The following is a 55933-nucleotide window of genomic DNA, read 5'->3' as shown; positions in this document are numbered from 1 at the left end:
GGACCTGGATCCACTCCGAGTTCAATTATCCGACCATCATGTGGTCGGTGGACCCGCGCGACTGGCAGCGCCCCGGGCCTTCGGTGGTGACCTCGCGCATTCTTTCCGGCGCGACACCCGGTGCGATCATCCTCGCCCACGACCTGCATGCGCCGACGGTGGATGCGATGCCGGCCACGCTCGATGGCCTGCTGAAAAAGGGCTACAAGTTCGTGACCGTGTCCCAGCTTCTGGCGATGAAGCCGAAGGAGGAAGCGCCGGCGCAGGCTTCGGTGACCCCGTCCAACCCCTGAGGGACCGAGGGCGGCTCCAATGGTCGGCGAGCGTCATTTCGCTGCACGGGATCGCTTGTTGGGCTGCTTTTCCCGGATCCGGGACCTGGCGGCGTCGAGCGGCGTCGAATGGCCCGACGAGTCCGGCAGCGCGAGGGAAAAACTCGCCCGGCCGATCCGCCTGGTGGTGCTCGGCGAGATCAATGCCGGAAAGTCGACCCTGCTCAACGCCCTGGTCGGCGCGGAACTCTGCCCGGCGGGGCCGCTGCCGACGACGCAGCGGACCACGCTCTACCGCCACGCGTCTTCCGAGCGGGCGACCGAAAGAAACGGCTGGCAGATCCTCGGCCGGCCGCTGGATTTGCTCAGGCGCTTCGAGTTGATCGATACGCCGGGCACCAATTCGGGGTGGAGGGACGGGGTTTTTGCGGACATCCCCCGTTTCGAGAAGGCGGACCTGCTGCTGGTGGTGTTTCCCTCCGGGAACACCTGGACGGCCGCAACCTGGGATCTCGTTTCGGCGCTGGGCGACGAGGCGCTGGAGCGCACCGCGCTGGTGGTCCAGCAGTCCGACCAGAAGTCGCCGGAGGATCTCCGGGTGATCGAGGGGCACATGCGCGACCTGTGCCTGAAGAAGGTCGGTCGCGAGTTGCCGATCGTGGCGGTGGCCGCCGGTCTGGCGCTGGAGGCGAAGCTGGACCCGCGCGAGGCCCGCAAGTCGTGGTCGGCGAGCCGCTTCGGGGCCTTCGAGGAGTTTCTCACGGCGACGGTCTGCGAGTCCCCGTCGCGTCGCTACCTGATCGACCGGACGATGCAGGAGGCGGGGGACCGCCTGCGCGACATCGAGTCGGCGCTCGATCGCCAGAGGCGGTCGATGGATGACGACGGCTGGTTTCTGGCGGGCCTGGAGCGCGAGGCCAGGCAGCTCAGGGACCTGGTGCTTGAGAACTCGCCGAAGACGCTGGCCGGAGCGCGTGGGCGCTACGAGAACGAGGTGGCGCGTCTTTCCCGGGCACTCGGCCGGATGCTGGGCGTGGGTCCGACGCTGTGGCGCTTGTTCGTTGGCGACGCCTCGCCGGCGCGGATCGAGGCGCGGTTGGCGGATGGATTGGGCGAAGCGATCCGGGACTTTGCCGCCGTGGATGCGGAGCGGCTGCTCGAGGAGTGCGAGGGCCACTGGAACGACGTCCGTCCGCGGGTGATCGAGCGGATGGGGCTGGATCCGGGCACCGCGGCCATCCATGGCGACGGGCGCGAAGCGAGCACCGGTCGCTTCGTGGCGAACGTCGCGAGGGCGGTTCCCGGGGTGCTGGGGCAGCTCCGGGTGCGGGCCTGTCTGGATTCTCCCCTGAGGGCCCGCAATCGACGTCTCCGGTTCCTGCTGGCGATGGTGCTGCTGCTGACGACGGCGGCGGGTGCGTGCGGGGCGCTGGGCATTGACCGCTGGGCGTGGCCGCTGGCCTTCGCGGCGGCGGGCATGGGTGGGGTGCTTCTTCTCTCGGCCTGGGTCAGCCGGATTCGGATCGTGGGTCAGACCCGCGAGCGCCTGCGGGATTCGGTCGGGCGTTTCGAAACGGCGATGCGGGAGGATTACGGCGAGGCGGTCCGGGCACTCTTCGATGAATACGCGAACGGTCTCATCGGCGTGCGCCGCCAGCTTGCCGACCGTCAGGAGACCTTGAAACCCCGCCAGGACCAGTGGGACCGGCTGCACCTCGAGTTGAGGTCCATCGAGCAGGACCATCAGCCGTGAACGAGAAACGGCCCGGAGGCGAACCTCCGGGCCAGGGAATGAAGAGCGGTGGACTCAGGCGTCGGGACCGCCGGGACCCGGCCGGCCTTGCGGACCGGGGCCACCCTTGCCGCGACCGGGGCCACCGGGACCGGGAGCGCCCTTGCCCTTGCCATCGCGGGCGCCGGGCCGGCGCATCGGGCGCGGCGGGATCTTCTCACCCGCGTCGATCGCCGCCTTGCGTTCCTCGGGGCTGAGGCGTCCGTCGCCGTCGGCATCGTATTTCCTGAGCATCTCCTCGCGCTTGGCCTTCATGGCCTCGCGCATCGCTTCGCGCTCGCCTTCATCGAGCTTGCCGTCGCCGTTGGTGTCGAACTTCTCGAGCATTTTCTCGCGCATTTGGCCGGCCCGTTCGCGGCGGGCCTGCATCGCGGCCTTGCGTTCTTCCTCGTTGAGCTTGCCGTCGCCGTCCTTGTCGAACTTCTCGACGATCTCCGGTGGCGGACCCCGGCGTTCGCGTTCCGGCTTGGCGCCGTCTCCGTCGCGGGGGGCGGCGGCAAGGGACCCTGCCAATGCCAGGGCCAGTGTGGTGGTGATTGCGTATTTCATGTCGTTGTTGTCTGGATGTTTTGGGAAACGGAGAATCCCGAATCTGCATCATGAAACCCGGCGCTTCGCAAAAGGTTGCGCGGCGGAATGCGCGGCGGAATGATTTGCCAGCGGGGACGCGGGCCGATTGGATGCCCGCACCTCAGCGCGATGACCTCAGTTCCCGCCAAAGACTCGAAGGCCCTGACCTTCGTCAAGCGCACCTCCAGCACGCTCGGACTCTGGGCGGTGGTGACGCTGGCGTTCGTCAGCCGGATCGGTTGGGCCTACGTGGCGCTGATCGGGCTGCTGGTGGTTCTGGCGACCATCGAGTATTTCCGGATGCTCAAGGATGGCGGCGTGAAGGGCTTCCCCGGCTACACGCTGCTGCTGACCATCGCCTACTCGGTCGGTCTCTACGCCTTCCTCCTGGGCGACGGTGTGCCGGTGTGGTTCGATGGTTTGGCGATCTTTGCCTCGCTAGCGGGTGCCTTTGTCCTCCAGTTGCGGCGACCCGTCGAGGGGCTGGGTTCGATCACCGGCGTGGCGATGAGCGTGTTGGGTTTCCTCTACATCGCCTTCTTCTTCAATTTCGGTGCCCGGGTGGTCTTCGCGGTTCCCGGACCGGGCGAGGTTCCCGGGGCGATGCTCCTGCTGTGGGGGATCGCGGTGACAAAGTTCACCGACATGGGCGCCTACATCGTGGGATCGGCCATCGGCCGCCACAAGATGTGTCCCCACATCAGTCCCGGGAAAACCTGGCAGGGATTTGGTGGGGCGATTGCCTTCGCCCTGCTCGCCGGATGCGGACTCTATGCCTTGTTCCAAGACGACATGCCGAACTTCTCGGCCGGCCTCCACGTGCTGGGTGGCTGGGGGCTGGTGATCGGGCTGAGCATCGCGCTGGCGCTGGTGGCGGTGGTGGGCGACCTGGCCGAGAGCGTCTTGAAGCGCAGCCTCTCCGTGAAGGATTCCGGACAGGTGTTGCCGGGCATCGGCGGGGCGCTCGACCTGATCGACTCGATGTGCTTCACGCTTCCGCTTCTCTACTTCTACGTGACATGGGTGACGGGATGAAGCGCAAGCGGGTGGTGCTGCTCGGGGCGACCGGGTCGATCGGATGTTCGACCCTGGAGGTCGCCCGTCAGCTTCCGGAGCGGATCGAACTGGTGGGGCTGGCGGCCCACTCGAATGTCGGCCGTCTGGCCGAGCAGGCGAGGGAGACGGGAGCGCGCCACGTGGCGATCGCCGATCCCGCCAAGGAAGCGGAACTCCGGAGTCTACTGCCCGCCGATGTCACCGTGCATGTGGGTGCCGAAGGACTCGTGGAACTCGCAACCCTGGCCGAGGCCGACGTGGTTCTGGTGGCGATCGTCGGGACCGGTGGCCTGCACCCGGCCCTCGCCGCGATCGAGGCCGGCAAGGATTTGGCGGTGGCCTCGAAGGAGATCCTGGTGATGGCGGGTGAGGTGGTCACCGCTGCGGCGGAGAAGCACGGCGTGTCCATCCTGCCGGTCGACAGCGAGCACAACGCGATTTTCCAGTGTCTCGACGGACACCGCGGTGGGGCCAAGGAGGTCTCAAGGCTCATCCTCACCGCCTCGGGCGGACCCTTCCGGCAGACGCCATCGGCGGAACTCGCGTCGGTCTCTGTGGAGCAGGCGCTCAAGCATCCGACCTGGGACATGGGCCGCAAGATCACCATCGATTCAGCCACGCTGTTCAACAAGGGGCTCGAAATGGTCGAGGCCCGTTGGCTGTTCGGCATCGGCATGGACCGGATCGACGTGGTGGTTCACCCGCAGAGTATCATCCATTCGATGGTCGAGTTCGTCGACGGCTCGGTGCTCGCTCAGCTGAGCCGCACCGACATGTGTTTTCCCATCCAGTATGCACTGACCTGGCCGGATCGGGTGCAGGGCGGCCTCAAGCCCTTGGACTTCGCCGGACTCGCGAAGCTGGACTTCGAGGCCCCGCGGCATGACGACTTTCCGGCCTTGGGCCTGGCGCGGCGGGCGGGACTGGCCGGCGGCACCCTGCCGGCGGTCTTCAATGCGGCGAACGAGGTGGCGGTCGATGCCTTCGTCGAGCGGAGGATCGGCTTCACCGATATCTGGAAGGTTGTGGGCGGGACGATGGACGCCCACGAGGTCCGGGATGCAGGATCGCTCGAGTCGGTGATCGCGGCGGATCACTGGGCGCGTGACGAGGCAGCGGCAGCTTGCCAAAGGACCGGAAAATCCTAAACTGGCGACAGTGAGGTTTGTTTCCTGTCTTCTGGCTTTGGCGTCGCCGGCATCGGCGGTGATCTTCTATGCCACCGCGGATCCGGCGCACAATCGCGAGGTGGCTCCCGGAGGGGCGCTGGCGGGCTCGGGCTGGCAATTTCAGGGTGAGTTCGGGGTGTATTCCGGCACGGCGATCTCTCCGAACCACTTCATCACCGCGGTGCACTTCGGGGTGCCGTCGAGCACCTTCGTTTCGAAAGGCTACTACAACGGCGGTTCCGACGTGACCTACACGGTCAATACGACCGCTTTTGCCGGCGTGGGCTACAAGGACATCACCGGCACGGATTTGCGGATCTACGAGATCAACGAAACTTTCGCTTCCTATGCGCCGCTCTACACGGGGACCGACGAAGTCGGCAAGGATCTGGTGGTGATGGGCCGCGGCACCCAGCGGGGGACCACGGTGACGCTCTCCGGCGACGACATTGGCTGGCGCTGGGGCACCGCCGATAACAAGGCCCGCTGGGGAACCAACCAAGTAGCGGCAACCGTCGCGCTTGGAGGAGCGGACTACCTCTACGCCACCTTCGACGCGGCAGCGGGTGGCGACGAGGCGCACCTCTCGAGCGGTGATTCCGGGGGTGCCGTGTTCATCCAGGATGGCGGGGTGTGGAAACTGGCAGGCATCAACTACGCGGTCGATGGCGACTGGGACTACAATGGCGTCGCCGACGGGAATGGATTCCGTGCCGCCCTCTATGATGCCCGCGGCATGTATGTGGGCTCGGATGCCGACGGATGGACCTTGGTGGAAGATGAAGGGGCACCGGAACCCAGCGGCTTCTACTCGACCCGGATCAGCACCTACTACGAGGACATCGCGTTGATCACCGGAATCCCGGAGCCGGGTCCGGTCGTCTTGCTGCTGCTGGCTGCTTTACTTGGCATCGGGCATCGCCGTCGTTGACGCCGGGCGGGGGATGGTCTCCCATCGCGCGGATGGCGCGCGACAAGGAATCGAGGTTCTCCACCGAGGGGCTGCGGTGGGTCTTCTCCTACCTGCGGCCGCATGGGCGGGTGTTCGTGCCCTCGATGATCGCGCTGCTGACCACCGCGGCGCTCTCGCTGGCGTTCCCGTGGTTCATGAAGGAACTCTTCGGCGGCACCATCGACGATCTGCGGCGGGGGGTGCCCACCGAGGAAATCCTCAGCTCGGCAAATCGGACGATCGGCTGGCTGCTCGGAGCGCTGGCGCTTCAGGCGGTGATCGGCTTCTTCCGTGTCCAGGGATTCATCCGCTCGGGAGAAGCGGCGTTGAACGACCTGCGCAACGACCTTTTCGGCCGCCTGCTGCACCTTCCCGTTTCGTTTTTCCACGAGCACCGGGCCGGCGCGTTGAGCACGCGGGTGGCGGCGGACCTCGCGACCGTGCGCGAAACCCTGATGAGCACCCTGCCGCAGGCGGGTCGCCAGGTCGTGGTGCTGACCGGGTCGCTGATCCTGGTCTTCGTCATGTCGTGGAAACTCTCGCTGGCCATGCTCGCCTGCGTCCCCTTCGTCGTGCTGGCGGTGGCCCTGGCCGGACGCAAGGTGAGGAACTACTCGAAGGACGCCCAGGACTCGCTGGCCGAGGCCGGGACGGTGATCGAGGAGAGCGTGCAGTCGATCACCGAGGTCAAGGCCTTCACCAACGAGGAGTTCGAGCGCCGGCGCTACTCCAGCGCGCTGGAGGACTTCTACCGGGTGACCCTTCGTGGTGCCTTCGCCCGGGCGAGCTTCCTGGCGTTCGTGATTTTCGTGATGTTCGGCACCATCGCCGGGGTGGCCTGGCTGGGGGTGCGCATGGCGGTGCGCGGCGACATCAGCCAGGAAGAGCTTACCGGATTCGTGCTTTTCAGTGTCTTCGTCGGGGCGTCGCTCGGGTCGATGCCGGAGATCGTCTCGCAGATCCAGGCGATGACGGGTGCCACCGAAAGATTGCGCGAGATTCTGGGCGAGGCCGCGGAAGGCGAAGGGGGCGAGGTGGTCGAAAGTCTGGAGGGTCGGGTCGCCTTCGAGGGCGTGCGTTTCCGCTACCCGTCCCGGCCGGATCACGTCGTGCTCGACGACGTGTCCTTCGGGGTCGAGCCGGGCCAGCGGGTCGCCCTGGTCGGTCCCTCGGGTGCGGGGAAGTCCACGGTGTTCACCCTCGTCCTCGGCTATCACCGGCCGGAGGCTGGGAAGGTGCTTTTCGACGGGCGGGACGCAACCGCCCTCGACCTGCAGTCCCTGCGCCGCGGCATCGCGGTGGTGCCGCAGGAGGTCATGCTCTTCGGCGGGACGATCCGGGAGAACATCGAGTACGGTCGCCCCGGCGCGTCCGCGGAAGAGGTCGAGGAGGCGGCGAAGCAGGCGAACGCCCACGAATTCATCCTCAACACGGACGCGGGCTACGACACGGTGGTCGGCCCCCGGGGCGTGAAGCTCTCGGGCGGGCAGAGGCAGCGGATCGCGATCGCCCGCGCCATCCTCGCCGATCCCCGCATCCTGCTCCTCGACGAGGCGACCAGCGCGCTTGATGCCGAGAGCGAGCGCCTGGTGAACGAGGCGCTCGAACGGCTGATGCAGGGCCGGACCAGCCTGGTGATCGCGCACCGGTTGTCGACTGTGCGCCACGCCGACCGCATCCTCGTGATGCATCACGGGAAGGTGGTCGAGAGCGGCACTCACGACGAGTTGATGGGGCAGGGCGCCACCTACCGCATGCTGGTCGAGACACAGCTGAGCTGAATGGAACGCCGGTGCTGAAACCGGCCGTCGGGATGCCGGTTTCATAACCGGCGCTCCATCGCCTCCCCAAGCAGCGCCTGGTAGCGGGCCAGCTCGGCCTCGTAGACCGCGGCCAGGTCCGGGTCGGGATCAATCCGTGAATCGGCGGCCGGCTGGCAGAATGCCGCGGTGAGCTGCGCGAGATCGTTGCCGCAGGCATGGGCGGCCCGGATGGCAGCGCCGAGAGCGGCACCATTGGCCACGGCAAAGCGCTCGACAGGCGCCTGGAAGATGTCGGCGATGAGTCCGGCGATGCCATCGTTTCCGGAAGCACCACCCGTCAGACGGATCAGTGTGGGCTTCTCACCGAGCCACTGCGAATGAAGCCGCATGTTGAGGAACTGACCTTCGAGCAGCGCGCGGACCTGGACTTCCGGCGGGGCGTCGTCGCTGAAATTCCTCACCGGCCCGGTGAAGTCATGGCGCGGCGTGATCTCGGGGCCGAAAAAGGGCAGCATGATCCTTCCCTCGTTGCCCGCAGGCGTCTTGCCCAGGCCGGCGACGTCGAAATCATCCCAGCCGAGGCCGAGATCATCGCGCAGTTGCTCCCGGGCCAGCGAGCCGTTGCGAAAACAGATCAGCGACATGAACCCGCCGGCCGGATTGCCGAAGACGTGGCCGAAGCCGGCCGGATCGGTGACCGGCTCGGACATCGCCGCGAAGAAGGTGTCGCTGGTGCCGAGCGAGATGACGAAGGTGCCGGGCGAGGTGGCGCCCATGCCGACGAGTGAGGAAGGATTGTCGCCGGTGGAAAGGATGACCTTGCAGCTACTGGAGAGGCCGTATTTCGAAGCAAAGTAGCCGCTGATCTCCCCGGCGGCGGTCGCGGATGGAGCGGTGGCGGGGAGCTTGTCCCCCAGGCCGGGAGCGGTGGCATCGAGAAGGTCGGAGTCCCACTCGAGAGACCGCAGGTTGAGAAGGTTCATGCCCGCGCCGTCGCCATGGTCGATGGCGATGTTCTTGCCGGCCAGGATCGAACCGACGAAGGAGGACACGAGGTGGATGACGGCGGTCTTCGAGTAGGCTTCCGGGTCCTGCTTGAAGAAACGCCGGATCTGCGGGCCGGTGAAACGCTCGATGGCGACGGAGCCGGAGCGCCGGCAGACCTCGTCGTCGCCGCCGACGGCGTCGGCGATTTCGCGGCACTCCGCGCCGGTGGCGGTGTCCATCCAGATGGGCGAGGTGGCGCGGCTGAGGGCGGGGGAAAGCTGCTCGACCAGTGACGACCCGGAATCGAGTCCGGCCAGGCGCCCGGCGAAGGAGTCGTCGAGGTAGACCGATCCGTGCTGCTGCCCCGAGCAGGCCACGGCGTCGATCGTTCCGAGGTCGGTCCTCTCCGCGAGACGGGAGAAGAGCAGGTCGATCGCCTCGATCCACATCCGGGGATCGGCATGGACCTCGCCGTCAGGTCCTCCCGGGATGAAGCCGCTGGGGCTTCTGTACTGCGGCAGGTCCGTGCCGAAGTTGACGGACTCCTCGTGAACGATTCGACCGGATGCCGGATCGATCACGAGGGCGGAGAGCGACTGGGTCGAGGAATCGAGGCCGAGGAACATGGTGGAAGAAAAACAAACCGAAGCGCGCCCTGCCAGTGGGAAAGCAAGGCGGGGAGAGTCGGCATCCTGCCGACTGGTTTCCGTGCGGGTTTCCTCCTCGCATACGGAGACCAGCCCCTTGTGTTGGATCAGCCTGAGGATGATCTCGATAACAAGATGATCTTCAAGATCATCGTCACCGATCTGATCCCCGATCAGAGAAGCTCCTCACGCAGTGCCTCGAAGAGATCGTCTTCGGGCGGCGGTTCCGGTGGATGGTCCTTCATTCGTCGCCAGGGGTTTCCCGACATTCCGTGAGCGACTTCCCGGCGGTCTCGCTCCAGTGCTGGAGGAAGAACTTCTTCTCGTCGGTCAGGAGCCGGTCGGAGCGGCCGAGGATGGGTCTCAGCGAGGTGGTCAACTGGAGGGTGACCAGCAGGAAGATCACGCACCAGATGGCGATGGGTCCGCGCTGGCGGGCGCCTTGGACCTTGAGGGCCGTGGTGGCGAAACGGAAGGCGAAGCCCAGCGCGACGAGCCAGGAGCCGATCGAGAGCGTGCCCATGAAACCGAAGGAACTGGTTCCCTGGGTGAAGATCCAGACGGCGGGGGCGAAGCCGAGCAACAGGAGTCCGGCCAGGGCGAGGGTGGCACCGAGCAGTGAGGCGAGGCGTCCGGCCGAGGCGGTCGAGCCCGCGAGGCAGGAAAAGATGTAGAAGCTCGGGAAGCAGATCAGCCCGGCGAAGATCAGGCCGACACCGAGCTTGAGCGGCGCGGCCCAGAGCTGTTCGTGATAGGCGAAGGTCCCGAGGACGAAGCCGAACACGAGAATGGCCACGAAGGCCATGATGGCGAGACGACCAAGGGTCGCCGGGGTGTCGATGCTCGGGTGGCCGGCCAGATCGGCGGGCCGCCGGAGCAGGGCCTCGAAGAGGTTCCGGATGTCGATGCGGTCCGGCAGTGGTTCGAGCCGGGGTTCCGGTTGGGGCGTGGGTTCCGGAGCGGGAACGGGTGGTGGCGTGGGGTCGTTGGTGTGGGTCATGGTCTTGTGTGGCGTGGTTGGTTGAGGCGGAGGTGCATCCAGTAGAAGAGGCCTCCGAGAATGAGTAGCAGCACGAGAAATCCCGGGAGTCCCGGGACGGAGTCGAAGAGCAGGCGGTTGAGGGACGCCCACACGGCTTCGTAAAAGCTGCCGCGCATCGGGTGGTCGCGAAGGAAGGCGACCTCGAGCCTTGGCGAGCCGAAGAAGGGCCGCAGGATCCACGAGAACTGGGCCCCGATGAAGGCGTTGCCGGCGATCCATGCGCCGAGGGTGGCCAGAGCGATCCGCCGGGTCCGGCAGTGCTGCTCCAGCAGGCGGCGGAGGCGCAGCAGGCCGATGCAGCCGGCAATCGCGATCAGCGTGGTGTGGGAGAGCAGGTAGCCGGCGTGGGCGGTCGTCGCCTGGGGTGAGTCCGGCGGCGGGGCATTGAGTGCGAGGAAGAAGGTGACGGGCGCGATCGAGCCGAGGACCAGGGCGCTGATGGCGAAGGCGCTGAGCAGCGCCTGGAGGGATTGGCGGAAGCCGAGGTCGCTGCCGAGCAGTAGGCCCAGCATGCCGTTGAGGAGCCCGTTGCAGCCAAGGGTGCAGGCGATGAGCAGCGGCATCTTCACCGCGACGTAGAGGCCCATGACCGGCGACCGCCAGAACCCGACGGTGAACCCGTAGAGGGCGAAGCCCATCGCCGTCACCACCGCCGCCCGACCAAGGTCGCGCGCCCCGGCACGGGCGAGGGTCTGGATGGGTGGATCGAGGAGGTCACGCATTCGAGTGGCTTCATTTCCACGGGAGGGGATGAAGTCGTGATGCGGGATTCTCGAAATCGCGGTGATGTCCTGATGAAGGGATCCACCCGGGACGCAAAAGCGCCCTTTCCGGCGGGGCCGGAAAGGGCGCTTGGAGAAAGTGCGGGATCAGTTGGTGCCCTTGTCCTTCTTCTTCTTGTCGGGATTCGGGGCCTTCTTCTGCGGCTTGAACTCCTCGGGGCTGAGTTTCCCGTCGCCCGTCTTGTCTTTCCTTTCGAAGGCCTTCGCGGCCTTTTCCGGATCCTTGGCTCCCTTGGTGAACTCGTCCTTGCTCAGGAAGCCGTCACCGTCGGTGTCCTTCTTGTTGAAGGCCCTGGCGGGGTCGGGCTTGCCCTTCTTGGGGGCGTCCGGGGCTTTTTCGGCGAAGGCGACCGAAGTCGCGGCGAGGCCGAGGGCGATCACGAGGGATGTCGTGGTTCTCATGGTGTTTGGTTTGTCATGTGGTTCCGTCGCGGCGCTGCCGCACGGAAAATGACCCGGCGGCAGGGGCCGCGGGCCGAGGGGAAAACCCCGGTGGAGTCCAGAAGTCGCCCACGAGGTGAAAAATTGTTCCATGCGCGATCCCGAAGGTCCTGAAGTGCCCCGGCGTCGGCTTCCGGACGGCACCGTCACGAGCCGAGTTCCGCGTCCCTTGCCTTATGCGGCTCGTGAACCGCCCGCCTGGGGGATGGAAAGAATGGCCCGGGTGCCGGTGGGTTCGACGGGCTCCAAGGCGATGCTGCCGCCGTGAAGTTCGGCGGCTTCCTTGACCAGTGTCAGGCCGAGGCCGGTGCCCTTGCGGCCGGCCTTGAACTGCCGCAACGAGAAGAATCGATCGAAGACCTTCTCCTTTGCGTAATCCGGAATGCCGGGGCCGCGGTCCTCGATGGTCAGGACGATGGCATCAGCGGTGCCGAGCGACACCCGGACGGCTGCGCCCGCCGGCGAGAAGTCGATGGCGTTCTCGAGCAGGTTGGTGATGGCGGCGCGAAGGATGAAGGCATCGCCGCACAGCGCCACCGGGTCCTCCGGAAGCTCCGGCTCGAGCTCGACGCCTGCGAGTTCGGCCATGGGCCGGGCCTGGTCGATGGCGCGCAGGGTGATTTCGCGGAGGTCGACCTCGCCGGCATCTTCGAGGCCGGTCCGGCCCTCGAGGGCGGAAAGTTCGAGCAGCCGGTTGAGCAGCCGGTCGGCGCGCAGTGTCTCGGCCCGGATGTTGTCCATGAACCGTCGCCGGTCCTCTTCCGGCATGTCCTCATCGAGCAATTCCGCCGCGCCCCGGATGGCGGCGAGCGGGCTCTTCATCTCGTGGGTGAGGTTCTGGACGTAGCGCTCCGCATACTTGCGGCCCTCGAGCGCCTCGCGCATCGACTCGAGCGCGCGGGCGAGGGTGTTGACCTCGCGGCCGGCTCCGAGCGGCGGAAGCGGGGGTCGTTTGCCCTGCTCGATGGCGTGGGCGTAGTCGGTCAGACGGCTGATCGGCCGATATTGCCAGATGAAGACGGCGGTGACGAAGCACAGGATGCCGCCGCCGATGAGCCCGGTGCCCCACCAGATCTCCGCGCGGCGGCGGCGGACGATGGGAAAGACGTCGGCCTGCGGCTTGGTGACGGTGAGGACGCCTGCCGGGTCGGCCGGGTCGCCGATCGGCGCCGCGACGTGCAGGACGGACGTGAGAGGGTCCTCCTTGTTGGTCCGGCTACTGCGGGCACCGTATTTCCCGTCGAGCGTGAGCACCACGTCCCGCATGTCGGAGAGGTCCCGGCCGACGCGGCGTCCGCGGTCGGAGTCGAAGATCACGATGCCCTCGGCGTCGGTGATGTAGCAGTCGATGCCGACATGACTCTTGAGGTGCTCGAAGATCCGGGCTTCGAACGCGCGGCCGTGCGCCTTGTCGAAGGCGTCGGCCAGTGGCCCGGGATCGAGATCCTCACCCACCATCGATGCCAGGACCTGGGCGGTGTCGATCATGACCTCCTCGGTGGCCTGATAGGTCCGTGGTTCCACCGCCTCGAGCTGCTGGCGCAGCAGGAAGTAGAAGCCCACGCCGATCACGAGGGCAATGGCGATCAGCGTGAGGCGGGTCAGGCGCATGGTTCGAAGTTCCAAGTGAGAAGGGCCAAGTTCCAAACGCTTCGCTCATTCCTGTGGCTCTTCATTGGCACTTGGAACTTTCCGACTTGGAACTTCGGGGCTGAGCCGCGTTACGGCACGTAGGCGTAGCCGAGGCCGCGGCGGGTCTGGATCAGTTCCTCGGTGCCGGGGCAAAGGGCGCGGAGCTTGGCCCGGATGGTCTTGATGTGGGCGTCGATCGTCCGGTCGGTCACCGCACCGGGATCCTCCCAGGCGTGGTCGAGAAGCTGGTCGCGGGTGAAGACCCGGTTGGGCCGGCGGAGAAAGACGAGCAGAAGCTTGTACTCGTGCGCGGTGAGGTCGAGTGCCTGCCCCTGGCAGAGGATCCGCATCGCGGACTCGTCGTGGGCGAGGGGGGAGTCGGAGTCGCCGGTGGGTTCATCGGACGGCCCGGACCGCTCTTCCCTGCCTTCGGAGCGGCGGAGGATGGCGCGGACGCGGGCGACGACCTCGCGTGGGCTGAAGGGCTTGGTGACGTAGTCGTCGCCGCCGATTTCCAGGCCGAGGACCCGGTCGAGTTCGCCGTCGCGGGCGGTCAGGAAAAGGATGGGAACCGCCGAGGTTTCGCGGAGCTGCTTGCAGACCTCGAGGCCGGTCATGTCGGGCAGGCCGATGTCGAGGATGACGAAGTCGAAGGGGTCGTCCGCGTGGAGCTTGAGCGCCCCGCCGCCGGTGAGGGAGTGCTCGACTTCGAAGCGCTCGGTCTTGAGGGCATAGACGAGGGTGTCGGCGATGGAGGGTTCGTCTTCGACAAGGAGGATGCGCATGGTGCCTGGTGGGTGGTGAAGGTGGGTGGAGTCTCCGGGGGGCGCGTGAAGGAAAGGTGAAGGGGGCGGGGAATTTCGGAGGAATCGGGTCGGCAGGCGAACAGGCTCGCCGCCGGCCACGCACCGGGATAACGTTTCCACGTGATCGAGACAACGCTGGACGACGGCACCGCGGTCCGGTTGCGCCGGTTGGGTCCGGACGACCGCGACGGTCTGGCCGAAGGCTACCGGTTGTTGTCGCCCGAGTCCCGCTATCAGCGGTTCTGGGTCCGGACCGGAGAAACCATCGGTGAAGGAATGCTCGACCGGATCCTGGGAAACGATCCGGTGAACCACGCGGTCTGGGCGGTGCTGGATCCGGCCCGGGAGTATCCCGGGGTCGGGGCCGGTAGCTGGTGGCGATCCCGGGAGGACCCGGATGAAGCGGAGTTTTCCTGTACGGTGCTCGATGCCGACCAGCGGCGGGGTGTCGGGACCCTCCTCCTTGCGGCGGCGTGGGTCGATGCGATGGCCGCGGGTGTGCGGCGGTTTGTCGGTTACACCATGCCGGAGAACGTGACGGCGGTTCGCTGGATGCGCGACACCGGCGCGGCGGCCGAATGGGACGGCTACAAGGTGATCTTCCGCTGGAATCTGGATGACTTGGAAAGCATCCCCCCGACGACGCCGGGCGTCGCCCTGGCCGGGCGCCTGGCGGAGCTGGCTGGTAGGGTGGCTGCGGTGGGCGGGGACTGATTTGTTTCGTCAGTCCGCACCCCGGCTGGTGGAATGCCTGCATGTCGGGAAAGCATTCACTGTCGGCGCGTCAGGTGAGGAGTCTGGTCGACGGCCGCGATCTGCAGGAATTGAAGCAGGCCCTGAGCCCTGATCCGTCCGACGCACTGCGTCTGCTGCCCGCCAGTGGCAAGGTCAGCCGGGAGCGCACGATCAAGTTGTGGGAGCGGATCGGGGCTCCGGAGACGCTGCGCCGCGAATTGCTCGGAGAGAGCGATCCGTCCGTCTATCAGGGGAACATCGAAAACTGCCTGGGCGAGGTTCGAATGCCCGTGGGGTTGGCCGGACCGTTGCGGGTGCACGGGCTTTGCGCGCAGGGCGATTACCTCGTTCCGCTGGCGACGACCGAGGCGGCCCTGGTGGCGTCCTACCACCGCGGCTGCGCCCTGATCGGTGAGGCCGGTGGCTGCACGGCGATGCTGCTTTACGAAACGGTGGGCCGTTCACCGGCATTCGCGTTCCGCACCCTGGCTGAGGCCGGGCAGTTCATTGCGTGGGTCGTGAGTCAGGTGGATCATTTCAAGAAGCTTGCCGCCGGCACGACGCGCCACGGCGAGATGATCGATCTCGGCGCGACCTTCGAAGGCAATCATGTGTATCTGACCTTCGAGTTTTCCACCGGCGATGCGTCGGGGCAGAACATGGTGACCCTGGCGACCCAGGCGGTGTGCGATGCGATCATGGCCGAGAGCCCGGTGAAGCCGGAGAGGATGTGGGTGGAGGGAAACCTGTCCGGCGACAAGAAGGCGTCGGCGAAATCCTTCACGACGACGCGGGGAAAGAAGGTGACCGCCGAGGTCAGGATCCCGTCGGCGCTGGTGGAAAAGCGCCTCCACACGACACCGGAGGAACTGGAGCGCTACTGGCGGGTGTCGGCGATGGGCGGTGTGCTGAGCGGGAGCTTCGGCGTGCAGGGCCACTTCGCGAACGGACTCGCCGCGTTGTATCTGGCGACTGGTCAGGATGTGGCCTGTGTGGCGGAATCGGCGGTGGGTGTGACCCGCTTCGAGGTCGGGGACGCCGGAGAACTTTACGCGGCGGTGACCTTGCCCGGCCTGATGATCGGCACCGTGGGCGGCGGCACCGGGCTGCCGACGCAACGGGCGTGCCTCGAGCTGATGGGGCTGGCCGGGGCCGGTCATGCCCGGGCGCTGGCCGAAGTGGCTGCCGGACTGATGCTGGCCGGGGAGTTGTCGATCATCGGTGCCATGGCGGCCGGTCATTTTTCGCGGGCCCATCGCAAGCTCGCCCGGGAGAGGAGCGTGGGGCAATAGGTCCCATGGGTCCGACAGGTCCAATGGGAGGAAGCCTGTAACATCGATAGAATCGATAATGACTTATGAAACTTCGATTTCATCGAGAACTCCGGAGGTGATAGCCTCTCATTCCATGCGATGGTGGATCTATCAGAAGGAGCGGTTTCCGTTGCTCGCGCACGGGCCGCTGATCCTGGTGTTCAGTGCCTGCGCGGTGTCGTATTCGGCGTTGCTTCGCGGCGGCGAGCCGCACTGGCCGGCGTATGCCGTGGCTTTCGGGGTGTGCCTGCTGTTCTTCCTCCAGTTGCGGATCGCGGACGAGTTCAAGGATGCCGGGGAGGATGCCCGCTGGCGTCCGTATCGCCCGGTGCCGCGCGGGCTGGTGAAACTGCGCGAGTTGGGGTGGGTGTTCGTGATGGCGGCGGTCGTGCAGCTCGGGTTGTCGCTGTTCTATGACTTCCGGCTTGGCTGGGTGCTGGCGATCGGGTGGGCCTACCTGGCCCTGATGAGTGTCGAGTTCTTCGCCCGCGATTGGCTGAAGGCGCGGCCGGTCGTTTACCTGCTCACCCACATGGGGATCATGCCGCTGGTGGACTTCTTTGCCACGGCCTGCGACTGGATGCCGCGTGGTGGTCCGCCGGCGGGACTGGGTCCTTTTCTCGCGGCGAGCTTCTTCAATGGGATCGTGATCGAGGTCGGGCGCAAGCTGCGCCAACCGGAGGACGAGGAGGAGGGCGTGGAAACCTACTCGGCCCTGTGGGGCCGCAAGCGGGGTCTCGCGGTCTGGATCGGGTGCCAGGGATTGACCCTCGTCTTTGCAACGGTCGCCGCCGCAAGGATCGGCTTCGCGTTGCCGGTGGCATCGACGCTGGCGGTCCTGATGGTCGTCTCGCTGGCGGTCGGGATCCGCTATGTGAAGGGCGGTTTGAAGGGGAGGGTGATCGAAGGACTGGCCGGCGCGTGGACGCTGGTGCTCTATGCGATGCTGGGTGTGGTTCCCATGGGGCTGAAGTGGTTCTAACGTTGGATGCGCAGGAGCATGAAAAACGATTTCAAAAGGCTCGGAGGAAAGGGGGCGGCGCTGCGCGAGTTGGAGCGGGCGGGTTTTCCGGTGCCGGGATGGGTGGCGGTGCTGCCGGGCGAGGCGGTGTCGTTGGAGGATGTCGCGGCACTTGGTGGCACGGAGTTTGCCGTTCGGTCATCGGCGCAGGGTGAAGACGGGGGCGAGCATTCGTTTGCGGGTCAGTTGGAGAGCTTTCTCCGGGTGCCACTGGAGGAGGTGACGGCGCGGGTCGAGGATGTGAGGGAGTCGGGCGCGAAGGCATCGGTGCGGAAGTATCAGGACGAGCGTGGCGTGACGGGAGAGCTGGAAACGGCGGTGATCGTGCAGCGGATGATTGAGGCGCGTTTTGCCGGGGTGGCCTTCAGCGCGAATCCGGTCGATGGGAGACGGCGGGTGACCGTCATCTCAGCGGTCGAAGGGACTGCGGAGCGTCTGGTGTCGGGAGAGGTCGACGGGGAGATGTGGTGTCACGATGGTGACTGGCGTGAGAAGGGAACGCTGCTGGATGATGAGACCGTGCGGTCGATCATCGATCTGGCACGGCGGTGTGAGGCCTTCTTCGGCCGTCCGCAGGACATCGAGTGGGCCGTCGATGGCGATGGAAAGCTGTGGCTGCTTCAGTCGCGGGCGATCACCACGCTCGGGGGGCTTCCCGATCCCGACGACGAACTTCAGATCTGGGACAACAGCAACATCGCCGAGAGTTATGGCGGGGTGACCTCAGCGTTGACCTTTTCGTTCGCGAGGCGGATCTACGAGCACGTCTATCGCGAGTTCTGCCGGATGATGAAGGTTCCCGGCCGTCGGATGGAGCGCGGGGATGCCGTCTTTTCCCGGATGCTCGGGATGATCGAGGGGCGGGTGTATTACAACCTCTTGAGCTGGTACCGGGTGCTGGCCCTGTTGCCCGGATTTTCGGTGAACCGGCGTTTCATGGAGCAGATGATGGGCGTGAAGGAGTCGCTGCCCGGGAACCTGACCGAGGCCATCGCCGCCGAGACGCGGGAAGGGAAGTTTGCGGACGGCATGGCCTTGGCAAGAACGCTGCTGGGATTGGTCTGGAGTCAGCTGACCCTGAAGCGCCGCATCGCGGAATTCCGCGAGCGCCTCGACGAGGCCCTGGGTGAGCCCGAAGTGCCGCATGCCCGGATGAGTGGTGATGAGTTGGTGGCGGAATACCGCCGGCTGGAGTCGAGCCTGCTCAAACGCTGGGACGCGCCGCTGGTGAACGATTTCCTGGCCATGATCTGCAACGGCGTGCTGCGCAAGATGTGTGCGAAGCGTCCCGGTGGCGAGGACCTGGCCAACGGGCTGATCGCGGATTGTGGAGAGATCATTTCGGCCGAGCCGGCGCGGAGGATTCGGGAGATGGGTGAGCTGGCGTCCAAGGTGGACGGCCTGGCGGAGATGCTGGCCGATCCCGGGGTGGAGTCGTGGGTCAAGCGCTCGAGGCTGCGGGAGTTGCCGGAGCTGGCGGAGGTCTTTGATCAGTACGTCGCGGACTTCGGGGACCGCTGCCTGGAAGAGCTGAAGCTGGAGAGCCCGACCCTGGAGGATGATCCCGGCAGTCTGCTTGCCTCGATCGGGGCGATGGCCCTGAGGGGCGGGGCGAGCGGTCGGGATGCGGCACCGGTCGAGGTGCCGCCCGGTTGGCTGTTTGGAAAGGTGCTGGCGGCCACCCGGGCCCGGGTGCGGGACCGGGAGAACCTGCGCTTCGAGAGGACCCGCTTGTTCGGCCGGGTGAGGCGGATCGTGCGCGAATTGGGCCGGCGCTTGCATGCGGACGGACAGTTGGCCGATCTCGCCGACGTGTTCCATCTCGAGCTGGAGGAATTGCTCGGTGCGTGGGAGGGAACCCGGACATCGGTGCCTCTGGGGGCATTGGCCGCGGCCCGGAAAGCCGAGTATTTCCGATGCCTGGAGGCGACGGCGCCGCCGGATCGTCTGGCCACGCGGGGTCCGCTGCATCGCTATCGAAGCTTCGAGGCAATGAGCCGGGCGGTGAAGCCTGATGGAGAAAACCTTCAGGGGGTGGGAGCCTGCCCGGGGGTGGTGCGGGGCCGCGTAAGGGTGGTGGAGGATCCGAGAAGTGCGCGACTCGAGGCGGGCGAGATTCTGGTGGCGCGGCAGACGGATCCGGGCTGGGTGGTGTTGTTTCCCCAGGCGGCGGGGTTGCTGGTCGAGCGGGGAAGCGTGCTCTCGCATTCGGCGATCGTGTCGCGCGAGCTGGGCCTGCCCTGCGTGGTGAGTCTGCCGGGGGTGATGGATTGGCTGGAGACGGGTCAGTGGGTGGAAATGGATGGGAGCAGTGGGCAGGTGGTGAAGGTGGAGGAGGACCAGGAATGAGCAGCGAGATCCAGCAGCGGGCGAAGTTCGAGCAGGTGCGCTACGGCCAGTGCTGGGAGGATGCGGCGATCCTGGTCGAGGCGCTGGAGCCGGCCGGCCGCCATTGCGTGAGCATCGGTTCGGCCGGTGACAACAGCTTCGCCCTGCTCGGAGCCGGAGCGAGTCGGGTGACGGCGGTGGAGATGAACCCGGCGCAGGTGGCGTGCATCGAACTACGGCGTGCGGCGTATCTGAATCTGCGGCACGGTGAGATGCTCGAGTTGCTCGGTGCCCGGCCATCCGGGCGACGGCGGACGCTGTTCGAGAAGGTCGCCGGGGACATGCCGGAGAAGGCGCGGAAGTTTTGGCGGAACCTGCCGGGATGGCTGGAGACGGGGGCGATCGGAGTCGGGAGGTTCGAGGGCTACTTCCGCTTGTTTCGAAGGCGGGCGCTGCCCTTCGCCCATACCCGTCGCCGGGTGCGGGAGCTGCTGGAGCCTCGGTCGCCGGACGATCGGGAACGATTCTACGAGCAGGTGTGGAACAACCGTCGCTGGCGCGGGATTTTCCAGGTGTTCTTCTCGCGTTTCGTGATGGGTCGCCTTGGCCGGGATCCGGAGTTCTTCCGCTACGTCGAGGGCTCGGTGGCGGACCGGATCCTCGAGAGGACCCGTCATGCACTGGTCGAGCTTGAGCCGGCGGCCAATCCCTATCTCTGGTGGATTCTCACCGGGGGCTTCGGTGAGGCACTGCCGGAGGCACTGCGGGAAGACCGCTTCGAGTCGATCGCCGATGCCTTGCGCGAGGGGCGCTTCGAGTGCTTCGAGGGCAGTCTCGAGGGATGGTTGGAGGAGGGCCGGAAGGCCGATGCGTTCAACCTGAGCGACATCTTCGAGTACATGAGCGAGGCGAACTGCGGGCGCTTGATGAAAGGGATCGCCGCCGCGTCGACGCCGGGCACCCGCTGGGCGTACTGGAACATGCTCGCGCCGAGATCGTCCCCGGCATCGTTGCACGACGGGGTGCGTCCGCTGGCCGATCTGGCGGAGGAACTCTTCCGACGGGATCAGGCGTTCTTCTACAGTCGCTTCATCGTGGAGGAGGTGGCCTCGTGAACCCCTTGCTGGGCATCGCGGGGGTGAGTGCGATTCTGGCAGCCCTGCTGTGGGCGGTGGGCAGCCTCGGCCGCAGGGCCGGCTGGTCGCCGGAGGTTTCGCGCAAGCTTGTCCACGGACTCATGGGCCTGGTGTGTCTGGCCTTTCCGTGGGTCTTCGACGAGGCATGGGCCGTCGGCGTGCTGGCGGCGGTGGCGACGCTCGGGTTGCTGCTGGTCAGGCTCCTGCCCGCGCTTCGTGGTGGCATCGGTGGTGCCTTGCACGGCATTGGCCGGGTGTCGTTGGGCGAGCTGTTCTTTGCGCCGGCGGTGGCTCTGGTCTTCGCCTTGTCCGGGGAGCAGGTCGGCTACTATCTTGCATCGGTGCTGGTGCTGACCCTGGCCGATGCGGCCGGTGCGCTGGCCGGAACGAAGTGGGGAGTCTCACGCTACGGCAGTGGCGCGGGGTGGAAGTCGGTCGAGGGATCCGCGGCCTTCCTTTTTCTGGCGATCGCCTGCGTCGCGGTGCCGTTGGTCGCTGATGGCCGCTTCGCGCCCGGGAAGGTGATGTGGATTTCGCTCACCGTCGGATTGCTGGCCACCATGGCGGAGGGGCTTTCCGACCGGGGGAGTGACAATCTGGTCCTGCCCTTGTGGGTGTTCTTCCTGCTGAGCCGTTTCGGTGAGTTGGGTGAGCCGGCCTTGATGATCCGGTGTGGCACGGTGGTCGGGTTGCTGGTTCTGGTCGTGGTGCTGGGAAAGCTCTCGACGCTCGACGGCGCGGCTCTGTTGGCGGCGGGACTTCTCGGTTACGGTTTGGCGGTATTCGGCGGGATCGGATTTCTGTTGCCGGCGCTGGGCGTCTTCGGCGTGCATCTCGCAACAACCTGGTGGCACGGCCTCGCCGGGGAACTGCGGCATGGGCGGGAGCCGGTCTTTGCCGTGGCCTTGGCGACCTTGCCATGGGCGGCCGCGAACTTGTGGGTTGGAGAAAGTACCGCCTTGCTGGGCTGCGCGCTGGGTGCCGCGGCCATGCTCTGGATCATGCATCTCGGGACCCGGCGCTACCTGGGCAGGGAGGGCGCCGGCTGGATGTGGGGAATCGTGAAGCTGTTGGTGGTTCTGGCACCGGTTGTCGTCTGGCTTGGTGTCGGCCGGAGCGGGTGGCTGGCGTTGGCGGGCGGCCTGCTGGCGTTGGTTTCCGGACGGGTTTTCTTCGAGTTTTGCGACCGGCTGGGTGGAGATCAATCGACCTTCCGATTGGCGCGGGGTGCTTTCGCGCTGGTGCCGTCGCTGGTGGCCTTGTGGATTGATGGATGATGAAAGTGGAGCGAATGAATCCGGGCCGGGCGGGTGCCGACGAAACGTGGATTGCCCATGATGGTGGCGGCGAGCGTGGACAGGCCGGACTGTGGTGGAGCGAGGTGCCGTCGATGCCGGGCGAAATGGTCGGTTGCATTGGAGGCTTCGAGGCGGTGGATCGTGAAGCGGCACAGGCACTGCTGACGGCTGCCTGTGACCGGCTGCGGGAGGTGGGCTGCTCCCGGGCGATCGGTCCGATGGATGGAAACACCTGGCGCCGCCATCGCTTCGTGGTCGAGCCCGGGGAACGACCGCCGTTCTTTCTCGAGCCATCGAATCCTCCGGACTGGCCGGGGTGGTGGCAGGACGAGGGCTTCTCGGTGCTCAGCCGGTATTCGTCGTCGCGGCTTGTGCTGGGCGAGGCAAAAGCCGGCATGGACCGGATCGAGCAACGCCTCGCCGACCGGGGAGTGCGTGTGAGGGAGCTGGATCCGGCACGCTTCGAGGATGAGCTGCGGCTGATTCATCGGCTTTCACTGGAAAGCTTCGCCGGAAACTTCCTCTACACCCCGCTGGCGGAGCCCGAGTTTGTGGCGATGTATGCGAAGGTGCGCGAACTGGTGCGGCCCGGGCTGGTCTGGCTGGCGGAGGACGAGGATGGATTGGCGGGATTCGTCTTCAGCGTGCCGGACGCGCTGGCGATGCAGCGCGGCGAGCCCCCTGACCTGATCGTGAAGACGCTGGCAGTGAAGCGGGACCGCCGGACGGCGGGACTCGGGAGCCTCCTGGTCGACCGGGTCCAGAGTGCGGGGCTTCAGGCTGGCTTTACTCATGCCATCCACGCCCTGCAGCACGAGGCCAACACCTCGTTGCGGATCACCGGTCGTTTCGGGGGCTCGGTGATGCGGCGCTACGCCTTGTTGTCGAAACCACTATGAATCTCGTAGAAAAACTCGGGGCTCAGGCGGAGCTGGATCCGGAGCGATGGGCGCTGGTGGACGGGGGCGGGCGGGCGGTGTCCTTCGGCGGCCTGTGGAAGAGCGTCCGCCGGGTTGCGGCCGAGTTGGATCGGGCGGGGCTCGGTCCGGGTGACCGGGTGCTCGTGTTTCATCCGGTGGCGATCGAGTTGTATGAATTCCTTCTCGGGTGTTTCCACGCGGGAGTGGCGGTGGTGCTGGCAGACCCCTCGGGCGGGCGCGGATTCCTGGAGCAGGTTTGCGAGCGGGTGCGGCCCGAGGCTTTTTTCGGAAGCCGCAAGGCGCACCTGCTGCGGTGGACGATCGGGTCGCTGCGGCGGATTCCGCACGGCATGCATCCGCGGGGATGGTGGCCGGCATCGCGACCCGTGATGAACGGCACCCGGGAGGCCGGGCTTTTCGAGGTGCAGGCCGAGCATCCGGCCCTGATCACCTTTACCAGCGGCAGCACCGGTGAGCCGAAGGGAGCGGTGCGGACGCACGGGTTCCTGCTGGCGCAGCATCAGGCACTGAGCGCGGCCCTTGAGTTGGTGCCGGGCGAGCGCGACCTGGTGACCTTGCCGGTCTTTGCCCTGGCCAATCTGGCGAGCGGGGTGACCAGCGTGCTGGCCGATGCCGATCTCGGGCGTCCGGGCGAGGCGGATCCCGGGCGGATCGTCGCCCAGTGCCGGCGTTGGGAGGTGGAACGCGCGACGGCGGCCCCGGCCTTTTTCGAGGCCCTCCTTGCCGGCGGCGAGGCAGGCACCCTGCGAAAGGTATTCACCGGAGGCGCCCCGGTGCTTCCCGATCTGATCCGGCGTCTCCGGGAGGTGGGGATCGAAGCAACGGCGGTTTACGGTTCGACCGAAGCCGAGCCGGTCGCGGAATTTCCTTCCAAGGGGTGGACGCCCGAGGTGCTTGAGAAGATCAAGGCAGGGCGGGGGCTTCCCGCCGGGAGACCGGTCCTGGAGGTGGCCGTTCTTCCGGATCGTTTCGGGGAGCCGGTGGAGGCGATGACTGCCGACGCTTTCGAGGCGCAGCGTTTGGCCGTGGGCGAGATCGGAGAGATCGTGGTGGCCGGGCCGCAGGTTCTTACGGGATATCTGGATGGCCGCGACGACGACGAAACCAAGATCCGGGTGGGCGACCGGGTCTGGCATCGGACCGGCGATGCCGGTTGGCTCGATGCCGGCGGAGGACTCTGGCTGGTCGGGCGCTGCACGGCGAAACTGGGCGAACGCTATCCCCTGCAAATCGAGGCTGCCCTGCGCTTGCGTTTTCCGGAGCGGAGAACCGCGGCGCTGGAAGTCGCCGACGAGGTGGTGCTGGTGGTCGAGGGCGAGGCGGATCCGGAGTTTGAGAGAGCGGCGCGGGAGCTGGGCTGTTCACAGGTGAGGTCCGTGGACCTGCTGCCGATGGACCGGCGCCATCAGTCGAAAATCGACTATCCCAAATTGAAGGAGATGGTCGGTTCGTGAGGGTTGACGGACCCCGTGCCAAGCCGCGGCGAGGTAATGCGGCAGGATGCCGGAGCTGCCAGAGGAATCAGCGGTTGCCGGGAAATGGCTCCGCGGTGAGGCGGAGGTGGACCTCGGAGCTTGAAACCGGCGGCCGGGCGGGACGACTGAGCCCGAAGGCAAGTCCCGTGATCACGAGCAGGAGCAGATGGGCGATGAGCCATGCGCGCGTAAGGCGGGGTCGTGGCTGATGCAGTCGCTCCATCCGTCTGCCAAGCGTTGACCCGGCCATGGCGGCGACCAGGGGCGTGGCGCGTGTCTGGGCCAGGTCGCAAAGCAGGTGGGCGTAGCGATCAGGGCGTGCACCCGTGGCGAGAACCGCGGCGTCGCAGGCGAGTTCGGCCTGGTAGGCATGGTGCCGCGCGAGCCACCAGACGAGCGGGTTGAACCAGTGGAGGGCGCACGCGAGGACGCCGAGCAGGCGCCAGAGAGGGTCGCGGCGGTGGTGGTGGGCGATCTCGTGGGCGAGCACCATTTTCCGATGCGCGGGCTGCAGGGCGGACCAGTGGGGCGGCACGAGGACCACGGGGCGGATCACGCCGGCGGCGCAAGGACTCGTGATTTCGTCGAGCATGCGGATTTCGATCCGGCGGCCCTTCGGGGTGAGGCATTGATCGACCGGACGCGACTTTCCGATCAAGTGGCGGAGTCGTCGGGTCGCGCAGAGCAGCCGGACAAGTCCGACGGTCATGCCGGCCGGCAGCAGCCAGGCGACGAAGAAAGCCGGAGCGCCGGGACGGGCTTGCTCGCTGGCGGGCAGCACCGTCCACCCGGGGAGCAGGGAAAGGAAGGGCAGGGCAACCAGGAGCAGCAGGGCGGCGGCGCTGAGCCGATCGGTCCCGAAGGCGTCGCGGCGTCCCACCAGCAGGACGGCGAACGTGGCGACGACGGAAAAGGCGAAGGCGGCGGGCAGCACGGTGCTCATGCCGGGGCGGGGCGATTCAGGATTTTCGGGTGTTGATGAGCTTGCGGATGCGGTCGATCTCCTCGTCGTTGAGTTGCGGGTCGGCGGGGTCGAGCAGTGCCGCGACGAGTTTCTCGGGGCTGTCGTCGAAGAAGGTACCCAGCAAGCGTCGCAGGGCGGAGCGTTTGGCCTTCTTTTCCGAAACCGCCGGACGGTAGAGGTAGCGGCGCGACTCCTTGCGGTGGCGGATGAGGCCCTTCTCGGTCATGACGGCCAGCAGTGCACGAACCGCGGAGTAGCTGGGGGGAGAGGGCATGACGCGGCGGATGTCGTGCGCCGACGCTTCGCCCGCGCGATAGAGCGCGTCCATGATCTCCCTCTCCCGCCGCGACAGGCCGTCACCCATGCGCGTATTCTCCCCCGCTTCTTCCCGCCCGCCGCCGAGATCTCCCGTTTTCCCCATGCGATCGGACCCTACTCGCTCCCCTTCGCCGAACGCAAGCCATTGCTGCTAAAAAAACAGCATTTGGCGTTGACCTTCGCCTCCTGAAGTGCTGTTTTCTTAGCAGCAATGAAACAGCACCGAAAGCGAATGTCGACCGAGAGCTCTGCCTCTGCAGAAGGGAGTCCGGGGAGGGTTGCAGGAATGGGAAACGGCCGGAACGGGGGCCGGAATGGGCCGCTCCGCCTCGCAGGCCTCGGCTTCACCGGGCGGAACGGGGGCCGGAACGGGGGCCGGAACGGGGGCCGGAATGGGGAACGAGGAGGGGAGCCGGGCGGGGAGCAGCGCGGGGAACGAAACGGGGAATGGCGCGATGAGTCGATGGTGGGGTGGGAGTGGAAAGGGCCGATGAGTCTTCTTGCCGGTCGTCTCCGCTTCGTGCTTCTGGCCCTTCCGGCGCTCTGGTGGAGTTCGTGCGCGACGGGTCCCGAGGGGGCGATGCCTTCAGTGTCGCCCGAAGCACCGCTGGCATCCGACGCCGTGATGCCGCTGAACGCGCCGATGCCCCCAGCGGAAGAGCGCCCCGGGCTGGCGACGAAGTACGGCGACGAGTTGCGCGACCCGATGGTCCGGCGGAGCTTCGTGAGGGCATCAAAGCAGCCAGTCGGGACGGACCGTATTTACTACAATGATCGTAGCGGAATCGAGGCGATGACCTCCCACCCCTACAAGACCGGCGGAACGCGTCAGGCCGCCGGGGGAATGGTGGAGTGGGGGATCAAGAGCGGATTCGGATACGCGACCTGCTACGAGTCGGGAGGAAAGCGCTTCGTGGTGGGTTCGCCTGGAAAGGCCTATTCAATCGTGGTGAAAAACCGTTGTCGCAGCCGGGTCGAGGTGGTCTTGAGCGTGGACGGGCTCGACGTGATGGACGGCAAGCCGGCGTCTTTCGCCAAGCGCGGCTACCTGATTGCGCCGGGTGATACGCTGGAGGTGAAGGGCTGGCGGAGCGGTTGGGATACGGTGGCCCGTTTCGAGTTCTCCAGCGTCGGGGCGTCCTACGCGAATCGACGTCATGGCGATACCCGGAATGTCGGCGTGATCGGACTGGCGGTGTTCGGAGAGAAGGGGGCCGATCCTTGGAAGTGGATGCCGGACGAGGTTGAGAGACGTGAGAGCGCGACACCGTTCGCCACGGCACCATGAACCTGCAATGGACCGTTGCAGAAGGGTCCGGAGCCAGGGGGCCGATGGATCCTCTTCAAGCCCCGAACGGGGCCTCGGCACTTGGCCCTGATCTTTATACACATCTCTCATCGGAAGGCTCCGTTACCTGTTGATCGTTAGTTATTTGAAATAATCGAATTCAAATCTGTACTTTTTTTTTAGGACTTCCCCAGAATCGGGTTGCGGCTGATGCCGTCGTCCGAATGTCCGAGAATATTGCCGATGAATTCAAGGGTGCCGATCTCAAGGATGGGCGGCTTCAAGAGCGCCTGCTGAAAGTCGTCTCCGCCCTTGCCGATGCCCCCGCCGCGAGCATCAGCGCTGCTTGCGGAGGTTGGGCGGAGATTGTCGGCGCACTCCGGCTGTTGCATTGCGACAAGGCGACGCCGGAGTCCCTGCTCGGCCCTCATCGGGAAGCCGTGACCCGCCGCTGCGCCGATCATGCATGCCTGATCGTCTCCCAAGATACCACCGAGTTGGATTTCACCCACATGGAGGCCACCGAAGGACTCGGCCCGCTCAACAGCGAGCAGCGTCGTGGCTTTTTCATGCACTCGCTCCATGTCGGATCCGAGCAAGGCCTGCCTCTGGGCATCCTCGATGCGGCAATCAACATCCGTGACGACGAGCATTTCCGCATCAATTCCAAGCGCAAGAAGCGCCCTATTGAGGAGAAGGAGAGTTACCGCTGGCTGGCGGGATACCGCAAGACCTGCGAACTGGCGCGCGCCCTGCCCGAAGGGCGCGAGGTTTTCTCGGTGAGCGACCGGGAAGGAGACATCCACGAAGTCTTCGAGGCGCGGCGCGAGGCCGCCGCGGCGGGCGGCGCGGCCGCCCACTGGCTGATCCGGGCCAATCAGGATCGGGCTCTGGTCGAGGTTGAAGGTGCCGGTCCGGCAAGGCTTTTCGCCGCCCTCGAGGCCGCCCCGGTCCTCGGTCATGTCGAGTTCGAAATCAGCGCGAAGATGTCGCGCGTGACCAAGAAGAAGGGTTCGCGGGTCTCCAACCCGCGGACCGCGAGGAGGGTGCGCCAGACCCTCCGCATGATGAAGATCACTCCTCGCCCGCCTCAACGACCCGGCGGAGGAAAGGTCGCGCCGGTGACTTTCTGGGCGATTCTTGCCGAAGAAGAGAACCCGCCGGAAGGACAGGATCCGCTCCGTTGGTTGCTGCTGACGAGCAAGCCGGTTGAGTCCTTCGAGGATGCCTGCCGGATGGTGAGGATCTATCTCCGGCGCTGGGATATCGAGGTTTTCCACCGGGTGCTCAAGACCGGGTGCCGTGTCGAGCGCATCCAGCTCAAGCAGGCCGATGCGTTGATCAGGGCATTGATGATCTACGTGGTGATCGCCTGGCGGATCCTTTACCTGACTCATCTGGGACGGCGTTGTCCGGAATTGCCGTGTGGCAGTGTGTTTGCTGAAGCGGAATGGAAGTCCGCGTGCGCGGTGGTCAAGCGCGACCCGCAAGCCGGGGAGCCGACCCTCGGGGAATTCATCGGCATCGTTGGGAAGCTTGGTGGCCACCCGGGGCGGAAGGGCGACGGTCCTCCCGGGCCGCAGAGAATCTGGGTCGGAATGGGACGGATAAGCGACTTCGCCTTGGCCTGGGAGACGATCCACGGGCGATGAGGGAGGGGGTCGGGGGCTGGCGGTCTTTGCAGACCGTCCGGTTTGGCGTGCCCGGATTGCAGGGCCGCGCCCCGGCCGCGGGAGAGGTGGATGGGCTGGAGGAGGCTCCAACCAGGACCACTTCCGAGTCCGCAAAAATTTACGACATTCTCCATCAACGGATCAACGAGATGTGTGTAAAGATCAGGGCCCGGGCAGGGGCTCGTCGGGGATCTCCTGCTCCGGGGTCTCCATCTCGCCGCGGGTGATCAGACACTGGGGCTGGAGTTGGTGGATCTGATCGCGGATGGCGGCGTTGTCGAAGGCGTCGAGGAAGGCGACATCGATGGGGCCGTAATGGGTGAACAGCTCCTGGATCTGCTTTTGGTTGTGGGCCAGCAGGCCGGGGTTGTTCGAAATGTCGGCGTAATCGGCCTTGCGCCGGATCACATGGCCCTGTTGGTGGAGGAACCAGAAGTCCTCGGGTGAAAAGTAGAAGCCGACTTTCATGCCGTGCTTGCGGCAGGCTTCCACATAGGGCTTGAGCAGGTCTTTTTTTTAGGGGGTGTTGACGATGGAAAAACCGGTGGTCTTGGTCGGCCACAGGCAGAAGCCGCTGTGGTGCTTGGTGCCCAGCACCAGGTATTTGAAGCCGCAGAGCTTCGCCAACTTGACCCACTGCTCGGGATCGTAGTGCGTGGGCTTGAAGTACTGCGGGAGCTCCTTGAAGTAACGCTCCACGTAGTCGTCGGAGGCCCCGACCAGGCTGTGGGAAATCACGCTGCCGAGTTCGGCATCGAGGCTCCAGTGGATGAACATGCCGACTCCCCAGTCCATGAATTCCTGCTCGCGGGCGGGATCGTTGCGGAGATCGCCGAGCGGCTGGGGCGGGACTCCCGGGGATGCGCCTGTGAGCGCCAGCGCAAGGCAAAGGGTGATGCTCAACAATCGTGATGTCTGCATGGCGTGTCTGTTTTAGCTCCAGGCCCGGCAATCACAAGCCTTGGCGGAAGGGGAGATGTCAGGCGGGCTCCCCGGGGAAGCGCAAGCCGGGTCAAGCGGGATGCGTGATTCCTCTGGATTCCTGGGTTGGATCTCATTGCAGTCGGGCCGGTGGTGGCTGCAGGCGCTGATTGTCGTATCGGTGCGAACGCGCATTTTTCATTGCATTGCTCATTGCCGACCACACCTCAAATCCACTATGTCTGTTGCCATGCGGAAGCTGCAGATTCTCACCGCCTCCGAGCAAGTGGCGGCCCACCTTCGTCAGGAAATCCTGCGTGGCATCTGGACGGGGACGATGCCGGGTGAGGACCGTCTGGTGGCCCGGCTCGGGGTCGGCCGCGACACCCTCAAGACCGCGGTCAAGTTGCTCGAGCAGGAAGGATGGCTGGTGCCACAGGGCAAGGGCCGGCGGCGACTCATTGTGTTGCCGGAAAGTGCCGCCACTCCACAGCTTCGGATCAGCATCCTCGCCTACGAGAAAGCCGATCGGCAGAGCATTCACGGCGAAGGCCTGCTACACGCGCTCCAAGAGGAAGGTCACGCGGTCCACTTCGCCGAGAAAGACCTGCACGATTTGAAAATGGACCCGAGACGGGTCGCCAGATTTGTGGGGGATCACCCAGCCGATGCGTGGGTGATCATCGCGGGGTCCTCAGCGGTGCTTCAGTGGTTCAGCGAGCAACCCTTTCCGTCCTTTGCGATTTTCGGGCGCTCCTCAGGCCTCAACATGGCCGGAGCCAGCCCCCGCAAGTCGCCCGCCATGATCGAGGGCCTGCGTCGTTTGGTCGAACTCGGCCACCGGCGGATCGTGCTGCTGGTGCGCGAAGAGCGCCGCAAACCCCACCCCGCCTTGGCCGAGGCGGAGTTCCTCGAGGAAATGGAACGCCTCGGCCTGCCCACTGGGCCCTACAATTTTCCGGATTGGGAGGACAGCAAGGATGGCTTCCTCCGCTGCCTCGACAGGCTGTTCGAACACACGCCCCCCACCGCGCTCTTCATCATCGAACCCAAACTCTACACCGCCGCCTTGCAGCACCTCGCCCAACGGGGCATCGCCGCGCCCCGGGATGTCTCACTGGTCTGTGACGAACTCGCACCCAGCTTTGAGTGGTGTGAGCCTTCAGTCTCCCACATCCGTTGGAAGTATGCTCCGCTGCTGCGCCGGGTGGCCAAATGGGCGTCACACGTCGCCCGCGGCAAACCGGACACCCGACTGAGCTACTTCAGCGCGAAGTTTATCGAGGGCGGAAGCATCGGGCCGGTGCCGAAAGGCAAGTGAGCGAGGCGGGTCCGATGGGGTAGGGAAGCTCTAAGAGATCCTGCCGGGAAAAGTTTCAGGACAAATCGGCCAGAGCCGCCGTGACGCATTGCTTCACCTCGGTCCATGTCGGCCCTGCCGGTGCCACTGGATCGGGTTCGCCCTCGGCGTCCTCGAACCACGCCAGGCTTCGAGCCGCCACGAAGCGATCGGTATTCGAATACTTGCGCTCGAAGAGGTCCAGCGCCTCCTCGAGGCCCCTTTCCTCGAGTATCCGGACCAAATCAAAGAAGTCCTTCTTCGATCCCCGGTTCGCGATGGCGTTGAGCTTCATTGCGGTGACGTCGGCGAGTGACAGCAAGCGGACTGCGCCAACCTGTTCCACCGGTTCAAGAAGTGGGTATCGATGCTGCAGGAACTCGATCTTGACCCCGCCACACTCAAGCGTGAGCGATCCCGACGACCGGCCAAGCACCATCGGCTCGTGCGGGAACGCGGCATCGAGAAGAAGGGCTTCCGGGGCGAACTCCTCCGTCGTGAAGAAATCGAGATCGACGGAGATCCGGTGGCCGAACCGGAGGGCGAGAGAAGTGCCTCCACCCAAGGCGAAGGTCTTCAGGAACGGCTCCGGCGCGAGCGTTTCCAGCAAGTCCCCGACCGCCTCCGGAACCGATTCGAAACGGAGCATGTCAGCAGGGATCCGAGGACGAAAGATAGGCACTCGCAAAGGCGGCAGCCCTGGGGTCAAGCGATCGAAGGCCCGAAGCAATCTCCGCGAGGCGAGGGCGACCGTAGGTCTCGACAAGGATCTTCCAGTCCCTCCAGCGGCCGTGTTCGAGCACCCGCTTGACCAGCCAGGCGGCGTGCCGCTCCAGATCGATCGCGGCCGGGTCGGTGTCCCAGAAGAGATGCCGAGAGAGTGGAAGCATGAAGCGATTCAACCATGGCACTCGCCGGAACTCAAGGCGCTGCATGCGTGCGGTCCGGCCTGAGGACGGTGCGGGGCTCGGCTGCCGGAGTTCTCTGCCCGGCCGGTTCATGCGCGAGGGGGCTCACGCGTCTCCTTGGCTTCCGAGTCAGACAGGAGTGTCTGCCCTCCCCTCAATCCACCGGCGGAACGCCCTCGTCGTAGACGTCGGTGGCGCCGGGGCCGGCATTGTCGGGCTCGAAGACGGATTCGGACGTGCCTTCATGCGTGCGCTTCAGCCGCAGCTCGCGGGGCTCGAAGCCGCGGACGTTGGCGGTGACGATGATCTCGCCCGGTTCGCGTTCCTCGTTCTTTTTGATCACGTCCTCGCCGGTCGTTGCCGTGAGGATCACACGGGCGAGGCCGTTGAAAGTCTTCACCGTGCGCGACTGGAACGGGTGGTGGCTGAGCGGATCACCGTTGTGGACGCCGAGGATGCGGGCGGGACCCTGGATGCGGATCGCAACCCAGCGCTCGCCCTTGGGATCGAAGTTCCCCTCGGCGTCCTCGACGCGCAGCGTGAGGTAGGCGAGCTCGCGCTTGCGGGGGTCGAGTTCGGTTTGGTCGGTTTCTAAGGCAAACTGCGCCGGAGGTCCGGCGGTGCGGATGGTGGTCGTGGCGATCTCGTCGCCATTCTTGCGGGCGACGGCCCTCAGTTCGCCGGGAGCGTAGGGGACCATCCACTCGAGGTGGTAGGGGTTTTCCTCGCCGAACTTCCGGATGCCCTGCGACTCGCCATTCAGGAAAAGCTCGGCCTCGTCGCCCGTGGTGTAGGCATGCACCGGAATCACGGTGCCTTCCTTGCCCGGCCAGTTCCAGTGGGGGAGGATGTGGATCATCGGCTGGTCGGTCCACTGGCTCTGGTAGAAGTAATAGGTGTCCTTGGGAAAGTTGCAGAGGTCGATGATGCCGAAATTGCCGAGCACCCGCGGCCAGCCGCCCGACTCGCCGATGTAGTCGAAGCCGGTCCAACGGAACTCGCCGAGGACGTAGGGCAGGGTCTTCGTCAGGTGCCACGAGTCGCGGGCATTGATGCGCACGCCGGCGTTGTCGTAGGACGACTCATACCAGGCGTCGGTCTCGGGAAAGACCTCGGTTTCGGTCAGGTTGGGCGTCTGGTGTTCCTTCTCCCGGTAGTTGGTGTGGGTGCGGTACTCGCCGCGGGTCTGAAGCGAGTGCGGCACCTCGGAGGCGTAGATAATGCGGTCGGGGAAGCGCTCGTGGTCCTTCTCGTAGAGGAAGCAGGAGCCGCCACCGCCGTTGTAGCCGACGATGTCGAGGTGATCAAGGAAGCCGGTCTCGTTGGCGGTGTGGATGTGGTTGATGCCGGCGGTGATGGGACGGGTGGGATCGGTCTTCCTGGCGAGGGTGACGACTTTCTGCACCGTTTCGAGTTCTCCGTATTTCTGGGCCTCGGGCACCTCGTTGGCGATGCTCCACATGATCACGCAGGGGTGGTTGCGGTCGCGCCTGAGGTGATCGACGAGGTCGCATTCCCACCACTCGGTGAAGTAGCGGTTGTAGCCGTTGCGCGCCTTGCCGCGGTCGTTCGGGCTGGAGACGAGTTGGCCGTCCTCGAAGTTCCAGCCGCGCCGCCACTCGTCGAAGGTTTCGTCGATGACGAGGAAGCCCATCTCGTCGGCCATCCGCATGAACTCCGGCGAGTGCGGGTAGTGGGCGGTGCGCAGGGCGTTGACCCCCATGTCCTTGAGCATCTCCATGCGGCGACGGAGGGCCTCGTCCCACAGTGCGGTGCCGAGCGGGCCGAGGTCCTGGTGGTTGCACATGCCGCGCATGATGACGGGCTCGCCGTTCACGAAGAGGCCCTTTTCGCGGTCGAAGCGCAGCGTGCGGACACCGAGCGGGCTGTGGTGGATGTCGTGCACCTTGTTCCCGGTCTTCAAGGTCGTGCGAACCGTGTAGAGGTTGGGTGCGTCGGGTGACCAGAGTCGGGGCCGGGGCAGTGACAGCGTCTGAGTGGTAGTCGTCCGCTTGGCACCTTTCACCAGCAGCTGCTGGGTGTCGGTCGCGACCACTTCGCCATCGGCCGAGAGGATTTCCTGAGTGAGACCCATCCGGCGGTCGCCGGGCGGGCCCTTGTCGATGGTGGTATCGATCGCGACCGTGGCGACCTCGTCGGTGACCTCCGGGGTGCGGACGTAGGTGCCCCAGTGGTCGACCCGGATCGGATCGGTATGGGTCAGCCAGACGTGGCGGTAGATGCCCGCGCCGCCATACCAGCGGGCGGAGGGCTGGAGAGAGTCGTCGACTCTCACGGCGATCACGTTGCGGCCGCCGAAGTCGATGTGCGGGGTCAGCTCATACTGGACGCCGATGTAGCCGTAGGGACGTTTGCCGAGACGCTGGCCGTTGATCCAGACCTCGCCGTTCATGTAGATGCCGTCGAACTCGATGAACAGTCGCCGCCCTTCGAGATCGGCAGGCACCTTGAAGGCCTTGCGGTACCAGCCGATGCCGGCGGGGAGGTAGCCGCCCGGGGCACCGGCTGGGGCGTCGGGATCAAAGGGGCCCTCGACGCTCCAGTCGTGGGGCAGGTCGAGCTGGCGCCAGTCCGAAGCATCGAAGTCCGCTTGCTCGGCGCCTTCCAGGTCGCCCTTGAAGAAGGACCAGCCGGGATCGAAGCATTCGCGACTGCGGGTGGTGTCGGCGGCGGCGATGCTTGCGAAGACGAGCAGGGCGGCGAAGAGGGAGTGGAGCGGGGACATCATGAGCTTGGAACTGACAGGAGCGCCGCCGGGACGGATCCGCCGGACGCCGCCCCTATTACATGAGCAGGAGACGCGGGCATTCGCAAAATCGAAGAAAATCCCCGCCGCCGCGGGCTGGGCAGAGCACCGGATCTCAGAGGGCGCTCTTGCGGATCACGAGTTGCCTTTCAACCCCGGGCTCGAGCGTCAGCTCGAGGCCTTCGATGAGGCTGGTGCCGGGGTGGGTCGCCTGTTGTCCGGTGGCGGGGTCCTCGACGACGTAGCGGGCATCCGGTTCGACCGTGAACCACTCGGGCATGGTGTTCATGCGCGGCCAGTCCTTTGAAAAGCCCATCCCGAGGCGGTGGCGGGGCTTGTCGAAGACCAGCCGTCCGGTCCATGCCTTGTCGGACTTCACCACCACGGTCAGGCCATCCTCCTGCTGGCTCGCGCCGAGTTGCAGTCCCTGCTGCCACGGGTGGGCGGTGGTGCCGCGGGTGTGCATCATGGCATGCTGCAGGACGGTGCGGACGCCGTTCGACTCGAGCTTCATGGTGCCCCAGAGGTGATCCTCGTCCGCGACCTTCACGAGATGCTTCGCGCTCTGGTCGTCGGCCCAGGCGATCGCCTCGGGAACCGGCAGGCGGTTTATCAGGTAGAGACCGCCTTCGATCGAGTCGGCGAAGCCGTCGATGGAGTTCCCCTCCCAGCGGTAGTCCTGATAAAGGGGCTTGGAAAGGTTTGCGAGGGTCCGCTCGACGGCCGGCTGATAGATTGTCTCGCCGGTGGCCATGTCGAAGCACAGGTAGGCGACGTAGTTGTAGCCCCAGCCGTCGCTCAACGGCCCCTTCTTCTGGTCGAGGGCGTTGAACATCATGCCGTCCTCGTTGGTGCCGCGCTCGAGGATCTCGTCGAACATGCGGCGGAGGTGGGGCCGGTAGGCGGCCGCCTTTTCCGGGCGGTGGACCGTTTCGACCGCGAACAGCAGCCCGAGCCCGCCGATGATCTCGCAGCCGTGGTCGCGCAGACGGGTGGGCAGGAAGTCGCCACCGAGCAGGTAGTGGTCGGCAAGGCGCTCGGCCCAGTCGAGGTATTTCACCTCACCGGTCGCGGTGAAGAGCCGGACGAGTGCCTGGATCTGCTCGCCGTTGGCCTCGAGGTTCCCGGTGGGGATCTTACCGTAATCGGTGTCGACGTCGGCGTGCTTCCAGATGTCGTCTTCGATGGCCCGCATCCGCTCGAACCACGGGTTGTCCCGGCCGGCGACCTCGACGATCGCGATCAGACCGTCCTTCACGTATTCCGAGGCGGCGAAGATCAGGTCGTCCTTGCTGCGGATTTGCTTTTCAAGCGTCGCGGGGTTCACCGCGGTCGGGATGCGGTCGAGGTGGTTGCAGATCCGCTGCTCGGCCTCGAGGACGCCGAGGATGGGTCCGTCGATCTTTTCGCGGTCGGTGTACCACGCCGCCCAGAAGAGGAAGGGGTAGGTGTCGGCGGCCGCGTCGTCGTAGTTCCACAGCGACGACCGGTAGCGGCCGCTGCCGGAGGTGTGGGAGATGTAGAGCCCGGTCTTCGGGTCGATCTTCGGCAGCGCCTTCTCGTGGAGCCAGCACTGGACCTTGCTCAGCGAGCGCCCGGCGATCTCTGCCGAGGCGCGGGCCCGGGCGATGGCATCGTCGGGCGTCGCGGGTGGAGTCGATGGCCCGGCGAGGGCAGATGAGGCGCAGGCAAAAAGGAGCAAGGGGATGGTCCGGGCAGTCATGGTGCTGGCATGGCTACGCCACCGGGCCGCCGGATCCTTCGGAACTCAACGTTCGCCCTTCTTCCGAGCGGCTGTCTTCTGGCGCCAGTAGGGGTTGATGTCGTAGCGGGACTTGTCCGCGAGCGGGGCTGGCTTCGTCGGGCGTGCCTGCGACAAGGCCTTTTTGAGGGCCTCCGAGGCGGGCCGGTCGGCGAGGTTGGTCCATTCGTTCGGATCGTTGCGCAGGTCGTAGAGTTCCTCCGAGCCGTCCTCGTAGACGATGTAGCGGTGGGATCGGTTGCGGATCGAGACGTTCCCGGCTCCGTAGGAGGTCACGGCGAGGTGGGGCCAGTCGGCTTCCGGATCTTCCAGCAGCGGGACGAGGCTGTGGCCGTCGTTTTGCGGATTCGGTGGCAGTCCGCACAGCTCGAGCAGCGTCGGGTAGAGATCGAGGAGCTGGACCGGAGCGTCGCAGCGCCGCCTGCCCGCGATGCCGGGAGCCCGGATGATGAGCGGCACATGCGTGTCGCGCTCCCAGATCGCCTGCTTGGCGAAGCGGTTCTTCTCACCGAGGTGGTAGCCGTGGTCCGACCACAGGACGACGACCGTGCGGTCCGCCCGTCCGCTTTCCTCAAGGGCGTCCAGAACCTTGCCGACCTGGGCGTCGACGAAGGTCACGCAGGCGAGGTAGGCTTGGAGCATGGCTTTCCATTCTCCGTGGGCGATTGCCCATTCGGTGGTGGGCATCATCGGGACCTCGGCCACTTTCCTCGCCATGGCCGGGACGTCGTCCATGTCATCGGCACGATAGGGAGGAGTTTCGATGTCGGCGACTGGATGCTTCGCGAACCATTTCGCCGGCACATACCAGGGCACGTGCGGGCGCACGAAGCCGGCGGCGAGAAACAGCGGTTGGTTGCGATCCGATCGGAGCTGGGCCATGGCGTAGGCCGCCGTCTTGAAATCCGGCATCTGGGCGTCGCGCTCGGGGTAGGCGGCCCAGTCGGTCTGGGTGTTTCTCTCGAGCCCCATCGCCTTCGGGTCCCACTTGAAGCGCTTCTTCGGCTTTGGGCCCATGTTGGTGCCGTGTCCGAATTCGTCGAAGGTGCGTGCCGCGTCGCCCTTGTGGTAGATCTTGCCGGCGCCGCGGGTCGTGTAGCCGTGGTTCTCGAAGTAGTCGGGGAGGAACACGGCCCGGCGGGTTGCCGGGTTGGCGTTGCGGATGTCGCGATCGTCGATTTGCAGGTAGATGCCGCTCGTTGTGGGGGCGAGGCCGGTCATGATCGAGGCCCGCGACGGCCCGCAGATCGGCGCCTGGCAGTGGGCGTTGGTGAAAAGCACGCCCTCGCCGGCGAGGCGGTCGATGTTCGGCGTGAGCGCCTGCGGGTGGCCACCGAGGCAGCCGACCCAGTCGTTGAGGTCGTCGATGGCAATGAAGAGCACTTCTGGTGGACTGGCGGCCACCGCGCCGGTGTGGAGGGTGACCGCCGTGATCGCTCCGTGAAGCCAGGTTCTCATGGCGGGAGTCTCGCGATTTCGGCCGACAAGGGAAGAGCGGGCCGGGAATCGCGCTTGCCATACCGTGTATGGCATGAAGATGACCATGCACATCGACGAGGCCTTGTTGGCAAGGGTCATGGAAAAGTACGGCTTGGAGACCAAGACGGACGCGGTCCATTTCGCGTTGAATGAGTTGGACCGGAAGGCGCGGCTGAAGGCGATGTTGAAGGACGGCCTCGGCCTGCCCGCCGAGGAATGGAAGGATGCGGTTTACGAGGACTACGACCCGGTGAAGTTGCGCGTCGCTGAAGACCCGAAGGCTTATGAGGCGCCTCGTCCTGATTGATTCGAGCGTCTACATCGAAGTGATCCGGGCTGGGCTCGATCCGGTGGCCGAGATCGGTCGGCGCTACAGTCTCGACGATGTCGTCAGCTGCGGAGTGGTGAAAGCGGAGGTGCTGCGAGGGATCAAGGGCCCAAGGCGGCTTGAGGCCATGCAGTGCTTCTTTGCGGTGACCCAGACGGTCGCGACTTCGGGGAGTCTTTGGGATGAGGTCTGGCAGCTGGCATGGCAACTCGATCGCGAGAGCCGGGTGTTGCCCTTGCAGGACGTGGTCATCGCCTGCTGTGCCCGCCGGGTTGGTGCGGCGGTGATGACGCGGGACGCGCACTTTCGGGAAGTGCCCGGCTTGGAGGTGATTGAGCCGTGACTCCCGCTAGCAGCCGGTGATGCCGGAAATGGGGCATGACATGGGGAGCTTCGGGTGGTGGGGATTCTCCACCCGCAAAGCATGGCACCCCTGCCGGGGTGCGGGGTGTTTCGGGCTTTCTTCCCCGGGGTGGTTCCCCCGCGTTCGCGGGGTCGACCCCGGGCTACCGAAATGCGACGCCTCCGGCGTCAGATGATGGTAGCCGGTGGTTGAGCCCGCTTCTGCGGGCGATACCACCGGGTCCGGAAGGTTGGGGATTTGCACGCCGGAGGCGTGCCATGAAGCGGGGTGCTTCGGGCTTTTCTCCATGACAAGCGGGACTGAGAGCCGAAATAGTTCTCACTCCAGGAACTCACCCACATTCTCCTTCGTCACCAACTGGAAGGGGATGAAGGTTTCCTTTTCGACGGTCTCACCCTTGCTCAGGGCGATGGCGGCCTGGAGGGCGGCGCGGGCCTGACCCTTGCCGTCCTGGAAGACGGTGGCGTCGAGGCGGCCGTCCTTGACCGCCTGCAGGGCGTCGCCGATGGCGTCGACGCCGACGACGAGGATGTCGTCCTTCTTTCCGGCACGCTCGATCGCGAGCAGCGCGCCCATCGCCATCTCGTCGTTCTGGGCGAAGACGGCATCGACCTCGTCGCCGTAGGACTGGAGCCAGTTCTCCATGAGCGTGACCGCCTTGGCGCGGTCCCATTCGGCGGTCTGGGCTGCGATGAGCTTGAGTTCCGGGTGCTGGGCGAGCACTTCGCGGGCTCCGGCATCGCGCTTGATCTGGGCGGCCTGGCCCATGTAGCCGTGCATCATCAGGACGCCGCCCTCGCCACCGAGCTTCTCGGCGATGAAGGCCATCGCCAGCCGCCCGCTTTCCTCGTCGCGCGAACCGACGAAGGCGTCGGGCACGGCGGTGGTTTCGGAGTTCACATTGACGATGGGAATGCCGGCGGCCTGCGCCCGCTCGACCGCCGGGGAACTGGCCTCGAGTTCACAGGGGTTGAGCACGACGGCATCGACCCCCTGGGCGATGAAGTTCTCGACCTGCTGGATCTGGCGGCTGGCATCGCGCTGGGCGTCGTTGATGATGAGGCGCACGCCCTGGGCCTCGGCCTCCTCCTCGAGGGCGCCCTCGATGGTGACGATGAACTCGTTGGCGAGGTTGAGCAGCGAGACGCCGACGACGGGACGGGTGTCGTCGGCGTTGGGGTCGCATCCGGCGAGCAGGGCGCCGGTTCCGAGGAGCGCGAGGGTTTTGAAAAGACGTTTCATTTCGAGTGTTTTCGATCGAGCCAGACGGCGCCGACGATGATGGCGCCCTTGACGATCTGCTGGTAGTAAGGAGAGACGTTCATGAGGTCGAGTCCGTTCCCGATCACGCCCATCAGCAGGGCCCCGAGAATGGTGCCGCCGATGGTGCCGATGCCGCCGGAGAGGCTGGTGCCGCCGATCACCACCGCGGCGATCGCGTCGAGCTCGTAGGCGACGCCGGCGTTCGGCTGTCCGGTGGTGATCCGGGCCGCCAGCATCACGCCGGCAAGGCCGGTGAGCGCGCCGCAGATCGTGTAGGCGAACATCTTGACGCGACCGACGTGGATGCCGGCGGCGTGGGCGGCGTTCTCGTTGCCGCCGACGGCGTAGATGTGGCGGCCGATGCGGGTGTACTTGAGCACCCACCAGGCGGCGACGGCGACGACCGCCAGCATGATGGCGGGCACCGGGATGCCCCACAGATCTCCGGCGAGCGCCTTCATCTCGTCGCTCATGTTGGAAACCGGTCGGCCGCCGCTGGCAACCAGCGCGAGCCCGCGGGCGACGGTCATCATCCCGAGCGTGGCGATGAAGGGGGCGACCTTGCCCCAGGTCACGACACCGCCATTCACCGCGCCGCAGCCGATGCCGACCAGCACGCCCATCGCGACGGGCACGAAGACGGGGTAGTCCCCCGGGTGGGCGAAATGGGCGGCGACCACCCCGGCTAGAGCGACCACCGAGCCGAGCGAGAGGTCGACCCCGGCGGTGAGCAGGACGAAGGTCACGCCGACGGCGAGCATGCCGTTGATCGAGATCTGGCGGACGACGTTGAGCAGGTTCGCCGAGCTGAGGAAATGCGGCCGCAGGATGGCCAGGATGGTGACCGTGAGGACCAGCGCGATCAGCAGGCCGAAGCGGCTGCGCCAATCGGACGGGATGCGGGAGAGGGCGGGCATTTCAGCAGTTCTGCGGGAGGGGGCGGCTACCAGATTCGTCGTACTCCGTAGGCGTCGAAGCTGCGATCCGGGCTGATGATGTCCAAACCACGCTCAAGACTCTGGGCAACGAGCATCCGATCGAACGGATCCCGATGATGGAAGGGGAGATCCTGGATTCTCCGACAATCCTCGGGCTCTACTTCCAGCCGGGTCGCACGCAGTTCTTGCAGCGCCACGGGGAAGCAAACCTGCCAGTCATACGGAATCTCGAGGTCGCGATATCCACCGACCGACATCTTGATGCCGATTTCCCAGAGATTTATCGCCGAGTAGTGGAGAGCAAGTCCCCGGCCCTGAAGAACGTCCCTGGCGATCGCAGAGAGTTTCTTTGGGGCAAGCAAGACGCGCAAAACGGCGACGGTGTCCAGGAGCGCCGAGGTCATTGGTCCTCAGGATCGCACTTTTCGACCTCGGCGTAGAAGTCGTCCTCAATCTGCTTGTTGAGGGCAGGATCTTCGAAACCATCGATCTGGAAATTCAGATGGGCCAGGGCACCCAGTTTCCGTGGAGCATCCTTCGGCTCTTCCTTCACCAGTCGCACCACCGGCTTGTCCCGCCGCGCAATGATGACCTCTTCCCCCCGCTCGACCGCCGAGATCAGCTTGGAGAGGTGCGTCTTCGCTTCGTGGATAGTGACTTGCATGCGGCCAATTTAGTCAACTTGACTAAGTTTGTCAATTTGTAGGTTATCAGACCGGGATGGCATGCCTGAGGATTTCCTCCTGGGTGGTTTGGCCCGGATCGAGGCGGGCGGTGATTTTGCCCTCGCGCATGACGAGGATCCGGTCGCTCATGGCGAGCAACTCCGGCAGCTCGGAGGAAACGAGGAGGACCGTGGTGCCCTTGCGGGTGAGGTCGCGGATGATCTGATAGACCTCGGACTTCGCCGCGACATCGATGCCGCGGGTCGGTTCGTCGAGGATGACGATGGAGGGGCCGGCCATCATGGTCCGGGCGATGACCGCCTTCTGCTGGTTGCCGCCGCTGAGCTGGCCGATCTTCTGCCGCGGGGTGCACTTGATGCCGAACTGGTCGACCGCTTCTCCGGCCATCGCCATCTCGCGGCGTGGCGAGATCACCGGGCCACGGCAAGCCTCGCGCAGGGCGGCGAGGGTGACGTTCTGGGCGACGGGAAGCTCGGGGATGATGCCGTAGTCCTTCCGGTCCTCGGTGACCATGCCGATGCCGAGCCGGATCGCACCGGCGGGTTCGCGAATGCGCACCGGCACCCCGCCGACTTCGATCACCCCGCGCTCGGCCGGTGCGAGCCCGAAGATGGCGGATACCACCTCGCTGCGGCCGGCTCCCATGAGGCCCGCCAGGCCGAGCACCTCACCCTTGCGGACTTCGAAGCTGATGTCGTGGTAGTCGCCCCGCCGTCCGAGGCCGGAAACGGAAAGCACCACCTCTACGCCCACCGGGTGGGACGTGTCGGACTGATCCAGCAGTTCGCGCCCGACCATCAGCGAGATCAATTGCTTCCCGTCGAGTTCGTCGGCGGGTCGCGTGGCGACGTGTTTGCCGTCGCGCAGCACCGTGATCCGGTCGGCGATGCGCGACACCTCATCCATCTTGTGGGTGATGTAGATGGCGCCGACGCCGCGCGCGCGCAGCTTGTCGATGGCGGCGAAGAGCGCGCTGACTTCGCGGTCCGAGATTGCCGCCGTCGGCTCGTCCATGATCACGATCGAGGCGTCGCTGCCGATGGCGCGGGCGATCTCGACGGTCTGCATGCCGGCCACGCTGAGTTCCTTCATCGGGCGCGACACCGGCAGCCCCATGTCGAGCACCTCCAGCAGCCGCCTCGACTCGGTTGCCATCTTCTTCCGGTCGATGGTGCCCGGGATCCGTCCTCTGGGCTCGCGGCCGAGCATCAGGTTCTCGGCCACGCTCATTTCCGGCACCGGCATCAGCTCCTGGTGGATCATCGCGATGCCGTGTTGCATCGCCTCGTGTGGGTTGGAAAAGCGGACGCTTTCCCCGCGCAGCCGGACCTCGCCCTCGTCCGGCGTCAGCAGCCCGGCGAGGATCTTCATCAAGGTCGACTTGCCGGCGCCGTTCTCACCCATGAGGGCGTGGACCTCGCCGGGGCGAAGGTCGAAATCGACCGCCTGCAGCGCGTGCACGCCGCCGAAGGACTTGCTCACGCCCCGGGCCTCGAGCAGCGGTGGCTCGTTATTCGACGGATCGGGTGACTCCGGCGGCATGGCGGAATTTCTCCAGCCGGGTCCGGATTGTCGATGCATTCTCCGCGTCCCTGCGCGGATTGGCTCAGCGACGGCGTCGCAGAACCAAACCTGCCATGCCTAGAGCGGAAAGCAGCAGCGTTCCAGGTTCCGGAATGGTGTTGGTGGCGAGGACTTCGTCGAAGATCGTGAACGAGTTGATGGTCGCTTCGCCGTCCTCGATCGAGAAGGTGCTGTCGGCCGGGAGATCATCGAACTTCGCCATTCCCAATTCCAGTTGGATCAGGAGCGGGTCGGAAGCCGTCATCGACCAGACGGAGGTATCGACAGGCGTGACCAACTCGAAAAATCCCACTCCGGTGTCCGCCCCGAATGAAATCAGGCCGGTACCCGCATCGTAGGCCATCCTCATGGTCGCGGTGAGCGGGGCCGAGGCGGCCCCGAGATTGGTGATGGGTCCGGTTTCGGCACCGGCGGTCACGTGCGCTCCCCGGACGGCAAAATCGGGGCCACCGGCGAAGTTGAGAGCTGCGAAGTTGATTTGTGCCCGGTCGTCGGTGGATGGAAGATTGTTTCGAACACCGAAGGAGAGAGCGACCCCCTCACCGCCGGCCATCGTGGCGAAGGCCGATCCGTCGGCAAGGGTCATGTTGGCCTGAACGGTCCAGCTTGATCCGAGTGTGAGAACCGGGGCGCCCGAGCCGGTCAGTTCAAGTGTGTGCCGTGCGACGGCCAGGCCCTCCACGCTGTCGGTGTTCACGTTGAGTGCTCCGCCGCTGACACTGACCGTGGCGTTGACCGTGCTGTCGCCGCTGGTGTCGGTCACCCACACGGGATCCGGGCTGCCGGATCCGGAGAAGGTGTCGGTGAAAATGACCCCTGCTGTCAGGGGATTGGAGGACAGGGCGATCGCGGTGAGGAGGGGAGTGACTTTCATCCGGCGTTGCAAAAGCAGTTAGAGCGCGGCCATCCGGAGCAACCATCGAGCCAAGAACCAAGAAAAAACTCGAAAACCGGTGCGAAAACCGGCCGGATGAGCACGTAGTGCGCATATCTTATGATGAAGACCATGATTTACCTGACGGTCGCCGCCGCAGCCTCCGCCTTCGGAGGAGAGGGCTGGGTGGACCTTTTCAATGGCAAGGACCTCGATGGCTGGACCCAGCGCAATGGAACGGCGACCTACGAAATCAAAGGCGACACGCTGGTCGGGACGACGGCCGAGGGCAGCCCCAACAGCTTCCTGTGCACCGACAAGAAGTATGGCGACTTCGAGCTGACCTTCGAAGTGAAGGTCGACGACGCGCTGAACTCCGGCGTGCAGATCCGCTCGGGCACCTTCGGAGGGCCGAAGGGCCGGGTGAACGGACCCCAGGTCGAGATCGAGGCCAGCGGCGAGAAGGGTGCCGAGGCCGGATACATCTACGGCGAGGCAATCGGAGGTTGGATGACGCCCCAGATCGACCTGAGGCCGCACAAGCATTTCAAGGACGGCGATTGGAACGCCTACCGTGTCGTCGCCAACGGACCGCGGATCCAGGTCTGGATCAACGGTGAGATGATTTCCGATCTCGTTGACGAGAAACGGTTCAAGAGTCACCCGAAGGGTTTCATCGGCCTCCAGGTCCACAGCATCGGCAAAGGCCAGGGCCCTTTCCAGGTGGCCTGGCGCAAGCTGAAGCTGAAGGAACTGTGAGGGGCCGACGCCGGAGGCGTCGAAGTCTGGTAGCCGGGGGTTGAGTCCGCGCAGCGGACGACACCCCCCGGGCCGGACGTATGAAAATCCAGCACCCTGGCAGGGGTGTTAGGCGTGGGGTGTTGGTGGCCGGGTTCGATGGAACGACCGTCCATCGTGGCATGCCTCCGGCATGCGGGTTCTGTGGCAATGGTCAACCGGTGGTGTCGCTCGTTCCTCGCTCAACCACCGGCTACCGTCATGTCACGCCTCCGGCGTGGGAACCGCCGCCCGTCGTGCGTTGACGATGTAATAAAGCACCGGCACCGCGAGGCGGGAGACGAAGAGCGAGGCGACCTCGCCGGCCATCAGCGAGAGCGCAAGGCCCTGGAAGATCGGGTCGGTGAGGATCACCGCCGCCCCGACGACCACCGCCATCGCGGTCAGGGCCATCGGCCGGAAGCGCACCGCACCGGCATCGACCACCGCCTCCAGTAGCGGCATGCCTTCCCTGAGCCGGAGCTGGATGAAGTCGACGAGGATGATCGAGTTGCGAACGACGATGCCGCCGCCGGCCATGAACCCGATCATCGAGGTGGCGGTGAAGAAGGCGCCCATCGCCCCGTGGGCCGGCAGGATACCGATCAGCGAGAAGGGAATCGCGACCATCACGATCATCGGCGTGATGAACGAGCGGAACCAGCCGACCATCAGCATGTAGATCAGGATCAGGCACGCGCCGAAGGCGATGCCGAGGTCCCGGAAGACCTCGAGGGTGATGTGCCACTCGCCGTCCCACTTGATCGACGGCTCAATGTCGCTCTCCGGCATGGCCAGGTTGTGGACCCGGATCGCCGTGTCCCTGCCGCCGAACTCCGCGGGGTCGAGCGCGGCGATCTTGTCGTTCATCTCGCCGATCGCATACACCGGGCTCTCGGCCTCGCCGGCGACGTCGGCGATGACGTAGGTCACCGGCATCAGGTTCTTGTGGTAGATCGACTTGTCGATGACATCCCTCTCGAGCGTGACCAGCTCGCCGAGGGGGATCAGCGGCGGCGCCTCGCCGGGAACCTGCTCGGGGAGCTGGTTGGCATCGCCGGCCCGCACCCGCAGGCCGAGCAGTTGCCGCGGGTCGGTGCGGTCGGGTCGTTCGAGGCGCAGCACCACCTCGACCGGTTCCTTCTCGTCGGGCAGGTGGATCAGGTCGACCGCCGACCCTCCGACCGCGGTGCGAAGGGTCTCGGAAATGGTGGCGGCGGAGATCCCGCTGAGCGCGGCCTTCTCCTTGTCGATGACGAAGCGCCAGAGGGTCTGGTCCTCCTCCCAGTAGTAGTCGATGTCGACCACGTCCGGCGTTTCCGCAAAGATCCCGCGCACCTTGCGGGCGAGCTTTTCCCGGTCGCTACGGCGTTCCCCGTAGCATTCGGCGACCAGGGTCTGCAGCACCGGCGGTCCGGGCGGCACCTCGGCGACGGCGATGCGGGCCCCGTAGCGCCCGGCGATTTCGTGCAATGCCGGGCGCACGCGCTTGGCGATGTCGTGGCTGGCGGCCTTGCGGTCGTGCTTGGGCAGCAGGTTCACCTGGACGTCGGCGACGTTCGGGCCGCGCCGCATGAAGTAGTGGCGGACCAACCCGTTGAAGTTGAACGGCGCGGCGGTGCCGGCATAGACCTGGGTGTTCACGACCTCCGGCTCCCGGCCGAGGCGGGCGGCCATCTCGGTGGCGGCGCGGGCGGTGGTCTCGAGCGCGGTGCCCTCGGGCATGTTGATCACCACCTGGAACTCCGACTTGTTGTCGAAGGGCAGCATCTTCACCTGCACCCAGCCGATCGGAACCAGCGCGCAGGCCCCGATGAACAGCAGCGCGATGGTACCGAGGAAAGCGAAGCGCCGCGGCGCGGTCTCAAGCATGCCGTGCATGAAGCGCCGGTAGAGCCGGGTCGGCAGGCCTTCTTCGCCATGCGGATCGGCACCGGCCGCGAGCGGGGCGTGCGGCTTGAGGATGCGGATCGCAGCCCAGGGCGTGACGATGAAGGCGACCAGCAGCGAGAACACCATCGCGGCCGAGGCGCCGACCGGAATCGGGCGCATGTAGGGACCCATCAGGCCGCCGACGAAGGCCATCGGCAGGATCGCCGCGATCACCGCCCAGGTGGCGAGGATGGTCGGGTTGCCGACCTCCGACACCGCCTCGATCGCGATCTGACCGATCGACTTGCCGCCGCGGTCGGGCAGTCGCATGTGGCGGACGATGTTTTCGACGACCACGATCGCATCGTCGACCAGGATGCCGATGGAAAAGATCAGCGCGAAGAGCGTGATGCGGTTGAGCGTGTAGCCGGCGAGCAGGAAGACCAGCAGCGTGAGGGCAAGGGTGGACGGGATGGCCAGCGCGACCACCAGCGACTCGCGTTTTCCCAGCGCGAAGAGGATCAGCAGCGAGACCGAGACGACGGCGATGCCCATGTGCAGCAGCAGCTCGTTGGACTTCTCGGCGGCGGTCTGGCCGTAGTGGCGGGTGATGGTGACCTCGACGTCGTCGGGGATGATGTGGCCCTTCAGCCGTTCGACCTGTTCGAGCACCTTGTCGGCCACGGTGATCGCGTTGGCACCGGGGCGCTTGGCGACGGTGATGGTCACGGCGGGCTCAAATTGCTCCGAGCCGCCGGCGGTGTGCAGGACGTAGGCCTCGGGATCGCCGGCACCGTCGTGGATGGTGGCAACGTCGCGAAGATAGACCGGGCGGCCGTCGTAGGCGCCGAGCACGGTGTCGCCGACTTCTTCGGGGGAATGGAGGAAGCCGCCGGACTCGATCAGCAGCACCTCGTCGGAGGCGGTGATTTCTCCGGAGCGGAACTGGCGGTTGGCCTGCTGGAGGACCGGCAGGATGCCGGCCGGCGTGAGGCTGCGCGCGGCGAGCTTGGCGGGGTCGAGGTCGATGCGGATCTGTCGCTGTTCGCCGCCGATCAGGATCGTTTCGGCCACCTGCGGCACGCGCTTGATGCGGTGCTCGACCTCGGCGGCGAGGCGGCGGAGGGTGATCGAGTCGGCGCTCCTGGAATGCAGCGTGAGCGCGAGGATGGGAACGTCGTCGATGCCGCGCGGCTTGATCAGCGGCCGCGAGACACCCGGGGGGATGACGTCGAAGTTCGCCTCGAGCTTGTGGTTCAGCCGGGTCAGCGCGGTCTCGGCGTCGGTCCCGACCTTGTAGCGCACGATCACCAGTGAGGATCCGGGCGAGGAGGTCGAGTAGATGTATTCCACGCCGGGGATTTCCCACAGCAGCTTCTCCATCGGGTTGGTGACCCGGGTTTCGATCTCCTTGGCCGAGGCGCCGGGCATCTGCACCATCACGTCGATCATCGGCACCTTGATCTGCGGTTCTTCTTCGCGCGGCAGCTTGAGGGTGGCGAAGATGCCGAGCAGCACCGAGCCGAGGATCAGCAGCGGGGTGAGCGGCGAGTTGATGAACTTGGCCGCCAGCGTGCCGGCAATGCCGCGATGCTCGTCCGGGTCGGGAGACATGGGTCTGAAGGCGGGGGAGGTGTTAGAGCGACGGATTCACCGGAGTGCCACCGGCAAAGTCGGCCGGGATCTCGGCGAGGATGCGTTCGCCGGCTTCGAGCCCGGAGAGGATCTCGACCCCCTCAGGGCTGCGCTGGCCGGTGCGCACGATGCGCAGATGGGCGAGATTTTCCGCATCGACGACGGCGGCGTAGCACAGCTGGCCGCGCTGGAGCAGGGCGGACTCGGCGACGACGACCGCCGGGCGGCTGCCGCGCGGCAGGAAGGCGCGGCCGAACTGACCGGCGAGCATCTTTTCGCCGGCGGGCAGGTCGAGCTTCACCAGAAAGGTGCGACTGCCGGTGTCCGCCGCCGGCGAGACCTCGGCGACGGTGCCTTCGGTTTCGACTCCGCCCGGGCCGACCGCGACCTTGAAGCGCCGGCCGAGCTCGATGCGGTTGGCGAGGGTCTCGGCGACGTGCATCTCGAAGCGCAGGCGGGTCGGGTCCTCGATGCGGCACACCGCCGCGCCGGGCTGGACGAGGTCGCCGGTGTCGAGGTGGCGGCGGGTGATGCGTCCGGCGAAGGGGGCCACGATTTCGGCCTCGTCGAGCTGGCTGCGGATCTGGTCGCGCTCGGCGGTGGCGACGCGCAGCTGGGTTTCCACGCGGTCGATGTCGCGCTGGGAAACCGAGCCCTTGTCGCGGAGCGAGCGGTAGCGCTCGGCCTCACTGCGGGAGTTTTCCAAGGCCGCTTCGGCCCGCGCCAGGGCGGCCTCGAGTTGCGGCGCCTCAACCTTGGCGAGAAGCTCTCCCTGCTTCACCGCGACCCCCGGGATCGCCTTCATCTCGATGATGCGCCCGGTCGTTTTCGAGGAGACCGTCGCCTGCAGTGCCGGCTGCACGGTGCCGACTACTTCCTCGTGCACGGGCAGGTCGGTGGTGGTGGCCTCGATGATCCGGGCGTCGATCGCCGGAAGGGTTTCGGCGGTGCCGGCGGCGGGCTCGCTTTTGTGACAGGCCGCGGCGAGAAGGGCGGCGGCGGACAGCGCACAATAGACGATTTTCATGGCTACTCCGAACGTGGCATAGCGCGAGGGGCGGGGGTAGGGGAAAGATGCGGATGTGCGGAATCAAAAGGTGGGCCGATCCTTCGTGCCGGTTGCGATCCAGGCTGGAGCCGGGCAAACCCGGCGCTCCCTCACCCGGCGACGCGGACCCGTGTCGCTCCGGGCCCGGCGGCTTCGATCTCGCCGATCGGCTGGGCGAGATCGGCGAGGCCGTGCTTCTCGAAAAGCGCGATGAGGCCGCCGGCATGTGCCGGGTCGATGGCGGTGAGGATGCCGCCGCTGGTCTGCGGATCGCAGAGGATGTGTCGGCGCGACTCGTCGGGGCAATCGATGGCATCGCCGTAGCTCGCCCAGTTGCGACGGGTGCCGCCGGGAATCGCCCCGGCTTCGAGGTAGGGCGCGAGGTCGGTGATTTGAGGCACGGCCGGGAAGTCCACCCGGGCGATGGCCCCGCTGGCTTCGGCCATTTCCCGCAGGTGGCCGAGCAGGCCGAAGCCGGTCACGTCGGTCATCGCGTGGACTCCGTCGAGCGGCGCGATCTCGGCCCCGATGGAGTTGAGCCGCATCATGGAGGCCGCCGCGCGCCCCCGATCCTCGTCGCGCAGCAGGCCTTTCTTTTCGGCTGTCGCGAGCAGGCCGACACCGAGCGGTTTGCTGAGGAAGAGCAGGTCGCCGGGTTTTGCACCGGCATTGGTTTTGAGCTGCGAGCGGGAGACGATGCCATTCACCGCCAGCCCGAAGATCGGTTCCTCGCTGTCGATGCTGTGACCGCCGGCAAGGACGATGCCTGCCTCGGCGCAAACCTTCCGCGCGCCGCCGAGCACTTCGCCCGCCACTTCAGCTGGCAGTTTTTCCAAGGGCCAGCCGAGCACCGCCAGCGCCAGCACCGGGCGGCCGCCCATGGCGTAGATGTCGCTGATCGCGTTGGCCGCGGCGATGCGCCCGAACTGTTCGGGGTCGTCGACGATGGGCATGAAGAAATCGGTCGTCGCCAGCAGCACCGTCTCGCCGTCGTCGAGCGCGAAAGCCGCCGCGTCGTCGCGCTGGTCATTGCCGACCAGCAGCCGGGGGTCGGTCGAGGCGGTCCCACCTGCTGCCGAGAGAATCTGGTCGAGGACCTTGGGCGAGATCTTGCAGCCGCATCCGGCGCCGGAGCTGTATTGGGTGAGTCGGGGTTTCATGGGGGAGATGATCGGACGGCGGCCGCCAGGGTCGAGGCCATTTCCGCGGGGTCGAGTCGGTCGAAGGAGTGGCTCGTCAGGTTGGCGGGAGCGGCCCGCTTCAGCGAGTGCCGGTAGGTCTTGTCGTAGTAGGCGAGGACGATGCGGCAGGCGGTGGTCGCGTCGCCGGTCTCGATGGCTTCGATCGCCTCCTTGACCCGGTCGCCGCCGAGGCGTTTGCGGATGGCTTCGACCCTTTCGGCAAGAAGCGTGGGCGGGTGTCCGGCATAGCCGTCGCAGAGGTGCTGCACGCGGTCCTCATCCGGCACTTCGACCCGATGGAATTCGCCCGCCTGCTTCTGGCGCCAGATCTCCAGCGGCAGGCGGATTCTGCCGATGGTGCGGCTTTCGTCTTCCAACCACAGCGGCCTGTCCGGGTCGGCGGCCCGCCACTCGAAGGCGAGGCGGTTCTCGAACTGCTGTTGGGTCGGGGCCGGCTTCTGACCGAGCGAACCGAAGGCGCTGCCCTTGTGATGGGCGAGTGCTTCAAGGTCGATGACCTGTTCCCCCTGCACCGCCAGTTCTCCGAGCACCTCGGTTTTCCCGCTGCCGGTCAGCCCGGTCACCACGTGGATCGCCCTTGGCTGCTCGAAGCCGTCGAGGACCCAGTTCCGGAATGCCTTGTATCCGCCCTTCAGCGTGGCCACCTGGCAGCCGAAGCTTTCCAGCAGCCAGGCCACGCTGCCGCTGCGCATGCCGCCCCGCCAGCAGTGGACCAGGGCTTGGTCGCCGGCCCGGGAGGCATGGCCAAGCAGTTCCCTGGCGAACTCGTCCATTCGCGGGCCGATGCAGCGCAGTCCGAGCATGACCGCCGGTTGTCGGCCGAGTTGCTTGTAGGTCTTTCCGATCCTGGCGCGCTCCTCGTCGCTGAAGAGCGGCACGTTCACCGCCCCGGGGATGTGACCCAGGTTGAACTCCGACGGCGAGCGGACATCGATGACCGGCAGATCCTTCGCACGTGCGAGAAATTCGTCGGTGGGAAGGGCCTTGGCCATGGCAAGCGGGTGGCCTCCGCGGAGCGGCTTACTTGCTCGGAGCAGGTGCCGGGACGCCGGAAAGGTAGCGGTCGTTGCAGCCGGTGAGGTTCTCGCCGTAGCGGACGAGGCAGCCGGATCGCGAGAATCTCAATTCGCGCTCGGTGCCGGGAACCAGGTCCAGACCCTCGTAAAGCGGGTAGTTGGATTCATCGAGTTGCCCGGCCTGGATCTTCCAGTGGGACCACGGAAATGCCGGGCGTTTCCTGACCTTGATCAGCGCCGAGTCCGCCCAGGTCTCGCGCACTGCAACCTCGGCCCGGGCCCGGCCGAGGACTTCGCGTTGGGAAATGGTGGGCCCGCAGCTGGCAAGCAGCGCAGGGATCAGAAGGAGGATGGAACGCATGGCGGAAACAAGGGCTGTCTTACATCGGGAAAACCGCAGCGCTCGGGATTTATCGGAGGCATCGATTTCCCGCCAGCGAAAAGGGCGCCCGATCAGCCCTCGCGGTTGATGATCCTGCCGCCGCGTTCGCAAACCTTCGCCATCAGCGCCTCATTCGGATCCTCGAAGGCGGCATCGAAGCCCTTGGCGTAGTTGAAGAGGTGCTTGTGGAAGTACTCGAAGTAGTCTTCCCGCTCTTCTTTCGTCAGCCGATACCACACCGCGATGTTCAGGGCGCGGGTGACCTTCTGCATCATCGCGAGGGTCAGCTGTCGGCCCTTGCAGGCCCGCTGGACCTGTTTGTGGGTGAGTTGCTCCGGGGAGGCGTCGACCAGGTCGTGGTTGCTCAGTCCCCAGCGTTCCAGCAGGGCCTCAACGGGCTGCGTGCCGCGGTCGCGGGTGTCGTCCATGGGCGGAGTGTGGCGGGCATGGATGGGGCTGGCAATACGGCACTGACGGGCCGCTCCACCGGGCGGGGCGGCGGATTCTTGAAAAGTCTGCGCGTCAATGGCTCCGGCGGCAGTCTCACCGTCTCCGGGGATTATCAGGTCGCTGAACCCCTGTCACTTCCGCCATGTGCTGCTCTTGCTCCCGCCGCGGCTTTCTCGAGACCTCGGCGCTCGCCACCCTGACCACCGCCGCTGCGCCGCTCCTGGGCGCCGCCGCTGGAGTCGATTCGCGGTAGCGGAGGTAATTGTGATGAGAAGAACTGCCTCTCACGGATCCGCTATTGGAAATCGTTGCAGAACGATTCGAAGGCCTGGTCCTCTTGATCGGGCGCGACACCGGCCACGATGTGTCCCACCAGACTTCGGACCACGGCCTCCCGATCGGCGCGGAGATCGAGTCGATCGATTAGCCCACGGGCAATGGCGGCAAGAGTTTTGCCGTTGAAGTTGGTGAATGGTGCGAGATGATGACAGGTCCGGCACAAGTCCACGAGTTCGAAGAGGGACAATCGCGCGTCCACGCGATTCTTCCCACAGCTTGGCAGCAGCTTCATGGCCATCGGAGATGGGTCCGTGATGGGGCGACTTCGCCTCGCACAAGGCGGCGTTCTGGTAGCCGACGAGATCCCACGGAACGTCCGCCAGCCAGTTCCTCGTCAGTGGGTGGCTCGTTTCGCCACGGCGACCTCAGTGACACCGGTGCTTCTCAGCGATCCCTTGCCGATCGTCCCATAGACCGGGGCGGCGGAAAATCGATCCTCGATCGCCGAGGCCGGCAGCGGTCGAGCGTTGCCTCGACGGCTGTCGCTTCCCGACAGGGGAACACGTTAAGGGCGTGTGGGCGGGTAACCCGTCGTCGAAACCGTTTTCCACCCCGTAGATGGATCCTTCGTCCGGTGTGGCCGGAGCCCGCGTTGAACCAGTCCCCCCGCGTCGTGGCCGCCTGGCGGGCCGACTTGCCGCAGCATGGTGATGTCGGTCATGGCTTTTCCTGACGACTCACCCGGCAGCCGTTCGGATGCTGCGGCAAGTCGGGGCGTCAGGCACGACGCGGGGGAAGTCGTTTGGCCCTTTGTTTGCAACGGGAATCCGTTCTCAACGGTCCCGTCACTCCGACATACCGGCTTTGTCGGATCGGATGTCGGGGTGCGGGCCGCAGCAGTTTTCCACATGGGGTACTTTGACCCGGGGAACCAGGGTGCGTTACAACATTAGAGAACCCTTTGGTGGTTCCTTGACAAAATCGCCCCCGGCTTGTGCCGGGGTGCAAAAATACAAGTTTTCAGGTAAGATCGGAGAGCGGCTTTTGACGTGGGCCTGTCGGCCAAGGAGCTTAAGAGGACCTTCGAGAAGCTCGAGGCCGACGGGAAGATCGTTCGAAAGGACAGCTGGATCGGCATCGTGAATTTCGTCAGACACCAGTCTCTAAACCCCAAGGTCAGGCGAGGAATCGAGATCGAGCACGAAAAGGCACCGACCGAGTTGGTCGGGCGGCTCAATCTGCCTCCGGATTACTTCGTGGCAGCCTCCGATAGCCAATCTTATTCTAACAGTAAAAGTAAATCCAATTCTAAGGATCTGTTTTCCACAGATTTATCCACAGATTTTTCCCCGGAGGAGAATCTACGAAGCCGCCTGAGAGCCTTGTCCAGAAGCAAGAGAATCAGGTAGCGCTGTCCTGAGAGATGCTGCCAGGGCGACCTCATAGTCAACCTAGGCATTGAAAACCCGCTCGGAGCAGATTCAGGAATTAAGAATGGACACAAATTCTGATTTCGGAGCATTCGGGCAGTGCATTCTGGCTGATAAGATGCGTCGTGTCGACTCTCTCTCGAAGTGGCACTACCGCTTCGCATCCCTTGGCGTGCATTCACGGTTGACCTTCCAGAGTGAGGTAGCCCCAAGGAAGGAGGTGAAGAGCAACATCACCGACCCCAAATTCGGCAACATCCGGCACGCCAGGGGCATGGACGACTTCTACTAAGGAGACCGTAAAATGCTTGAGGCCCAGTGGCTGCTCTACTGTCTGGTGCACAACATCGGCAAGATCCCCCGCTACGGGAAGAGCCGCGCCCAAGCGAAGTCCAATTGAAACACGTCGTTTTACTATTGCTCCATTCAATGATCCGGACACTCTATTTCCACTCCGGTGTTGAAACCCCGAAGCATTACATGAGTTCCAGCCGCTGCTTCGCGCTACTCCTCGCCTGTCCACTGCTCGCATGTGCGGCTGACCGTCCCAATGTTCTGCTCATCTACGGCGACGACGTCGGCTATGGTGACGTCGGTGCCTACGGGGCGGAGAAAATTCCCACGCCCAACATCGACCGGCTGGCGTCGGAGGGGCTGCGCTTTACCGATGGCCACTGCGCATCCTCGACCTGCACACCCTCCCGCTACTCGCTGCTGACCGGTGAGCTGCCGCTTCGCAAGGAACGCATGGGGATTGCCCACGGACTGTCCAACATGATTGTTTCTCCCGACCAGTTCACCTTGGCGGACTTGTTCAAGGCGGTCGGCTATCGGACGGCGGTGATTGGGAAGTGGCATCTTGGGCTCGACGACGAACCTATTGACTGGAACGGAAGAATCGAACCCGGTCCCGAGTCCCTCGGTTTCGATCATCACTTCATCATCCCCGCCACCAACGACCGGCTGCCGACGGTGTATGTGGAGGATGGAGGGGTGGTGGGCCTCGATCCTGACGATCCGATCACGGTCCGACGCGGGAGCTATGAGGAGCCGATTCCCGATTCCGTTGCGGGCACACCTTATCCGATCGCGCTGCTCGAGCCGGACGCGGTTACCGCCTACCCCGGCGATCACGCCCACTCCGGCTCGGTGATCAACGGCATTGGACGCATCGGCAAGATGAAGGGTGGCAAGAGCGCGTTGTTCAAGGACGAGGACATCGCCGACGATCTGGTGCGTGAGGCCACGGCGTTTATCCGGGAAAGCGGGGATGAGCCGTTCTTCCTGTACTTCTCCGCCAACGACATCCATGCCCCGCGGTGGCCCCATTCGCGGTTCCGCGGCAAGAGCGACCACGGGCTCCGGGGTGACGCGATGGTGTCTTTCGACTGGAGCGCGGGAGCCCTGCTGGGATTGCTCGACGAACTCGGACTGGCCAAGGACACGCTTGTGATCCTCACCAGTGACAACGGTCCCGTGTACATCGATGGCGGCTACCTCGACGGCTGCAAAACCTGCGGATCCGGCGGCGCGGACCACGGTCACTTCGCGGCTGGCCCATATCGGGGCGGGAAGTATCAGATCTACGAAGGTGGTACCCGGGTGCCCTTCATCGTCCGCTGGCCGGGACGGGTCGATCCCGGGGTGTCGGACGCCCTGTTCTCGCAGGTTGATCTGCTCGGATCGCTGTCCAGCTTGCTCGGGGTCGAGATCCCGCCGGGTCAGGCGGCCGACAGCCGGGACTTTGTCAATGCCCTCACCGGCAAGGACTCCAAGGGTGCCGATTGGATCGTTACATGCTCCTTCAAGGATGTGGCCATCCGTCACGGAGAGTGGAAGTATGTCTCCGATCCACCCCAACTCTTTAATCTCAGGGAGGATCCTGGCGAGCGCGACAATGCGATAGGCGATCATCCGAAGAAGGTCGCCGAGATGCAGGCCCTCCTCGAACGCGTGCGGGCACGGTCGTCACGGTCGGGGACCGACTGATTGCTGGTCCGTGTGGGCAGCATGTGTGCGCACGTGGACTACCAAGCTCCAAGCCGTAGCCTCGACCGACTCCACGAGATCCGTCAACGCAACGCCAAGCAACCGAGGATCGACGCGAACTCAGGCCTCACACGTCGGTCTATTGTAAGCGTCCTAAAATCGGCCCCCTACCGCGCTGGGGGGTAAGGCGGCAGGCTGGCGGGGATGTCTAGAACCAATCGCCGCGCCACGCGGCCCAT

Annotated in this window: 49 protein-coding genes and 1 pseudogene (1 of these 50 cut by a window edge); 22 read left to right on the top strand and 28 right to left on the bottom strand. The window is 65.6% G+C overall.

Going from position 1 to position 55933, the window contains the following annotated elements:
* Both ACG2LG_RS09590 and ACG2LG_RS09585 read left to right on the top strand, forming a co-directional pair.
* Positions 1 to 293, top strand: partial view of a polysaccharide deacetylase family protein gene (locus ACG2LG_RS09590; RefSeq protein ID WP_396258471.1) — the 3' end only. Its footprint begins 559 nt before the window's first position; only the last 293 of its 852 coding nucleotides appear in the window; the start codon falls outside the window, past its left edge; the stop codon is at positions 291 to 293.
* A 58-nt stretch (positions 294 to 351) separates the two neighbouring features.
* Positions 352 to 2025, top strand: a complete 1674-nt coding sequence (locus tag ACG2LG_RS09585) for a dynamin family protein (protein WP_396258469.1) — start codon at positions 352 to 354, stop codon at positions 2023 to 2025.
* A 54-nt stretch (positions 2026 to 2079) separates the two neighbouring features.
* On the opposite strand, the gene ACG2LG_RS09580 is transcribed toward ACG2LG_RS09585, so the two are convergent.
* Complete coding sequence (locus ACG2LG_RS09580) at positions 2080 to 2613, bottom strand: EF-hand domain-containing protein (RefSeq protein WP_396258467.1); 534 nt, start codon at positions 2611 to 2613, stop codon at positions 2080 to 2082.
* A gap of 150 nt (positions 2614 to 2763) precedes the next feature.
* Here ACG2LG_RS09580 and ACG2LG_RS09575 point away from each other — a divergent pair, with 150 nt between their 5' ends.
* Genes ACG2LG_RS09575 through ACG2LG_RS09560 form a run of 4 tightly spaced genes read left to right on the top strand, consistent with a single transcriptional unit; the run spans position 2764 to position 7592 of the window.
* Complete coding sequence (locus ACG2LG_RS09575) at positions 2764 to 3669, top strand: phosphatidate cytidylyltransferase (protein WP_396258465.1); 906 nt, start codon at positions 2764 to 2766, stop codon at positions 3667 to 3669.
* Positions 3654 to 4838 carry a 1-deoxy-D-xylulose-5-phosphate reductoisomerase gene (locus tag ACG2LG_RS09570; RefSeq protein WP_396258464.1) on the top strand — a complete coding sequence of 395 codons (1185 nt, stop codon included), beginning with the start codon at positions 3654 to 3656 and terminating at the stop codon, positions 4836 to 4838. Before ACG2LG_RS09575 ends, ACG2LG_RS09570 begins: the two co-directional genes overlap by 16 nt.
* Positions 4839 to 4848: 10 nt before the next feature.
* Positions 4849 to 5790, top strand: coding sequence for a hypothetical protein (locus ACG2LG_RS09565; RefSeq protein ID WP_396258463.1), 942 nt, complete (start codon positions 4849 to 4851; stop codon positions 5788 to 5790).
* Positions 5791 to 5822: 32 nt separating this feature from the next.
* Positions 5823 to 7592, top strand: coding sequence for an ABC transporter ATP-binding protein (locus ACG2LG_RS09560; RefSeq protein WP_396258461.1), 1770 nt, complete (start codon positions 5823 to 5825; stop codon positions 7590 to 7592).
* A 41-nt stretch (positions 7593 to 7633) separates the two neighbouring features.
* Here the strand turns inward: ACG2LG_RS09560 and ACG2LG_RS09555 are convergent, their stop codons facing one another.
* The 6 genes from ACG2LG_RS09555 to creB form a co-directional block, all read right to left on the bottom strand.
* Entirely contained in the window at positions 7634 to 9187 is a 1554-nt protein-coding gene (locus ACG2LG_RS09555) for a xylulokinase (RefSeq protein ID WP_396258459.1), read from the bottom strand.
* Positions 9188 to 9449: 262 nt separating this feature from the next.
* Positions 9450 to 10208, bottom strand: a complete 759-nt coding sequence (locus ACG2LG_RS09550) for a hypothetical protein (RefSeq protein ID WP_396258458.1) — start codon at positions 10206 to 10208, stop codon at positions 9450 to 9452.
* Positions 10205 to 10972, bottom strand: coding sequence for a hypothetical protein (locus tag ACG2LG_RS09545; protein ID WP_396258456.1), 768 nt, complete (start codon positions 10970 to 10972; stop codon positions 10205 to 10207). Before ACG2LG_RS09545 ends, ACG2LG_RS09550 begins: the two co-directional genes overlap by 4 nt.
* A gap of 147 nt (positions 10973 to 11119) precedes the next feature.
* Positions 11120 to 11434: an EF-hand domain-containing protein gene (locus ACG2LG_RS09540; RefSeq protein ID WP_396258454.1), complete on the bottom strand. Its 315-nt coding sequence runs from the start codon at positions 11432 to 11434 to the stop codon at positions 11120 to 11122.
* Between the two features lie 213 nt (positions 11435 to 11647).
* Positions 11648 to 13084 (bottom strand): two-component system sensor histidine kinase CreC, encoded by a 1437-nt coding sequence (creC, locus tag ACG2LG_RS09535; protein ID WP_396258452.1) that lies wholly within the window; start codon positions 13082 to 13084, stop codon positions 11648 to 11650.
* 110 nt (positions 13085 to 13194) lie between these two features.
* Entirely contained in the window at positions 13195 to 13890 is a 696-nt protein-coding gene (gene creB, locus ACG2LG_RS09530) for a two-component system response regulator CreB (protein ID WP_396258451.1), read from the bottom strand.
* Positions 13891 to 14031: 141 nt separating this feature from the next.
* Between creB and ACG2LG_RS09525 the strand changes: the two genes are divergently transcribed.
* The 8 genes from ACG2LG_RS09525 to ACG2LG_RS09490 all read left to right on the top strand — a co-directional run bounded on the left by ACG2LG_RS09525 (position 14032) and on the right by ACG2LG_RS09490 (position 24137).
* Positions 14032 to 14625: a GNAT family N-acetyltransferase gene (locus ACG2LG_RS09525; RefSeq protein WP_396258449.1), complete on the top strand. Its 594-nt coding sequence runs from the start codon at positions 14032 to 14034 to the stop codon at positions 14623 to 14625.
* Between the two features lie 41 nt (positions 14626 to 14666).
* Positions 14667 to 15938 (top strand): hydroxymethylglutaryl-CoA reductase, encoded by a 1272-nt coding sequence (locus tag ACG2LG_RS09520; RefSeq protein ID WP_396258447.1) that lies wholly within the window; start codon positions 14667 to 14669, stop codon positions 15936 to 15938.
* Between the two features lie 115 nt (positions 15939 to 16053).
* A complete protein-coding gene (locus tag ACG2LG_RS09515) occupies positions 16054 to 16941 on the top strand; it encodes a UbiA family prenyltransferase (protein WP_396258446.1) in 888 nt (295 codons plus the stop codon).
* An 18-nt stretch (positions 16942 to 16959) separates the two neighbouring features.
* Entirely contained in the window at positions 16960 to 19329 is a 2370-nt protein-coding gene (locus ACG2LG_RS09510) for a PEP/pyruvate-binding domain-containing protein (protein ID WP_396258444.1), read from the top strand.
* Positions 19326 to 20423: a DUF3419 family protein gene (locus ACG2LG_RS09505; RefSeq protein ID WP_396258442.1), complete on the top strand. Its 1098-nt coding sequence runs from the start codon at positions 19326 to 19328 to the stop codon at positions 20421 to 20423. Before ACG2LG_RS09510 ends, ACG2LG_RS09505 begins: the two co-directional genes overlap by 4 nt.
* Positions 20420 to 21721: a hypothetical protein gene (locus ACG2LG_RS09500; RefSeq protein ID WP_396258441.1), complete on the top strand. Its 1302-nt coding sequence runs from the start codon at positions 20420 to 20422 to the stop codon at positions 21719 to 21721. Before ACG2LG_RS09505 ends, ACG2LG_RS09500 begins: the two co-directional genes overlap by 4 nt.
* Entirely contained in the window at positions 21718 to 22641 is a 924-nt protein-coding gene (locus ACG2LG_RS09495; protein WP_396258439.1) for a GNAT family N-acetyltransferase, read from the top strand. Before ACG2LG_RS09500 ends, ACG2LG_RS09495 begins: the two co-directional genes overlap by 4 nt.
* Positions 22638 to 24137, top strand: coding sequence for an AMP-binding protein (locus tag ACG2LG_RS09490; RefSeq protein ID WP_396258437.1), 1500 nt, complete (start codon positions 22638 to 22640; stop codon positions 24135 to 24137). The genes ACG2LG_RS09495 and ACG2LG_RS09490 overlap by 4 nt, the downstream gene beginning before the upstream one ends.
* A 67-nt stretch (positions 24138 to 24204) precedes the next feature.
* Here the strand turns inward: ACG2LG_RS09490 and ACG2LG_RS09485 are convergent, their stop codons facing one another.
* Positions 24205 to 25101, bottom strand: a complete 897-nt coding sequence (locus ACG2LG_RS09485) for a M56 family metallopeptidase (protein WP_396258435.1) — start codon at positions 25099 to 25101, stop codon at positions 24205 to 24207.
* Between the two features lie 16 nt (positions 25102 to 25117).
* Complete coding sequence (locus ACG2LG_RS09480) at positions 25118 to 25543, bottom strand: BlaI/MecI/CopY family transcriptional regulator (RefSeq protein WP_396258433.1); 426 nt, start codon at positions 25541 to 25543, stop codon at positions 25118 to 25120.
* A 387-nt stretch (positions 25544 to 25930) separates the two neighbouring features.
* Here ACG2LG_RS09480 and ACG2LG_RS09475 point away from each other — a divergent pair, with 387 nt between their 5' ends.
* Both ACG2LG_RS09475 and ACG2LG_RS09470 read left to right on the top strand, forming a co-directional pair.
* Positions 25931 to 26728 carry a hypothetical protein gene (locus ACG2LG_RS09475; protein WP_396258431.1) on the top strand — a complete coding sequence of 266 codons (798 nt, stop codon included), beginning with the start codon at positions 25931 to 25933 and terminating at the stop codon, positions 26726 to 26728.
* Positions 26729 to 26952: 224 nt separating this feature from the next.
* Complete coding sequence (locus ACG2LG_RS09470; protein ID WP_396258429.1) at positions 26953 to 28380, top strand: IS4 family transposase; 1428 nt, start codon at positions 26953 to 26955, stop codon at positions 28378 to 28380.
* 183 nt (positions 28381 to 28563) lie between these two features.
* On the opposite strand, the pseudogene ACG2LG_RS09465 reads toward ACG2LG_RS09470, so the two are convergent.
* Positions 28564 to 29322, bottom strand: a pseudogene (locus ACG2LG_RS09465) (alpha-L-fucosidase).
* Between the two features lie 250 nt (positions 29323 to 29572).
* On the opposite strand from ACG2LG_RS09465, the gene ACG2LG_RS09460 reads away from it, so the two are divergent.
* Complete coding sequence (locus ACG2LG_RS09460) at positions 29573 to 30643, top strand: substrate-binding domain-containing protein (protein ID WP_396258427.1); 1071 nt, start codon at positions 29573 to 29575, stop codon at positions 30641 to 30643.
* A gap of 55 nt (positions 30644 to 30698) precedes the next feature.
* Here ACG2LG_RS09460 and ACG2LG_RS09455 read toward each other — a convergent pair whose 3' ends face one another.
* From ACG2LG_RS09455 to ACG2LG_RS09435, 5 genes are all read right to left on the bottom strand, one after another.
* Positions 30699 to 31310 (bottom strand): nucleotidyl transferase AbiEii/AbiGii toxin family protein, encoded by a 612-nt coding sequence (locus tag ACG2LG_RS09455; RefSeq protein WP_396258425.1) that lies wholly within the window; start codon positions 31308 to 31310, stop codon positions 30699 to 30701.
* 1 nt (position 31311) lies between these two features.
* Complete coding sequence (locus ACG2LG_RS09450; RefSeq protein WP_396258423.1) at positions 31312 to 31551, bottom strand: DUF6922 domain-containing protein; 240 nt, start codon at positions 31549 to 31551, stop codon at positions 31312 to 31314.
* A 172-nt stretch (positions 31552 to 31723) separates the two neighbouring features.
* Positions 31724 to 34318 (bottom strand): glycoside hydrolase family 2 TIM barrel-domain containing protein, encoded by a 2595-nt coding sequence (locus ACG2LG_RS09445; RefSeq protein WP_396258422.1) that lies wholly within the window; start codon positions 34316 to 34318, stop codon positions 31724 to 31726.
* A 133-nt stretch (positions 34319 to 34451) separates the two neighbouring features.
* On the bottom strand, positions 34452 to 36059 hold the full coding sequence (locus tag ACG2LG_RS09440; protein WP_396258420.1) for a hypothetical protein: 1608 nt from the start codon (positions 36057 to 36059) through the stop codon (positions 34452 to 34454).
* A gap of 45 nt (positions 36060 to 36104) precedes the next feature.
* A complete protein-coding gene (locus ACG2LG_RS09435; RefSeq protein ID WP_396258418.1) occupies positions 36105 to 37556 on the bottom strand; it encodes a sulfatase in 1452 nt (483 codons plus the stop codon).
* Between the two features lie 73 nt (positions 37557 to 37629).
* Between ACG2LG_RS09435 and ACG2LG_RS09430 the strand changes: the two genes are divergently transcribed.
* Together ACG2LG_RS09430 and ACG2LG_RS09425 are read left to right on the top strand one after the other, a co-directional pair.
* Entirely contained in the window at positions 37630 to 37884 is a 255-nt protein-coding gene (locus ACG2LG_RS09430; protein WP_396258416.1) for a type II toxin-antitoxin system VapB family antitoxin, read from the top strand.
* Complete coding sequence (locus ACG2LG_RS09425; protein WP_396258414.1) at positions 37862 to 38248, top strand: PIN domain-containing protein; 387 nt, start codon at positions 37862 to 37864, stop codon at positions 38246 to 38248. Before ACG2LG_RS09430 ends, ACG2LG_RS09425 begins: the two co-directional genes overlap by 23 nt.
* A gap of 339 nt (positions 38249 to 38587) precedes the next feature.
* On the opposite strand, the gene ACG2LG_RS09420 is transcribed toward ACG2LG_RS09425, so the two are convergent.
* From ACG2LG_RS09420 to ACG2LG_RS09395, 6 genes are all read right to left on the bottom strand, one after another.
* The gene (locus tag ACG2LG_RS09420; protein WP_396258412.1) at positions 38588 to 39511 is read right to left on the bottom strand and encodes a sugar ABC transporter substrate-binding protein; all 924 of its coding nucleotides are present in this window, start codon (positions 39509 to 39511) and stop codon (positions 38588 to 38590) included.
* Positions 39508 to 40449 carry an ABC transporter permease gene (locus ACG2LG_RS09415; RefSeq protein ID WP_396258410.1) on the bottom strand — a complete coding sequence of 314 codons (942 nt, stop codon included), beginning with the start codon at positions 40447 to 40449 and terminating at the stop codon, positions 39508 to 39510. Before ACG2LG_RS09415 ends, ACG2LG_RS09420 begins: the two co-directional genes overlap by 4 nt.
* 26 nt (positions 40450 to 40475) lie before the next feature.
* The gene (locus tag ACG2LG_RS09410; RefSeq protein WP_396258409.1) at positions 40476 to 40874 is read right to left on the bottom strand and encodes a type II toxin-antitoxin system VapC family toxin; all 399 of its coding nucleotides are present in this window, start codon (positions 40872 to 40874) and stop codon (positions 40476 to 40478) included.
* On the bottom strand, positions 40871 to 41134 hold the full coding sequence (locus ACG2LG_RS09405; RefSeq protein WP_396258407.1) for a type II toxin-antitoxin system Phd/YefM family antitoxin: 264 nt from the start codon (positions 41132 to 41134) through the stop codon (positions 40871 to 40873). The genes ACG2LG_RS09410 and ACG2LG_RS09405 overlap by 4 nt, the downstream gene beginning before the upstream one ends.
* Before the next feature lie 46 nt (positions 41135 to 41180).
* Positions 41181 to 42698: a sugar ABC transporter ATP-binding protein gene (locus ACG2LG_RS09400; RefSeq protein WP_396258405.1), complete on the bottom strand. Its 1518-nt coding sequence runs from the start codon at positions 42696 to 42698 to the stop codon at positions 41181 to 41183.
* Positions 42699 to 42762: 64 nt separating this feature from the next.
* Positions 42763 to 43614 carry a PEP-CTERM sorting domain-containing protein gene (locus tag ACG2LG_RS09395; RefSeq protein WP_396258403.1) on the bottom strand — a complete coding sequence of 284 codons (852 nt, stop codon included), beginning with the start codon at positions 43612 to 43614 and terminating at the stop codon, positions 42763 to 42765.
* A 123-nt stretch (positions 43615 to 43737) separates the two neighbouring features.
* Between ACG2LG_RS09395 and ACG2LG_RS09390 the strand changes: the two genes are divergently transcribed.
* The gene (locus ACG2LG_RS09390; protein WP_396258401.1) at positions 43738 to 44373 is read left to right on the top strand and encodes a DUF1080 domain-containing protein; all 636 of its coding nucleotides are present in this window, start codon (positions 43738 to 43740) and stop codon (positions 44371 to 44373) included.
* Positions 44374 to 44616: 243 nt separating this feature from the next.
* Here the strand turns inward: ACG2LG_RS09390 and ACG2LG_RS09385 are convergent, their stop codons facing one another.
* The 7 genes from ACG2LG_RS09385 to ACG2LG_RS09355 form a co-directional block, all read right to left on the bottom strand.
* Positions 44617 to 47877: an efflux RND transporter permease subunit gene (locus ACG2LG_RS09385; protein ID WP_396258399.1), complete on the bottom strand. Its 3261-nt coding sequence runs from the start codon at positions 47875 to 47877 to the stop codon at positions 44617 to 44619.
* A 22-nt stretch (positions 47878 to 47899) separates the two neighbouring features.
* Positions 47900 to 48925 (bottom strand): efflux RND transporter periplasmic adaptor subunit, encoded by a 1026-nt coding sequence (locus tag ACG2LG_RS09380; protein WP_396258398.1) that lies wholly within the window; start codon positions 48923 to 48925, stop codon positions 47900 to 47902.
* A 131-nt stretch (positions 48926 to 49056) separates the two neighbouring features.
* Complete coding sequence (gene selD, locus ACG2LG_RS09375; RefSeq protein ID WP_396258397.1) at positions 49057 to 50106, bottom strand: selenide, water dikinase SelD; 1050 nt, start codon at positions 50104 to 50106, stop codon at positions 49057 to 49059.
* Positions 50103 to 51140: a tRNA 2-selenouridine(34) synthase MnmH gene (mnmH, locus tag ACG2LG_RS09370; RefSeq protein ID WP_396258396.1), complete on the bottom strand. Its 1038-nt coding sequence runs from the start codon at positions 51138 to 51140 to the stop codon at positions 50103 to 50105. Before mnmH ends, selD begins: the two co-directional genes overlap by 4 nt.
* A 28-nt stretch (positions 51141 to 51168) precedes the next feature.
* Entirely contained in the window at positions 51169 to 51525 is a 357-nt protein-coding gene (locus ACG2LG_RS09365; RefSeq protein ID WP_396258394.1) for a hypothetical protein, read from the bottom strand.
* A gap of 92 nt (positions 51526 to 51617) precedes the next feature.
* Entirely contained in the window at positions 51618 to 51974 is a 357-nt protein-coding gene (locus ACG2LG_RS09360) for a hypothetical protein (RefSeq protein ID WP_396258393.1), read from the bottom strand.
* Positions 51975 to 52291: 317 nt separating this feature from the next.
* On the bottom strand, positions 52292 to 52567 hold the full coding sequence (locus tag ACG2LG_RS09355) for a hypothetical protein (protein ID WP_396258391.1): 276 nt from the start codon (positions 52565 to 52567) through the stop codon (positions 52292 to 52294).
* Between the two features lie 1256 nt (positions 52568 to 53823).
* Between ACG2LG_RS09355 and ACG2LG_RS09350 the strand changes: the two genes are divergently transcribed.
* Positions 53824 to 53997: a hypothetical protein gene (locus tag ACG2LG_RS09350; RefSeq protein WP_396258390.1), complete on the top strand. Its 174-nt coding sequence runs from the start codon at positions 53824 to 53826 to the stop codon at positions 53995 to 53997.
* A 137-nt stretch (positions 53998 to 54134) separates the two neighbouring features.
* Positions 54135 to 55694 (top strand): sulfatase-like hydrolase/transferase, encoded by a 1560-nt coding sequence (locus ACG2LG_RS09345; protein ID WP_396258388.1) that lies wholly within the window; start codon positions 54135 to 54137, stop codon positions 55692 to 55694.
* Positions 55695 to 55933 lie beyond the last annotated feature (239 nt).

The sequence above is a fragment of the Haloferula sp. A504 genome, assembly GCF_044385805.1.
Taxonomy (GTDB): Bacteria; Verrucomicrobiota; Verrucomicrobiia; order Verrucomicrobiales; family Akkermansiaceae; genus Haloferula.
The sequence above is the reverse complement of the archived record's forward strand: the minus strand, read 5'-3'. Positions and strand labels throughout refer to the sequence as shown.

Bases quoted from the DNA above. Each gene is read 5' to 3' on its own strand.
- ACG2LG_RS09580 (WP_396258467.1), bottom strand. From the start codon at position 2,613: ATGAAATACGCAATCACCACCACACTGGCCCTGGCATTGGCAGGGTCC.
- ACG2LG_RS09575 (WP_396258465.1), top strand. From the start codon at position 2,764: ATGACCTCAGTTCCCGCCAAAGACTCGAAGGCCCTGACCTTCGTCAAG.
- ACG2LG_RS09570 (WP_396258464.1), top strand. From the start codon at position 3,654: ATGGGTGACGGGATGAAGCGCAAGCGGGTGGTGCTGCTCGGGGCGACC.
- ACG2LG_RS09560 (WP_396258461.1), top strand. From the start codon at position 5,823: ATGGCGCGCGACAAGGAATCGAGGTTCTCCACCGAGGGGCTGCGGTGG.
- ACG2LG_RS09555 (WP_396258459.1), bottom strand. From the start codon at position 9,187: ATGTTCCTCGGCCTCGATTCCTCGACCCAGTCGCTCTCCGCCCTCGTG.
- ACG2LG_RS09550 (WP_396258458.1), bottom strand. From the start codon at position 10,208: ATGACCCACACCAACGACCCCACGCCACCACCCGTTCCCGCTCCGGAA.
- ACG2LG_RS09545 (WP_396258456.1), bottom strand. From the start codon at position 10,972: ATGCGTGACCTCCTCGATCCACCCATCCAGACCCTCGCCCGTGCCGGG.
- ACG2LG_RS09540 (WP_396258454.1), bottom strand. From the start codon at position 11,434: ATGAGAACCACGACATCCCTCGTGATCGCCCTCGGCCTCGCCGCGACT.
- creC (WP_396258452.1), bottom strand. From the start codon at position 13,084: ATGCGCCTGACCCGCCTCACGCTGATCGCCATTGCCCTCGTGATCGGC.
- creB (WP_396258451.1), bottom strand. From the start codon at position 13,890: ATGCGCATCCTCCTTGTCGAAGACGAACCCTCCATCGCCGACACCCTC.
- ACG2LG_RS09520 (WP_396258447.1), top strand. From the start codon at position 14,667: ATGTCGGGAAAGCATTCACTGTCGGCGCGTCAGGTGAGGAGTCTGGTC.
- ACG2LG_RS09515 (WP_396258446.1), top strand. From the start codon at position 16,054: ATGCGATGGTGGATCTATCAGAAGGAGCGGTTTCCGTTGCTCGCGCAC.
- ACG2LG_RS09510 (WP_396258444.1), top strand. From the start codon at position 16,960: ATGAAAAACGATTTCAAAAGGCTCGGAGGAAAGGGGGCGGCGCTGCGC.
- ACG2LG_RS09505 (WP_396258442.1), top strand. From the start codon at position 19,326: ATGAGCAGCGAGATCCAGCAGCGGGCGAAGTTCGAGCAGGTGCGCTAC.
- ACG2LG_RS09495 (WP_396258439.1), top strand. From the start codon at position 21,718: ATGATGAAAGTGGAGCGAATGAATCCGGGCCGGGCGGGTGCCGACGAA.
- ACG2LG_RS09490 (WP_396258437.1), top strand. From the start codon at position 22,638: ATGAATCTCGTAGAAAAACTCGGGGCTCAGGCGGAGCTGGATCCGGAG.
- ACG2LG_RS09485 (WP_396258435.1), bottom strand. From the start codon at position 25,101: ATGAGCACCGTGCTGCCCGCCGCCTTCGCCTTTTCCGTCGTCGCCACG.
- ACG2LG_RS09480 (WP_396258433.1), bottom strand. From the start codon at position 25,543: ATGGGGAAAACGGGAGATCTCGGCGGCGGGCGGGAAGAAGCGGGGGAG.
- ACG2LG_RS09475 (WP_396258431.1), top strand. From the start codon at position 25,931: ATGAGTCTTCTTGCCGGTCGTCTCCGCTTCGTGCTTCTGGCCCTTCCG.
- ACG2LG_RS09470 (WP_396258429.1), top strand. From the start codon at position 26,953: ATGTCCGAGAATATTGCCGATGAATTCAAGGGTGCCGATCTCAAGGAT.
- ACG2LG_RS09460 (WP_396258427.1), top strand. From the start codon at position 29,573: ATGCGGAAGCTGCAGATTCTCACCGCCTCCGAGCAAGTGGCGGCCCAC.
- ACG2LG_RS09455 (WP_396258425.1), bottom strand. From the start codon at position 31,310: ATGCTCCGTTTCGAATCGGTTCCGGAGGCGGTCGGGGACTTGCTGGAA.
- ACG2LG_RS09450 (WP_396258423.1), bottom strand. From the start codon at position 31,551: ATGCTTCCACTCTCTCGGCATCTCTTCTGGGACACCGACCCGGCCGCG.
- ACG2LG_RS09445 (WP_396258422.1), bottom strand. From the start codon at position 34,318: ATGATGTCCCCGCTCCACTCCCTCTTCGCCGCCCTGCTCGTCTTCGCA.
- ACG2LG_RS09440 (WP_396258420.1), bottom strand. From the start codon at position 36,059: ATGACTGCCCGGACCATCCCCTTGCTCCTTTTTGCCTGCGCCTCATCT.
- ACG2LG_RS09435 (WP_396258418.1), bottom strand. From the start codon at position 37,556: ATGAGAACCTGGCTTCACGGAGCGATCACGGCGGTCACCCTCCACACC.
- ACG2LG_RS09430 (WP_396258416.1), top strand. From the start codon at position 37,630: ATGAAGATGACCATGCACATCGACGAGGCCTTGTTGGCAAGGGTCATG.
- ACG2LG_RS09425 (WP_396258414.1), top strand. From the start codon at position 37,862: ATGAGGCGCCTCGTCCTGATTGATTCGAGCGTCTACATCGAAGTGATC.
- ACG2LG_RS09420 (WP_396258412.1), bottom strand. From the start codon at position 39,511: ATGAAACGTCTTTTCAAAACCCTCGCGCTCCTCGGAACCGGCGCCCTG.
- ACG2LG_RS09415 (WP_396258410.1), bottom strand. From the start codon at position 40,449: ATGCCCGCCCTCTCCCGCATCCCGTCCGATTGGCGCAGCCGCTTCGGC.
- ACG2LG_RS09410 (WP_396258409.1), bottom strand. From the start codon at position 40,874: ATGACCTCGGCGCTCCTGGACACCGTCGCCGTTTTGCGCGTCTTGCTT.
- ACG2LG_RS09405 (WP_396258407.1), bottom strand. From the start codon at position 41,134: ATGCAAGTCACTATCCACGAAGCGAAGACGCACCTCTCCAAGCTGATC.
- ACG2LG_RS09400 (WP_396258405.1), bottom strand. From the start codon at position 42,698: ATGCCGCCGGAGTCACCCGATCCGTCGAATAACGAGCCACCGCTGCTC.
- ACG2LG_RS09395 (WP_396258403.1), bottom strand. From the start codon at position 43,614: ATGAAAGTCACTCCCCTCCTCACCGCGATCGCCCTGTCCTCCAATCCC.
- ACG2LG_RS09390 (WP_396258401.1), top strand. From the start codon at position 43,738: ATGAAGACCATGATTTACCTGACGGTCGCCGCCGCAGCCTCCGCCTTC.
- ACG2LG_RS09385 (WP_396258399.1), bottom strand. From the start codon at position 47,877: ATGTCTCCCGACCCGGACGAGCATCGCGGCATTGCCGGCACGCTGGCG.
- ACG2LG_RS09380 (WP_396258398.1), bottom strand. From the start codon at position 48,925: ATGAAAATCGTCTATTGTGCGCTGTCCGCCGCCGCCCTTCTCGCCGCG.
- selD (WP_396258397.1), bottom strand. From the start codon at position 50,106: ATGAAACCCCGACTCACCCAATACAGCTCCGGCGCCGGATGCGGCTGC.
- mnmH (WP_396258396.1), bottom strand. From the start codon at position 51,140: ATGGCCAAGGCCCTTCCCACCGACGAATTTCTCGCACGTGCGAAGGAT.
- ACG2LG_RS09365 (WP_396258394.1), bottom strand. From the start codon at position 51,525: ATGCGTTCCATCCTCCTTCTGATCCCTGCGCTGCTTGCCAGCTGCGGG.
- ACG2LG_RS09360 (WP_396258393.1), bottom strand. From the start codon at position 51,974: ATGGACGACACCCGCGACCGCGGCACGCAGCCCGTTGAGGCCCTGCTG.
- ACG2LG_RS09355 (WP_396258391.1), bottom strand. From the start codon at position 52,567: ATGAAGCTGCTGCCAAGCTGTGGGAAGAATCGCGTGGACGCGCGATTG.
- ACG2LG_RS09350 (WP_396258390.1), top strand. From the start codon at position 53,824: ATGCGTCGTGTCGACTCTCTCTCGAAGTGGCACTACCGCTTCGCATCC.
- ACG2LG_RS09345 (WP_396258388.1), top strand. From the start codon at position 54,135: ATGATCCGGACACTCTATTTCCACTCCGGTGTTGAAACCCCGAAGCAT.